Genomic DNA, 57,671 nt, shown 5'->3' with positions numbered 1-57,671 from the left:
GATGTTTTCCTGGCTCACAGCTTTGCGCACGTACTTTTAAAACAGCGTGTTCACTCGATGTCACTTGAAAAGCATTAAGCACCGTTTGCCAAGGCAACGCATCTAAGCGAAAGTTAGTGTCGCAAATGTAGTCTTGGTTGGTAACATCATGGCCACAGGCTTTAAGAATTTGCCGTCTTACATCATCTAGTATGCGAGTTTGCTGACCATAATAATCAATATAATCGAGTGCTACCCCTTGCAGGTAACACAATTGTTCTACTGCATTCACTCAATTTAAGCTCGCACAGTAGAAACAACTGAATTATCAGTGCCAAACGCGTTTAGTAAGTAGTGATCCGCAGCTTGGTCGTTTTGCCATTCTTGCTCGTTAACTAGGTATTTAAACTGGAAATTTTGCTCAATTGGTAAGCGAAGTTTGGTGCGAAAAACGTTGTCCTTTTTAACGTACTTCATAGTCACTGGCTGCCAGTCATTAAATTCACCTGCCAACGACACTTTTGTGTCAGCCTCTGCTGCAAACTCGAACGTTACTTCTGCTTCTTGCTTGGTCTTAAAAAATCGTTTAGTTAACATTGTGCTTTTCCTTTCCATTTAACTAACACGCTTCAAACTGCCTAGCGCATAACTGTGATTATCTAAACATAGGAATATTTACGCTTCATGACAGTGCATAAAAAAGTTTTTATGCACTAATTTGATGCAAATCATGCAAATTAACACTAAATATTCGCTCTATATCCTTTTAACGCAAAATATAAGCCAATTGAGTATAGAAGTTATTAATAAAGGCACAAGCAAATAAATCTAATACGAATGTGAATTAATTTCATAGAGAAGAAAACTGTATTACGCCTCATATTAGTGTTCCACTTAACAAGATCAGGAATCATTTTTAAACTTGAGATATGCTATAAGCGAAAAAACTGCGTAACATTACACCTGCGTAAAGGATGTGCGGTTGCAAGTTAACCATAGTCTCTGTTATTTCGATAAAGTATGTGGTGTCGCCATCTTTGTCCACCGAGTATCACCTAAACACTTCAAAATTGAAAAACAGCAACATCACAGCCTGACAGATGCCCTTGATTTAAATGATAACAAAACTGGTACCGTCAACATCCTTAGCACGATAAACTGCTTGGTCAGCTTTTTTGATAAGTTTTTGCGGTATTAAAGTAATATGTTCTTCTCTCGAAGTAGAGACCGCACCAATAGAACATTTAATTTCAATTTGTTGATCATTAAATTGCTGCTTTTCAGCAAGACAACGTACCAATTTTTTGCAAAAAAGTGTTAATTCTGACTCTGCTGTGTCAGGTAGTAACAACGCAAATTCATCACCGCCTAAACGTGCTAAGGTGTCTGTTTCTCGACAAACTGATAAGACCATTTTTACAAAACGTTTTAATAATTCATCGCCAATATCGTGTCCATAAGTGTCGTTTATAGGTTTAAAATCATCTAAATCGAAATAAAGCAGGCTGACAGGACGTTTATTTCGCTTTGCCATTTTCAACACTTGCTTACATCGGTCCTGAAATAACAATCGGTTTGCTGCTCCTGTTAATGCATCATAATGGGCCAACTTGGTCAACTCTTGGTTTAGTTTGAAATCTTGAAATACAGCTTTAATGCTGTGCTCAACTAAGCCAATAGTAGCAGCATGGAGCGGCAAAATATCAATCGTCAATTTACACGAGTTCGGAACCGAAAAGCCATTAAAGTCTTTGGTTAAGACTAAGACAGGTAAGAGTTTATTTAATTTTCTTAAGTAGTTATAAGTTATACGAAACTTACTTTCAGATACGATTAACAAAGAAGGAGAAAGCTTATCGATTTGACTAGTTTTTGTTATAACACAAGTACCCTCAATTGAGAGAGACGTCAGTTTTAAGGTGCACTCTAACCATGCAGTAATGTTCTCTGACTCAGTAAATATGCCTATTTGACGAATTTTTTGTATATTCATAATACTCAAAGTATCACGTTGTTTTCGTCATTATTGATTAGTTTGTTAAATTTAGCATGCGATATTTTTCAAAATTACCTCTCTTTATACAAATGAAATCCGTTGTAACAAGTTAATTTTTTAAAAAAATAAAATATATTTATTAAAAACACAAAATTGAAAAATTATTCTTATCACAAACTAACTTCGGACATACGGAAAAAGCATTAGAGCTTCTTCAATTAATTGCTTTTTTTGACTTTTATCAAGGTAAATTGCGTAGATATCACGACTGTATTCAGGTGCATCTTCCACGCGATGCAATTTTCCTTTACGAATATGTTCAAAGCACATTTGTTTTGGTAAATAAGCGCTGCCTGATGCTTCTAAAATAAAATTGAGTGCGATTCTTGGTTGACTCATATGATGCCGGATAGCATTAGAGTCACTATAATCACGTAAAATTTGGCTATTAACCGATTCACCATATTCCACCATCACCATATTTTCAATATTACTTACCTTTATATCTCTTTCGGTAGAAACTAACTGCAGTGGCACCGTGGCCACCTTTTCAGTGACAATGTCTTCAACAAACGGGGGCTCAAACAAAAAGGCAATATCCACCAATCTACTAATTACTTGTTTTCTGAGCTCCAGTGGTGAGTATGTATGTGTAAACAAGTGAACATCATCGAGATTGCGATGAATCTTTTGCAGCCAATCTTGCAATACAATATCCCAAATAGACATCATTGAACCTACAAACAGCTGGTAGGAGTTAGGCTGAGCAACACCCACATCTTGTTTTAGTTTTTGCCACATGATCAGCATTTCATTAGCATACTTAACAAGGCGATGACCTTCTGCGGTAAGCTTCAAACGCTTTTGCGTACGGTCAAATAACTGCACACCGAGCTCTTCTTCTAATTGTTTAATGCGACTGCTCACTGCCGCTTGCGTAAGATATAGATTTTCAGAAGCAATACGTACATGTAATGTTTGACTCACTTCTAAAAAAGTAGTTAAAAGCTCAATTTTCACGCAAAACCACCCGTTTGATAAATTTTTTTTATTAAATAACTATTTTTATTTTGTTTCTATTTCTATTAATTATCAACTACCTTTCCAAATATAAATTATCGGACTAAAAACGATTAAGGGAGCCAAATTTTGAAAATTGCTATTTTATCTAGAAACGAAAACTTATATTCAACTCGTCGCCTTCAAGAGGCATGTATTGCACGTGGTCATGAAGCAGATATTATCGATACACTTCACTGCTATATGGACATTACTAGTAGCCGTCCTGCGGTTCGTTACCATGGTAAAGAATTACCAAAATATGATGCAATTATTCCGCGTATTGGTGCATCAGTAACTTTTTACGGAACTGCTGTAGCTAGACAGTTTGAAATGATGGGCACATTCAATGTAAATGAGTCTGTTGCTATCAGCCGTTCGCGCGACAAACTTCGCTCGCTTCAGCTTTTATCTCGTAAAGGCATTGGCCTGCCGCGTACAGGTTTTGCACGCAAACCAGATAATATTAAAGACTTAATTAAAAACGTGGGGGGTGCACCTTTAGTAATCAAGCTTTTAGAAGGTACTCAAGGTATTGGTGTAGTACTTGCTGATACTGCTAAAGCCGCGGAGAGCATTATCGAAGCTTTCATGGGCCTAAAAGCAAACATTTTAGTACAAGAATACATTAAAGAAGCTGGCGGCGCAGATATTCGCTGTCTAGTTGTTGGTGGTAAGGTAGTTGCAGCTATGAAGCGTCAAGGCGCAGAAGGCGAATTCCGCTCAAACTTACACCGTGGTGGCAGCGCTGAAATTGTAAAACTAACCAAAGAAGAACGTGCTACTGCGGTAAATGCGGCAAAAGTAATGGGTCTTAATTTCTGCGGTGTAGACTTACTTCGCTCACACAATGGCCCGATGGTAATGGAAGTAAACTCTTCTCCAGGCCTTGAAGGTATTGAAACTGCTACAGGTTTAGATGTGGCAGGTAAACTTGTTGAGTTTATAGAAAAAACTGCAAAATCAGGTTCAACTAAAACTAAAGGTCAAGGTTAATTAGGCATACATAGAGCTATGAACAAATTGATTATTGGCGAACATACAATTTTACCTGGTGAAACTAAAAAAATTGATTTGCCTGTAGCTAAGCTTTATACCGACGCGGACGTGCACTTACCGGTACATATTATTCGTGGTAAAAAAGCCGGTCCGACAATGTTTATAAGTGCGGCAGTCCATGGTGATGAGCTCAACGGAATCGAAATAATAAGACGCCTGATTAATTTAAAAGGATTCAAGATCTCATCAGGCACCTTAATTGCCGTCCCAATGGTTAATGTTTATGGTGTTATTAACCAGAGCCGCTACATGCCTGATAGACGTGACTTAAACCGTAGTTTTCCAGGTTCAGCAAAAGGCTCATTGGCTGCCAGAGTGGCAAATATTTTCTTAAAAGAAATTGTTAGTCATTGTGATTACGGCATAGATTTACACACAGGCGCCATTCATCGCTCGAATTTACCGCAAATTCGAGCACAACTCGCAGATGAAGAAACTCTGACGCTTGCTAATGCGTTTGGAGCTCCCGTAATTTTAAACTCTGAAATAATTGAGGGTTCATTACGTGATGCTGCTGTGGCAAACGGCACTAAGGTATTACTTTACGAAGCTGGTGAAGCATTGCGTTTTGATGAATTTTCAATTCGCGCTGGTATTAAAGGTATTGTTAATGTGCTGCGCCATTTAAAAATGATGCCAAAAGGTCGAACGCGTAAAAAACTGGAAAGCCAGTTTATTGCCAACAATAGTGGTTGGATTCGGGCCACCAGCAGTGGCATTGTTACCCATTTATTTCAGTTAGGCGATCAAGTTAAAAAAGGGCAAGTATTAGCGGAAATAGGTAGCCCATATGGTGATATTTTAACTGAGGTACTTGCCAATAAAAGCGGTGTCATTATTGGCAAGCAAAATATCCCACTGGTACAAGAGGGAGAAGCCATGTACCACATAGCCTATTTTAAAGAAGATGATGAAGAAATTGCCGGTCATATTGGCAATGTTGAAGAAGAATTAGTAAACCATATTGAAAACAGTGAAGGATTGCTATGAATGAACGAATCATAATTGGTCATGTTGAAAACATTGACTTACCCGATCTTGGTATTACCCAATTAACAGTGCGTGTTGATACAGGAGCGCAAACATCATCACTGCATGTCGACAACATACAACGGACTAAGCTCGGTAAAAAGCCAGCCGTATCTTTCGATATTCACCCTGAGATCCATAATGTTGAAAAAACCGTCAGATGCACTGCCATTTTACACGATATCCGTAAAGTTAAGTCGTCAAACGGCATGACTGAACAACGTTATGTAATAAAAACACCTGCGATCTTAGGTGAACATAAATGGAGCATTGAAATTACCTTAACTGATCGCTCAGATATGACTTACCTCATGTTATTAGGTCGCCAAGCAATGGGGGAGCACTTCTTGATTGATCCCGCCAATGGATTTGTTGCATCTCAAATAGAGAGTTAGCCCTCCAACATGTTTGTTGATGCCTTATAGCATTGAATGCATCTGCAATCTTTTACAGATGTATTCAAGCCAGATGTAACTATTTTTTTAAGGAAGATTTAATGTTAGAACAAATCAAATATTGGCTTAGCTTTCCACTCTTTAAATTTAACGATCGAGTTATCACGTTAATTGAAGTATTAGCAGTGCCTATTTGGATAATCGCCAGTCTGTGGCTCTCGCACTTTCTAATTAAATTAATTGGTAAACGCCTTACTAATAAAAACAAAGATCCCAATGTGGTTCATTTAGTACAACGCATTTTATATGTGATTGCTTTTACCATTATCTTTATGACCACCTTATCAATGCTCAACGTACCAATCACAGCCTTTGCTTTTTTGTCGGGTGCAATCGCGATTGGATTTGGCTTTGGTGCACAAAACATAATTAACAACTTTATTAGTGGTTGGATCTTGATGGGTGAAAAGCCGATCCGCATAGGTGATTTTTTAGAAGTAGAAGGCGTAAAGGGTATAGTTGAGGAGATAAATACACGCTCAACTCGCATCCGACGTGTTGACGGTGTTCATATGCTGATTCCCAATAGCAAATTACTTGAAAACACAGTAACAAACTGGACGTTACGCGATAAGCTAGTACGCGGCACGGTTGCTGTGGGTGTTGCCTATGGCACTGATTGTCAAAAGGTGCGAGAAATAATGCTTGCTGTCACTAATACTCAGAATGAAACATTAAATGACAATGGTCGAGAACCACAAGTTTTTTTCCAAGATTTTGGCGATAACTCACTGTTGTTCGAGGTATATTTTTGGATTAACTCACAGGTTGAAGGGGGCTTACGTTTGGTTGCAAGCAACATTCGCTTTGCGTTAGATGATGCATTTAAACAACACGATATTGTGATTGCCTTCCCACAACGCGATGTTCACCTTGATGGCACACTGAAAATTGTTAGGAAGTAAACCATAATAAGTGTATTACATGCTCCGATAGCATATTAATTAAGATACGGAAAACAATGATGAAGCATGATTTTATTATTGAAGGCTGGCAGATAAATAACGAAGAGCCTCCTTCAACAATTGAAACAGACGAACAGTTGAAAAGTCAGAACTATTGGATACATTGCGACCGCTCATCTACTGAATTTGAACTATGGCTTGAATCACTTGGGCTTGATGAGTCGATTATCGAATCATTACTCGCTCATGATACACGGCCACGTTTCCAAAAAATTGATAAAAATAGCTTCTTTTTGATTCTGCGTGGAGTCAACCTTAATCCCGGCAAAGCGCCAGATGATATGCTAACAATTCGTTTATTGTATACACCAGAACGAGTGGTCACTTGTAGTGTTCAACGTTTAAGGGCTATTGAGGGGGTTGCTAAGCAATTTAAACAAGGTAAAGGACCTCTGACTCTTGAGTATTTAGTACTTGAAATATTAAATCAGCTAAATGCAAAAATTGAATCAGTAATCGAACCTATCGAGCTCTTTATAAATGCGCAAGATAATGATTCATTTAACAATGAAGAGGTTGCTGAGATAAGCGTTCAACATCGTAAACTACTGAGGCTAAATCGTTTTTTAAAACCTCAACTTTATGCGCTATCAGCAATGAACAAGGAAATTATCAAAGCATTTACAGAATATGATGTAAACCTTGCTAACCAACTCGACACCTTGTCTCGTATTGTCGACACCATTGATTTTTACATTGCTCAAATCGACGTAATTAACAATCGTATTTCGCAAATTAACAGCGAAGTTATGAACCGCAATACTTATTTGCTGTCGATTATCGCGGGTATTTTCTTACCACTTGGTTTTTTAACTGGGTTATTTGGTATTAATGTGGGTGGTATGCCAGGTGTTGATAACCCCAATGCCTTTTATTGGTTCTGCGGTGTTTTAACGGGTATCGGAGTGTTTGCCTTAGTAATGTTTCGCCGTTGGAAGTTTCTTTAGGACCCATTGTTCACTGCTACAAAACGAACTTACAGCTGAGCAGCCCCTATTTGGCGAAACAGAATTACTGTTTCGCGGTTAAATGAGCAATTACATTTTCAATCAGCGCCGTTTGTGGGGCTGATTTTTTTTGCGTTAAATACACAGGGCGTTTTAATTGCATTGAACTAGCCACATTATAAAAGCGACCAGAAGCGACATAGTCTTTTACTAGGTGCGTGGGTAAGTAAGCAAAGCCACCTTGCGCCAGCATTAAGTCGAACGCAATGGTTGCAGTTGACGTGCGATGCATTGGTTGTACTTTATGCTGCGTCGCGTGCTCTTTTGCAAAAGTAATACCCCAATCAACAAAAATATAATTTGTCACATCATCACTAAATTCAGGCTCAGTGCCCACTAATGAAATATCGAAATAACCAATCAGCGTATTGCTAAAATCACTGTCTTTAATCGGGTCGGGCAAAAACGCGATGCTTAAGCTTTTATCGTCTAATTTACGCTGAATTGCTTCGCGCACAGAAATTTCCGTACCTACCACTGCGGTTTCTAATAACGAATTAAGCTCACTCATATGCGAGCTCAAAAAAGCATCCCAAACATTTGGCGAAGCCGCAATGTTAAATAACTCTTTTTGCTGACTTGCAACACCAACAATGGCTTTTGATTGGTCGATTTGTTCAATGACTAAATGAGCAAAAGGTAACAGTGCATTACCAGCGGGTGTTAAGGTAAGGTTATTTTTATCACGAATAAACATAGGCGTTGCATAGTATTCTTCCAATTGTTTAATACGAGCACTTACCGCTGCTTGCGTAATATAAAGTTGCTCTGCGGCTTTGCCAAAATGTCGATTTTCAGCAACCGAGATAAACGTTTTAAAAACCTTAATATCCATAATCTTACCTAGTGAAATGTGCCCCATTAATCTAAAGATTTTTTGTTATATCGACAATAATTATTTGCTTTTCATTTTACTTAACTAGCCCTAAATTTAGCGCAGAAACTAACCCAGAGGACTGGAAATGAAGCTCTTAAAAATGGTCGCATTTGGTCTACTTGTAGTAGCGAATTCTGCGATTGTTGAAGCTGAAGATGTGGCAAAAGCGCCGCCTTCGATTACCCTAAATTATCTAGAGTATTGTAAAGATATTCTAGTGGAAAGCGACAGTGATCACGAAGCAAATATTCTCAACTGTGTAAACACAGAGTTAGAGGGTTCTGGCTTTGAAACATTTGCAACGTATAGCGAGTTAATTGCTTATGCTGGCAAAGGTGAAGACTAGTGGAAACAGCAATACGAAAAGGTAAAACGCCTTTTCATGCTAACCATATTTTCCCATTTGGATTATCACAAAGCGGCTACTTTAGCTCGAGTGAATCTGAAGCGCTCGTTGCTTACGGTGATACCTTGTATGGTTTACAAAATGGTCTGATTTCGCCAGAAAATGCCGAAGAAGCCATGTTTGTAATGGAATTGAATAGTGATGAAACCGCCACGCTTTACGCGGTAAAACTGTGGCAAAAGTTTCTCTTTGCGATGACATCAAGCAATTGCTTTTAGTTATCGCTGAAAAGCCAGTGTTTTTTTAAACTCAATCGTTGTACTTAAAACACGAAACGATGCGTTAAAAGGTATATAAAGATGGAAATTGACGAATCTGATTTTGACTATGAAGATGAGTTGGAAGTTAAATATCAAATTTCCTACACATCAGGCAAACCTGCACCAATGAAAGTGACAAGTAAAAAGCGCTTATCACCATGGCAGCGAATTGAATTGTTGAAAGACGAAGCAAAGCTCAATAGGCAAATTACCAATAGCCACTTTGATTTCTACGATTAAAATGAATTAGCAATACTTTCAAGTAATTAACCACTAACCTCCAAGACTGACGTTTTAAGTATAGAGCGTCACCTTGGCGGTTATTTTTCTAAATAGAAACCTAGCTATAACCCATTGCTTATATTGCCGGTTGCAAACCTTGGACAAAACCTTAATTTACAAATCAACTTTTGATTTTATGTTTATCATGATACATCGCAGTATCTGCTGCTTTTATTAGTTCAACCGCACTTTCACCATGTTCGCCAAATAGTGAAAAACCTATACTAGCTGATAACACCACCTGTTGTGCTTTGCCATCTGAATCTGTGATATAAAAAACACCACAAATCGCATTAAGTTGTTGCTGGCAGGCCTGTTTTACATCATCTAATTTATTGATATGAGGTAACAAAGTAATGAATTCATCACCACCAAAACGGGCAATAAAATCAGTGGAGCGGCTAAACAATGTTAAACGATTCGCAACATGCTTTAATAACTGATCCCCAGCATCATGCCCGAATTTGTCGTTTATCGGTTTAAAATTATCTAAATCGACAAACAAAACAGCAAATGCATCACCGTAGCGCTCAGCATGTTTTACTAACTCTTCTAGTTTAATGTCTAACGCTTTGCGGCTATAAAGTTTTGTTAGAGCATCCCGATTTGCCGAGTTTTCTAAAATTTGTAATAAATGGTGGCGTTCTTTGGAAAACCGTATCACCCGTTGCAATAAAGGTGAGGTTAGTTCGGACTTTGGTACATAGTCTTGTGCACCCAATTGAATCAGCCTGTCACCCATAGCTTCATCTTCAACACCTGTAACCACGACAATTGGCACTGACTGTGCGCTATGCTTAACGGTGAGCATAGTATTAAAACCATCACTATCAGTGACGTTTAAGTCCATAATGATAAGATCAGGCTTAAAATTAGCTAAAGCGCGTACTAACGTATCTAATGAGTCAAATGTCATTATAGAATGACTGATAATTTTGTCACTTTTGAGTGCACTCCTTATTAGGTAGGCATCCTCACTATCATCTTCTAACAGATAAATAAGATGATTCGGTTTAAACTTTCTTTGTTCACTCATGTTTTATTTATCCCTTGCCAGTAGTTTAACAAAGCTGTAAGAAAATCTACCGTCTCATTTAGCCCTTGAGGTTTACGCACATAAGAATTAGCACCTTGCTGATACGATATTTCAATGTCGTGAGGACTGTTTGAATTTGAATAGATCACCACAGGTAAATTGGCAGCGCCTTTGTTGGCTTTAATTTTTTTTAGCACTTCTATTCCACTACATTGAGGCATATTAAGATCAAGTAATACCAAGGTCTGGGTTCCTTTAAATTTATTCAAGGATTCAATGAATTGGTTGCCATTGTTGAAATGTAACAACGTCTTGTCTTTATCCACTCGATTAAGTGCTTGTCTTAAAATATATGCTTCATCAGGATCATCATCAATTAAAATTAGATTAAGCACCGCTACAACTCCTTAGGCAATTCAATAACAAAATGAGTGCCTTCGTTTTCGACACTTTCACAATGAATGTGCGCGTTATGAACTTTGATTATTTGTGCAACAATGGCTAAGCCAATCCCACTTCCCTCATATTTTTCTCGAGAGTGTAAACGCTTAAACGGGTCAAAAATGCGTTGTGCATGTGTTTGATCAAGCCCAATACCATTATCGGAAAGCGTAATCCTTACGAACGATTCAAAATTTTCAATTTCAATATTAATCTCAGGAACAGAGTTAGGTTTGGAAAATTTAATCGAATTACCAATTAAGTTTTGCATTACTTGGGAAAAAAGCCCCACATCAACGTTTATCTTTTGGCCATCGTTATTACAATGAATACGTGCATTTACGCGCTCAATTACTAATTCTAACCCTTCTAAAACAGGTGCTAAAATTTCTCTAAATTCAACCGTTTCAATACTTAGCGAATTAGTATTGATACGAGATAACTTCAATAAGTCCTCAATCATTTTGCTAAGGCGCTTCGCTGCAAACTGCAAACGTTCCAATTCAAACTCGCTGTCAGGGTCTGACTTGAACTGACTTTGCAAACGTTGATAGATCGATTCACTAAAAGCGGATATTTTTCGTAAGGGTTCTTGTAAATCATGTGATGCAATAAAAGCAAATTGTTCTAAGTATTCATTCGAAGCTTTGAGTTTGTTTAAAAACGCATTTTTATCACTAACATCGACAAAAGTTCCAAGCATCCGCTTAGGTCTACCTTGGTCATCTCTCTCTAATACAGAATCAACTGAATAACACCAAACCCAATATCCTTTTTTATGTTTAAAGCGATATTCTAAATAATATTTTTCATTACCCTGCGTTTGCATAATCGCATCCATATGTGCAAGTACACTAGCACGATCGTCTGGATGAAATTTTTCCAATAAATCAACATCCTTTGAAAAGTCTTCTAGTTCATAGCCAAGCAATTCAGTGTACGTTTTATTAATACGTTCATTTTGCTGAGTCTCCAAATTATATATATAAAAACCACAGACAGAACTATCCAATAAGCTTTCTAAAAAGTTATGATTTTCAGCTAATTGCTGCTGTGTGTTTTTTTCTGTTGTGATATCAACCGCACTGCCAATTAAATGATTTGAGCTTACCGGATAGAGTGATGTTTTAAACCACTTTGCTTTGCCGGCAAATGGGATATATTCAACATATTCCAAAGGCGTTGCTTGTTGAATACAGGCAGAGTAGCGCTCATATAAATGTGCTTTTACTTTGTCAGGGAAAAAACTTAATTGAGACAGTTTTTTATTAATGATTTGTTCAAGTGTAATACCGGTCCACTCTAGCGCAGTGTTATTGTAAGTTGTATAGATAAAATCATCATCGATATATTCCACTACCCAAATACCATGATTTGCTCCCATATAGAGCGCTTCTAAAAATTGGGTGCGTTCATCAAGCAAAGTTTGCGCCTTTTTATGCTCATCAATATATCGCAATGAACCCGACATCATTATCGGTACGCCGTTATCATCATGAATTGAGCTTCCTCGCGTTAAGAACCAGCCATATTCACCAACACTATTACGTCCTAAATATTCGATTTCGTATTTAACGCCGGTTTTCAAATGCAGATCAACCGCCTGCTGAACTCTTTCACGATAGGTCGGGTGAATATGATTAAACCAGTTTTCATAACTTGCTTCACATGTTTTAGATAGTCCTATTAAGTCATAGAATTTAGGCGTCCACACTTGCTTTCCTGTTAAAATATTCCAATCCCAAATTCCATCATTGGTTGCAGAGATGGCTCTTTCAAAACGGGCATTTTTTTCAACTAACTGCTGCTTTAACGACACCACTTCTTTTAAATCTTTTAACGTAAGTAAAAGTTGAACCTCACCTTCATATTCTTTTTTATTTAAAATAATTTCCACACTTTTACTCGAGTTTTCAGTCTTCACATCGGCGATAAAATTCACTGTCTCATCGAGTTCAAGTGCGGCTGCACTGGTTTGTATAACCTGTTCATATTCTTGGTTAGTTGCACTTATTAACGAACCAAGTTTATCCACTGGGCTGCCAAACTCTTTTATAAAGTGTTCATTCACGAACAAAATATCCCCATTTTTATTAGCTAAAATAAAACTTAATGGTAACGAATCTAACATCCATTTTGTTTGAGTATGTCCTTCGAGTAAACTTGTAAGTAATCTGTTTTCACGCTTCGAAAATCCATATTGCGACTTAATACCTTCGTACTGCGATATAGTTGGCACTTTTAACAACTCAGGTAACAATTTATACAAATAAAATGCGGTTGTAATAGAGACTAAGGCAGTCACGCCCTTGGCAATACCATGGTAGCCATAAACGCCCTGCCAAATAGTCCAAATACCAAAAAGATGAGTAATGCCACAAAACAATATAAACAGCGAAAATAATAAAAAAACGTTGTGATATCCAATATCCCTGCGCTTTCTTACAAAGAGAATAAGTGCAAGTGGAATAGAAAAGTAAGCGGTGGCAATTAGAAGATCAGATACAACATGAGTCCACAAAATATGCGGCTGCCATAGATAGCAATGCCCGTGTGGCATATAATCACCGCGAAAAAATTGCTCTATCATTGTGCTCAACTAATATCCTTTTAACCTACAGTGAAACTATAAATTAGTATGGCTAAACTTAGTTAAAACTCAATTTGATAGCCACTTTGTATGGCAAAAACTGACTTATTAGCGTGTATTTAATTTTTAATCAGTGTATGTATTACTCTTTATCAAAGCTATCAACAATAATCGCGCCCATGGAGGCAGGCATTGAAATCACAACTGTACGCCTTAATGCAACTAACGGATCCGTAAATATGGGTAATTTATCAATACTCAACAACACTAAACATACAATTACAAATGTAATTAAATAAGCAATGACAATGCGAGCGATAAACAATAAACGCCGTGTCTTGATATCACGCAAATATACACTTTCATAAGTGTATAAACTTAAGAATACAAGCGATAAACTAAGCAATAAAAATAAGTTCATTAGAGGTAAAGTTTCAGCAAGTTGCCATGCCTCTTCAGAAAAGGATATTGGTACTGCCAGTGCAAAAGCACCAACGCATATTTGAATAATATCTTCAAAATTAAAACTTTTTTTCATTCTTTCATGACCTATTAATAGCCTTTAAAAATGACATCATTTGAGCTTAAAAACCAAATAAAGTTATTGTAAATTAATCACTTTCAATCAATTTTAGACACTAAATCCTGTTATGACAGACAAAAAAATGTTTTGCGATAGACATTTTGGTACTATTAGCTCAAATTATTAATTTACTACGATTTCAGATATTAAGACTTCAAAATGGAAAAATACGAAGAACTGCTTGTCTCCATCCGTAAAGTTATTAGAGCCATCGATTTGCATTCAAAACAACTTAATAAATCTTCAGGTCTAACTGGCCCACAGCTGTTGATAATGCAAGAAATCGCTCGTATTAAGGGCGTTACAGCAGGTGCTGTTGCGAAAGAAATTAATTTAAGCGCGGCAACTGTAACAAACATTCTGGATAGACTAGAGTCTCGCGGCCTAATCGAGCGTGTACGCAGCAAAGAAGATAAACGCCGTGTTAGTTTATTTCTAACGGATATAGGAAGAACCTCTCTTATCGATGCACCCCAACCCTTGCAAGAACACTTTATTCAGAATTTTTGCGCCCTTGAACAATGGGAACAAAGTCTATTGCTCTCATCAATGCAGCGAATTGCAACTATGATGGATGCAAGTGATCTTGACGCAGCCCCTATGTTAGAAATTGCTCCTATCGGTATGAGTACTGATGGTGAAAGTAAAAATTAATGTAAATTATAACTGAACGCATCAATGACTTGATTACGTAAGTCTTCTTTTAAACACTGGTTGTGAATGTCTGAAAGTAAAAACACACTTTCCAAACTTTCTCCCAGTGTTGTCACTTTAGCTGAATGAATAGACAATGTGTGAGTTCGAAAGACAGAACAAATTTTATCGACATAGCTTGGGTTGTTCAATGTTGTCACTTTGAGCAGCGTGCGATCGCGCTTGGGCGTAGGTATAAATTCCACCATGGGTTCAGAGTCAAAGTTTTTAATCTTCTTTGCAACAGGTAACTTGCAGTCTTTATGTCCTGACGTAATGACTTGCTCTATTTGACTAATAACACGTTTTATACGATAACTCTCGCTTAACTGTTCATCATTGAAGTCAAGTACGCGAAACACTTCCAATACGTTACCATCTTTGGTTTCTAACAGCTCAGCATCTTTTACATTCACCTTTGCACGAGTCAATGTATTAAAAATGTCGACAAATAGTTTTTGCCTATTAGGGGTATACACAACTAAAGTAGAGCAGCCTTGCTGTTCGCTTTGCGTTATAAAAACCAACGGAAACTGCTGAGTTGATACAACTTTGGCGGTAATTTCTGACAATTCTTTTGCACTAGTGAAAGTAAAAAAACTGTTCGGGAGTGTCGACCAAAAAGCCGTCACATTATCTAATGCTATATCACTGTTTGATAAAATGGTTTGTGCTTGTGCTTTATTTTCTCGAATAACAGTACGCTGTTCAAAAATACTTTTTCCATCGGTTTTCAATGCTTCACGTGATGCTAAATAAAGTTGCTCTAAAATTGCGGCTTGCCAATCATTCCACGCATCTTCATTGGTTGCCATTATATCTGCAACCGTTAAAGTATAGAGAGCATTTAAGCGTTCTAGCGACTTAATCTTTTTATTGAGTGCCTTAATCGTTCTCGGATCGTAAATATCTAATGTACGACTGGTTGTGATTAACAATTCTTGATTTTCAATAAGCCACTCTATCAGTTCAACAGATGCATTTTTTAAGTTGTGAAAACGTGCAAACTCCCTAGCTAATATAGCACTCGTGCTATGACTATCGCTTTCTTGTGACCCTGCTAAATGATGACAAAAAGCCGCTAACAGTAACGCTAATTTATTTTGCACACGCCCATAAGCAACGTGGTAACTCTCTTGATTATCATTACTGAATGCGAAATCTGAAATGTATGACACAGTTTTATAAACATGCTCATCTACCGTATAGGCATTGTGAATATCAAATTGCATCCTACCTTCGCTTTGTGCCCATTGTGTTGAATACATTTCGAGCACTCCGTAGCGATGCATTAGACCTAACACTTTTTTTAATGTTTTTGGATGTTCAAATAAGCGAATAAATGCTTCCCGACAACTTTGGTAGTCTTGGAGTTCTCCAAGAAGGCGGTGTTTTACTTTTCTCAATAACTGTAAAGTATGAGAAGAAATGCCTTTAGCTTGAGTATGGTGCGCTAGCAACACAAATAAATTTATCACCTGCGCTTTATCAATAAATACACTTGCAGTGTTTGCATTTAACAGACCATCAACTAATGAGAACTGTTGGTTTAGTTTAATAATCTGCTTTTGCTGATCGCGCATAATGCTGCTTCGTACATTTCCACATAAGATTTGATTAAGCTCTTGTAAACGGGTCATTGCACGAAACAATTGACGCATCATACGCTCAATTGCCTGTTGTGCGCTATCGCCGCGACCAAATTTCAAGAATTCAGCAACTTCAGCTTGATACTCGAACAACAGTGTTTCTTGTGGTTTTTTTGCTACACAATGAAGTGCCCAGCGAATACGACAAATGAAATCATACGCTTCAATAAGTTCAAAATGTTCATCCTCTTGCAACAGATCTCCCTGCGCAAGTAACTCAGTATGTGATATTTTTAAATGTTTGCGTGCAACCCATAAAATAGTTTGAAAGTCCCTTAAACCACCAGGATTTGCCTTAATATTTGGCTCTAAATAAAGTGCTGTATTAAGTGCTTTTTTGTGCCTTTCATTTTGCTCTTTTAACTTAGCTTGCAAAAAAGCCTGATCTGCCCAACCTTGCTCATCATACAAAAAGTTTCGCACCCTTTTTGAATGCTGTTTATTTCCATATAAACACCTAATATCCAGTAAGTTAGTTGCGATAGTTATATCTTCAGTTGCATATTTTTTTGCTTGTGATTCTGTTCGCACTGAATGACCAATATCAAGTCCAAGGTCCCATAAGCCCATAATAAAATCACTGATTTCACGCTCAGGAAAAACAGAGCCATCATCAGGAGCAATAATAGCAATATCAATGTCAGAATAAGGATGAAGTGATGTGCGTCCATAACCACCGACCGCATTGAGTGAACAGCAAGAATCCGCAAGACCACATTCTTGCCACATTACAATCAAGATCTCATCTAATTTATTTGCACGTTCTTCTAGTAACACAGCGATAGGGCTAGAGAAAAATCGGGTATTTTGCTCTGCAGTAAATCGATCTAATTGTTGTTTTAATGTACTCGTCATTGCTCAGTCTCCGTAAGATTAATTGATGTTAATTAATCAAAGTCAGAGTTTCTGTGACCATACATTCATTGATACAAGTTTGTTATTAACTAAATTATTGTTTATAAGCCGCCCCCCGTATTCAAAAGCAAGTCTTGCAAACACTTTATTGATGGCGAACGATGAAGCCCTGCAAATCGAATAAATAAATTCTACACCGTTATTTTTTAGGTATCTTCTGGCTTCAAAGATTAAAGCAGATGCAATTCCTTCATTACGAAATTGACGTAATACCACCGTATCGTAAAGACGTGCATTAGGTGCATCTTTTTCATATTCAATACGCACACATGCAACAATTGCATCCATATACTCAACACAAAAATAGTCCACGCCATTTTCAATGCTCTGTGAAATATAATGTTCATCACCTATCGGTGATCCATAGCTGGAAAAGGCAAGTTGGTATAACTTAGAAAGTGCACGCACATCAACCTGGTTACACTTACGGAAAAGCACTGGCTGCGAAAAGGATGATGGATCCCACGTGTCAACATTTTGTACTTCATTAATAATACCGTCGCTAAGATCCATATGCTCACATGATGCACGTTCTTCATCAAAAAAGCGTGAAATAAAAATAGCATCTTGTAGACCAAAATAACCTGGAACGGTAGCTTCTATTTGGTATCCCCTTTTTAGAAAAGGTAATACTTGGGCATCTTTTACTTTCGCGATTATTTTGCTGTATCCACCTTGCTTAGCAAAATCTTCGACCTCTTTGTGAAAAGTATTGGGTAATTCAATTGTTGCATCCGTTATATAGACGCGGTCATTTAGTTTGCCAAATCGAATTTTATTTCCTGTGAGTGTCATTTCACTATCAAATTGTGTCGCTGTCATCATCTAGTATCCTTGCAGTTAATTTGTATAAAAAGGGAATTTGTATAGTGTTAAAACAAGTCAATGCCTAACACACAAAACATCTTTAGAATTGATAGCAATATGCTTAATTGAACATCGGTGGGAATAATGCATAATTATTTAATGTTAGAGTGTTTAATAACTCTAGCAGGTGTAAATCTCTTTAAAATTAATTAGAACACTAATCAATATAACATTAGTTAGAACACTGATCAATTTTGTCGATTACAAAATAACCTAACTTCCTATTTGGCTGTGCTTTTGACTGAGGTACTTGATACCGAAAAAGCGTATTTCGAATGGATTGAAAAGTTACTTTCAGGCCTTTTATACTAAATTTGTTTACTAATTGAGGTCATAGCAAAGGGGGGCTTCAAGTAATATGTACTATTAAAATACGCCATACTCCAATATCAAAAGCCATGCAGGAATGGTAATAACACTAAGCAATGTACTCATCACAACGGTACCGGCTACTACACTTTGACCTTGGTTTTGCTGACATGCCACAATATAGGCATTAACTCCGGTCGGACACGCTGTTAACACAACCAATATCAATATAATATCACTGCTAAGCTGAAACACGCCATCTGCAATAAGCAAGGTCGATAACGGCAGTAATAGAAGCTTAACACAACTAGCAAAAACAATTTGACCAACACTGCCCACTATACGGTATTGATATAAATTAGCTCCGAGTATAAACAAAGCAAGCGTCAATGCAGGGGTGGTCATTAGATGAAGCGTTTTACTGATGAATTCTGGCAACTCCACACCCGTTAGATTTACTAACAAACCAGTGTAAATACCAACTAATAAAGGGTTTTTACAGAGTTCAATAAAAAATAATTTAACCTCAAACGCTTTATTGGTAGTAATACTTGTTAAAAAGCTTGCTGCAGCAAATAACATCGCACTATGAAAACTAATGATCAAGAATACCAGCGCTGTGACATTTGGCGATATTAAACTAATCAAAATTGGTAAACCCACAATCACGGTATTGGAATAAGTGCTGCCAAGAGCATGTACTGCGCTCGCTTCATTTTCCTTTTTAAACACTCGTGGTGAAACAAAATAAGTTATAAAAAAAGTGATAATAACCGCACCGTAAAAGGTTAAGAACACAGTATATGACAGCGCACCCGATAACTTAGCCTCTGCAATATTGATAAATAAAAAGAGTGGAAACAAACAACTAAAGGTGATGTTACTTAGATCTGAAATAGTACCTTGATTCACACGGCCCTTACGCATAGTGAGGTAGCCAAGCACAACCAAGACTACTAAAGGAAAAAGAGACGAAAACATGAAATATATTGCTGAAAATGTATTTCGGCACTCTAATCAAATTTGTCAAAAACAGCAACAACTCACACTGATTAAATTTTGCACAACACTTATTAACTACTATAGTTAAAGTGATATGGGGGTTAGTTAGGCTGTAAACATGTTAGAACGTAGACATCATTCTCCGGGCTTTAATGAGCATATTGACTTATTAAGCGACGAGCAACGCATAGCAATGTATGATTTAAGTAATTACGGATACGATCTTGCGTTTGTGCGTACTACTGGTCATCTTAAGATTGCTGTGCTGAGACAGGGAGACTCAGTTGCCACAATAGATCATTTTGGTGAAGTAAACGTAAATCCAAATATTGCTCTTAGGTAATACTTTAAAAGCGAGCCACTTAGGCTCGCTTTTTTTGTTTAACGCAGGGCAACTAAATTGTCCGTTGATTTAACACGCACTTTTGCACCATCGCGCAGCATCTCACTACCACGGATTGCCACTTTTGCACCTAATGTTAATTCACCTTTCACTTCGATAAGTTCATTAAAACCACTACCAGGTGTCACAGTGACTTGTTTAACAGTTAAATCGTCCTGCACTACATTCACATATACTTTGTCTTGGCGCAAAATAAGCGCATCGCGATGAACTGTAAGCGCATTATGTTTTGCACTACTGGCAAGGCTAACCCGCACCGCAGTACCAATAGGTAACGAGCGATCGCTTAATGACACACGTACTTCCATGGTACGACTTAATTCATCGCCTACTGGAACAAGAGCGCGTACTTTTGAGCTAAAACGACCTTCTTTGTTAGCAATAAATACATCATCACCGACTTGGTTAAATTGAGTATGAGAGAGTGGCGCATTAGCGCGAACCTCTAAATCATCAAGACTGACTAAACGCACCGCGGGTGCATTGGTTTGGCTAAATTCGCCAACTTGTTTATAACGCTCAACAATTGTGCCATCAAATGGTGCTACCAGCTGTGTTTTCTCTAATTGCAGGGCAATACGTTGAAAGGTGATTTTCGCCTGTTCAAGCTCTTGCTTTGCCATCATCAATTCAGCCTCTTTAGCCTCTAAGGCATCAAGAGAGGCGTTTTTGCCAAGCTTTTCTAAACGTATTAACTGGCGCTCAAGCAAAGTAACACGCGTATCAAAGCTTTTAATACTGGCACTTGCTTGCTGCTTTTCAAGTTGTAAAAATGCATCATCCAAAAGCAGAATAGTATCGCCTTTTTTAAAGCGCTCACCTACTTCAGCAATGCGTTTTACTACACCAGAAACCTCAGTGGTCAGGCGCGAGTCAAAACGACTAACCACAGTGCCTGGTACCCACATTTGTTCAGCGATTTCGGCTTGTTCAACTTCTCCTAATGCAACTAACGGATCGGGACGTTCATTGGCACTGGCAAAACAGCTGATTAATGCCAGTAAGGTACATAAAATGGTTGAAATAACGTATCTCATAACTAATTCCCTTTCAGTTGTGTTTGAGTTGAAGTAACAGGAGTTGGTTGAACACTTGTTCGGGTTGAAAATTGTTTCAGTAGCGCTGGTAGCAGTACTAAGGTGAATAACGTCGAGAACAGCATGCCTCCCACAATCACAGCAGCAAGGCCGCGGTAGATAACACTGCCCTCACCCGGCATAATAAGCAATGGTAACATGCCGAAAATACTGGTTAACGTACTCATAAAGATTGGTCGTAAACGTAGCTTCAGCGCTTGTTCTACTGCCATCTCACGGCTTAGGCCTTCACGTTCACCTTGACGAGTTTGATCCACAAGTAAGATTGCGTTGTTAACCACCAAGCCAAGCAATATGATAAAACCTATCATGGTTAACAAATCGAGCGGTTGGAACTGAATTAAGTTCATCAATTGTAATGCCAGTACACCACCGACCGTTGCAAGTGGAATCGATAAAGTTACCATGAGACTATCTTTTAACGATTTAAAGAGACCGGCCATCAGAATAAATAGTAATCCAAGTGCCAAAATAAAGTTTTGCCCCATGGTTTGAATAGACTGTTTTAAACTATCAGCACTGCCTCCGTAGTTAATTGATCCATCCGCAGGCATCAATGCTTTAATTTGCGGCTCAATTTTCGTTTCAATAATCGTCATTGCCTGTTGCAGCGACATGCCTTCTGGCGGATTAACATTCACTGTAATGGTGCGGCGACGGTCAATGCGTTGAATACGTGATGGGCCAACTGTGCGCGTTACATCCACTAGCTCGCCCAATTGCACAACGGTGCCACTCGGTGTAGTGATTGGCATTGCTGAAAGCTCTTCAGGATTTTGCCAGCCCTCGGCTTTGAAAATCATATCGAGGCGTTTATTGCCATCAAAGTATTCACCCACATAAAGGCCTGTGCCCATTGCTCGTGTAATTTGCGCTAAATCGCGACGGTTAAAACCCACTTCCATCATGCGACGGTCATTTGGCAATAGACGTAACTCCGGCTCAGCATCTTGCGTACCTGGGTTGATGTTAATATTGCTGCCTTCAAAGCGTGCTTGCAAAATGTCGCGCGCTTTATCAGCCACATCTGCCATGGCGCGCGTGTCGCGGCTTTGTAAATGAATTTGAATACTGCGCCCTGAGCCTAAACCACCAAAGAGATTTCCCTGCTGAGAAAAAACACGGGTATCTGGTAAATCAACCAAGATTTCTTCACGCATTACACGTTCAAGCTCTTTCACTTGTGATTGATCCTTTGCACGTACGCCTAAGTTTGCGTTGCCTGGGAACGACAAAATATAGTAGTTTTTCAGTGCTGGTTGCTTAGTGCCATCCATATAAGGCTGCAAGCGCTCAACTAACGGTTTAATGTATTCACGCTCAACAAACTCTTGGTTTGAACCAGTTGGTAATCTAACAAAAGCATCTACTGCATCACGTTTTACCGGGGGTAAATAATCAAGTGGAGGCAATAACAATACAGTTAACGCCACGGGCGCAGCCATCAGAGTAACAATCACCGCTACACGTTTTTTACTGGAATTTGTCAATTGCATAATTTTAGAAGTGATATTTTGCCAAAGACCATCAAGCCTATCTTCTTCCACTGCCTGAGTGAGCCACATTTTCGCAGCCACAGGTAAAATCGTAAGTGCCACCAATAACGAAATAAATACGGCAATCGCAATGGTGAGCGCTAAATCCGCAAAGAACTGTCCAGCCACATCGCGTAAAAAAATAACCGGAATAAAAATCGCTATGGTAGTTGCCGTTGAGGCCATCAAGGCACCTGAGACCAACTGAGTGCCTTTCGCTGCGGCTTTATCAGCACGCAAACCTTGGGTTTTAAGCCTAACAATGTTTTCAAGCACCACAATTGCAGCATCCAGTACCATACCCGTTGCAAAAGCTAAACCCGCCAGTGATATCACATTAAGCGAACGCCCTGTAATGTTAAGCACAATAAAGGTCGTCATAATTGAAATTGGAATAGCCATTGCCACAATCAAAGTGGCTCTGCGCTGACGTAGGAACCACCATAAAACGCCCACTGCGAGTAAAATACCAAGCACTAAATTACTTGATACAAGATTAATCGCACGGTAGATAAAGACTGAGGCATCAAACGACTGATGCATTGTAAGTTGTTGCGGCTCAAGTACTTGGCTGCGAATTTTATCAACTTCCGCTTTAACTCGTTCAAGGGTGGCTAGTACATTTGCGCCACTTTCACGGTCAATACGCACTGACATCGCAGGGTTACCATTTTGTACCGCGCTGCCATTATCTTGGTCTCGCGTCACTTTAATTTCTGCAATATCACTTAGTTTAATTGGCTTACCATCGCGCCATTCAAGCACTAAGTTACCTAACTGTGTTGGATCAAAGCGACCTGCAAAACGCAGCGTATAACGGCGCCGGCCAATATCCGCATACCCACCCGACGCATCATTAGCCGAACCAATTAAATTGCTTACGCGAGTTAAATTGATGCCAAGCTCCGCAGCGCGATATGCATCAAATTCGATTTGTAATTGCTCACTTGAGTTACCTGTTTGTAATTGCACACGTGCTACACCCGGAATGCTTTCTAAGCGTGGGCGAATGGTGTCATCAAAAAACGTAGCATATTCACCAATCGGCTTATCATTGCCCGGTAATGCTTGTAAGAAGAAATAAGTAAGTGCTGGTGCACCGCCATTAAAGCCGCCCAAGCTAATCACCGGCGGATTTACATCGCGTGGCAGCGGTGGCACACGGTTCATGCGACTAATCACCTCGATCAAGGTTTTATCCATATCGGTATCGAGAGTGAAAGTTAAGTTAACGAACGACGACCCTGAGTTGGCAAACGTTCTTAAACTGGTAAGCCCAGGTAAGCCTTGCAATACATCTTCTTGTGGCTCAAGAATTTCAGATTCCATTTCCGCAGGTGACGCCTGTCGCCAACTGGTAAAAATGGTAATTTGAGGTCGTTCAATATCTGGAAATAGTTGAATAGGTAGTTTTGTAAAACTAACTATTCCTAATACCAAGCACAAGGTGACAAATATCGCTACCCCCGCCGGATTTTTTAAAGCCCGAATTGTAATGTTCATTGCGTTCCCTATTTTATTTTTTCGCAAACAACGTGCTTGACTATAGTTAGAAATTAGTCGCAAGAAAGTGAGAAATAGTTTAACGCTCAAAGAAATAGGATGGGCTGCAAATCGCCTGTTTTCGGTAAGAAAGTGTGTTTTTGGTCACATTTTGACACACCAGGTTATTTAAATGTTAACCACAAGAAATTAAAATGTATCTAACGCGATAGTTCAACAAATAGGCACGTTTAAGTGCCAATATTTACACTGGCACTTAAACATATTTCGAAACAGGATTGTGTGGTAGAAGACATTAGTGCACGAAGATATTAAAAATGTAACGCCATTCTTTTTCATAGGCTTTTAGTTTAGCTATCACTGTGGGAGTAATCTCAGTACCTTGCGTCAGTACCACTGCACCTTGTTTGTTAAGTAGGTCTTGGCTTAAGTGCATACCTGGTTCTAGCATCTCCACTCCGACACATAAATCTATATTATGATGCTCAAGCGAAATTTCACTATTAAGTAGCTTGATGTATACGTCGACAATTTCCGGATCAAAAAAGGTCTTACTCTCTTTCTTTAAAAAATCTATGGCTTGTGGTTGCGACAGTTTTTGTGTACTGATACGGCCAAGTACCAATTTGTCGAATTCGTTTACTACAGTTAAAATCCTAGAAGCTAATGGTATATTAGAACCTATTAGATGGTCTGGTACACCACTGCCATCAAAGCGTTCATATTGATGTTTTACAGCTGTACCAATCATTTTTAAGTGCGGTACTGTTTGTAATATTTCAGCGCCTTTAACTGCATGGTTTTGTTTTTCAGTTAGCTCGGCTCGAGAAAGCTCATTTTCAATGCTTTTTGCTAAATTATCGGTCAGTGATACTTTGCCAATTTCATGCATTAATCCCGCTAAATACACTTGCGTTACTTGGTTTTTTTCAAGCCCCATCGCTATTGCAAGCATACGACAGTGACTGGCAACTCGCTTAACATGCCCTTCTCCGCCACCAGTGGTATCTTCTATGATCAAATTAATCATCTCAATGACATCATAAAATAAACTACGTTGACGGTTATTGGCTGATTTCAATTTCTCATTAAGGATAGAAAGCGATAACGTACGTTCTTCCACCTTGCTTTCTAGTTCTAAATTTTGCTGTTTTAACAAATCGTTTTTCAGTTTTAATTCAACTTCTAACCGTTGTACCGATTGCTTTAGTTGAAACTGTTCGGCGGCTTGCAACACCACATTCCTAAGCTCATCGTTACTCCAAGGCTTACTGACATAATTGTTAATCTTACCTTGGTTTATCGCCATTGCGGTGGAATCAATATCAGAATAGCCCGTCAATAAAATGCGCGCAGTATCAGGACAAATTTCAAATGCTTTTGACAATAGCTGTGCGCCCGACATTTTTGGCATTTTCATATCTGAGACAATTACCGCGTAAGTGGTATCAACCAGCTGTTTCACCGCAAGCTCGGGATCACTAAAAATGTCAACGTCATAGTCTTTTCTGAACAGCCTTTTCAAAGCATTCAGCACTTCTACTTCGTCATCAACAATCATTAATTTTAACTTGTCTGTCATCACCATGCCCGAGCTGTGCGATTTCGCTATTTATTATAAAAACATTGCCTTAACTAAAAAGTGACACTATTTTTTAAATTGATCAACCTGATTATGCTTAAAAAGAGGACAAAATGAAGGGAGCAATTTTTAATGCACTACAGGAATTTGTAGAAGAAAACCATGGTTATCAATTATGGGATGAAGCGCTGACCAACAATACACTTGAGTCGCATGGGATCTATACCTCAACCAAGCAGTACCAAGACGTTGAACTTTTCGCCATTATCGGTTACTTATCAGAACAACTTGAAGTTCCCATTCCCGACCTAGTTAGGACTTTTGGTGAGTACTTATTCCCACTATTGATGTCTCTGGCACCTGATGAAGCTCAAAATGCACCTTCTCTTCGCACATTTTTAATGATGGTAGATGAGCTGATTCACGTTGAAGTTAAAAAGCTTGATAAAGAAGCGCAATTACCTGAATTTAGCTACGGAGGAGATTCTGGTGATAACTTAACCATGCTTTACCGTTCACCTCGTAAGCTTTGTTTTTTGTCTGAGGGTCTAATCCTTGGTGCCGCAAAACACTTTAAAGAATCAGTCTCTGTCTCGCAGAATAGCTGTATGCACCAAGGTGCTGATTGTTGTGAAATTGAAATAACATTTAATGAATAATTTTAACGCCCAGGGCAAAATCGACGCACTAGAGCGTATTTTAATGCGCGAACGCTTGGCGCGCAAAGAGGCCGAAAAGCAACTTGAAGACTCTTCTCGAGAGCTCTACCAGAAAGAAGAAGCGGTTAACCTTACAAAGCAAGAAATCGCTTCTCAGCAGGAACAGCTTGAATTTTTAACTGGTTTACTAGCTGAAACATGGCGACAACCCAATTTACACAAAATTATTTCAAATTACCTAGAGCGTACAAACAATTTTATAAGTGTTGCACACAATTTTTTTGTGGAAATTCATGGGGATCTTTCGTTGCATCAATTTCAATCTTATTGCCAAGCGTCCGAACGAGAATCTAAGATTTTAGCAAAGCACCTTAAAGAGGTACTGAGTCAGCTTAATCACAACAAACTCTATCATCACGTTTTGAATGAAAACGAATCACAAATATTTGAGCATAGCGAAATTTCTAAAGATGCAAACGCACACTTTGTCTATAGCGTAATTGTTCCTGTTTATACCCTTGATTTACCGTCAGGTAAAGCGGTTGGCCTTGTCATATTACTTTACGAATCGCAAGAAGATATCAATATTGTAAAGCTACAAACGTTGGAATCTTCTCGCAGTATGTTAGCAGTGGCATTTGAACGTAAACGAGCTGAAGAAACGCTGCAAGAGCGCTTAATCGAGCTTGAAACCAGTAATAAAATGTTAGAACAAACACAGCAACAATTACTGCAACAAGAAAAGTTGGCATCGCTCGGGCAATTAGCTGCCGGAGTAGCACATGAAATTAATAACCCCATTGGATTCGTCCTAAGTAACCTTGATACCATGCGAGATTATTTTAATGATTTTTCAGAAATTGTTTCACCACTAACAAATACCAACCTAGACAATCAAAGCAAAGTTAAGCAAATGCTGGGCCATTGGCAGACTCTAGACGGTGATTTTTTACTAACAGATAGTGAAGATATTCTTGCTGCATCCGTGCAAGGGCTTATCAGGGTAAGAGACATAGTGTCTGATTTAAGTACTTTTTCACGCATGGACAATGATGAACTCGACAGCATTGATTTAAACTTGGTGATTGAAAAGTCACTGAATGTGGTGAGTAACGAATTCAAATATCAACATCAGGTAGTTAAAGATCTACTATCCGAAGCAAGTATTCTTGGCAACGCAGGGAAATTACAGCAAGTATTTATAAACCTGTTTGTAAATGCCAAGCACGCAATGCCAGAGGGCGGTACACTTACAATAAGCAGTAAAAAAGATCGAAATAAGATAATTGTAACGGTAAAAGATCAAGGAGAAGGTATTGACCCTTCGCATTTGGCGGATATTTTCACCCCATTTTTTACAACCAAAGCACCAGGTGAAGGCACCGGACTGGGTTTGGCTATTTCTTATAGTATTCTACAACAGCATAATGCAAAGGTGACTGTAAATAGCGAGTTAGGCAAAGGCACAGAGTTTGAAATCGCGTTTTTTGAATCATTATAATGAATTAGTCTCGACTTGATCTGACATTTCGATTTGAAAAATTGAGAGTTACCCGTTTTGATAAAGGTGCTGAATCTTAAATCAAAACAACCAAAAAGGTGGTAACTCTCATGTTGCATACTAACAACCCAATTATAAAACACAAAACTGGTTTACTTAATCTTGCTGAAGAATTAGGTAAAGTTTCTAAAGCCTGTAAAGTCATGGGCGTTTCACGAGACACATTTTATCGATATCAAGAGCTAGTAGAAGATGGTGGACTTGATGCGTTAATTGATAAAAGTCGTAGGTCGCCAAACATCAAAAACAGAGTTGATGAAGTAACAGAACAAGCCGTAATCAAGTATGCAGTGGATTATCCAGCCCACGGCCAACACAGAACCAGTAACGAGCTTAGGAAGCAAGGTGTGTTCGTATCTGGCAGTGGTGTTCGTTCAATATGGTTACGCCATGACTTAGAGAACTTAAAGAAACGGCTGAAAGCCTTAGAAGACAAAGTAGCTAACGAAGGCATTATCTTAACTGACAGCCAAATCGCAGCGCTTGAGAAAAAGAAAAACGATGATGAAGCTTGCGGAGAAATCGAAACAGCTCACCCTGGATACCTTGGCTCACAAGATACATTTTACGTGGGTAATCTCAAAGGTGTTGGACGTATCTACCAGCAAACGTTCGTTGATACGTACAGCAAAGTAGCATTCGCGAAGCTCTACACCACCAAAAGCCAATTACAGCAGCGGACATACTGAACGATAGAGCTCTACCTTACTTCGAGCAGCATGAGCTGCCAATGCTGCGAATACTCACAGACAGAGGTACAGAGTATTGCGGTAAAGTCGAGCATCACGATTACCAGTTATATCTGGCGATTAATGATATCGATCACACAAAAACAAAAGCCATGTCACCGCAGACAAACGGTATCTGTGAGCGATTCCATAAGACGATATTGAATGAGTTTTATCAGGTAACGTTCCGTAAAAAGCTGTATAGCTCGTTAGAAGAATTACAAAAGGATCTGGACGAATGGATGGTTTATTACAATAATGACCGAACTCATCAAGGAAAAATGTGCTGTGGCAGAACGCCATTGGCAACATTAGAAGATGGAAAACGCATTTGGGCAGAAAAGAATTTAGCTCAAATCTAAACTGACAGTCACCGATTGAAAAACGGGTAACTGTCAGATCAAGTCTGAGCTAGTACAATTATAATCATGATTTTGCTAGTGCAACGTACCCTCTTCTTTAGAGTGTTTTTATTGAAAGATATTTAGATAGATTCATCCCCAGTAAGATGTAAACTCGCTTAGTAAAACTCAAAAAGAACATTCCTTAAATTATATCTATCAGTTATTCCCTGAACACATCCCGTCACGCAATGAGCACCTCTGCGTGTTAAAGCTTTTTACTTGTATCACATGGTGCATATAAATTCCTTTTTATCGTTATTATAGATATAAATACAAGCTTAACTTAGACGTTTTAATTGCATATCAACTTATCTTATTTTTAGTATGTCCTCTTAAATTTTTTGCATTTTGCATTGCAAAATCAATTTACAGCCCTTCACGAAAATATTAGTAAAAGAAATTCAACAGGTTAAATTTGGGTCATATTTTGCTTTAGAGAATTGAAGAGCAAATTTGGAGATATGATATGCGTAACGCTCAACAGCAGTTTTCAATCGACCAGAAATTAAAAGCTATGAGACCCTTTATAGATTTAGAACTGTTCTATCGTTCTATCGATTACCGCCGTAAAGTGATCTTTAGCTTTAAACAGCAAGAACGCATTTTACAACAACTTAAGGAAGAATATGCTGAACCATAACTAGATGAAAATTAAGGTATGGGTGTTCAAATGATTTTGCTTTAGATCTACTCTGCTAGGTTAAACGCAATCACTAACAGAGCTAATTAATGTGCATGCTACGTCCCGACAAGGGTCCTTATTTTTTCGTCTAACAAAGCGCTGTTTAATGGTTTTGTCAGTACATCCAACATGCCCGCATTTAAACATTTGGTTTTGTCAGCTAACCCAGCATTTGCAGTCAACGCGATGATAGGCGGTGCCATTCTGCCAAGTTCTGTTCTTATCGTGCGTGCCGCTACTACACCATCCATTACAGGCATCACCATATCCATTAGCACCAAATCAAATTGCGATTTTTTAACTGCGGCAACAGCTTGCTCACCATTATCCGCAAGTGACACTGTATGGTTGCGTTTTTCCAAAATAGCTTTAATGATAAATTGGTTTGCTGGGTTATCTTCAGCGACCAAAATATGATAACTCGGTGTACTGATATTTTTAGATTCCAACCCTTCTGGGTTTTCATCGGTTACTTCCAACTGCAATGGAATAGCAACAGAAAATTCAGTGCCCACACCAATTTCACTGTGGCATTCTATTTTCCCATTCATCAATTCAAGCAAGCGTTTAGTGATACTTAAACCAAGACCAACTCCTTGCTGTCGACCAATTTGTTTATCATGCAACTGTGAAAACGGTTCAAACAAACTATCTACTTGGCTTTGCTCGATACCTATGCCGCTGTCCTTTACCGATATCAACAATTCGGTATCACTGCGATTAACCGCAAGGCAAACCTCTCCCGTTAAGGTAAATTTGAATGCATTTCCCAACAAATTAAGTAAGACCTGAGACAAACGAACACCATCGGTATTAATCTGCTCGGGTACACCATTACCCACAATAGCATTAAAATGGATGCCTTTTTTTATCGCTTGGGTTTCGAATTGCTGAACTAAATTCTTGATTAGCTTATGAAAATTAATATTACTACTTTCTAATGCAAGGGTGCCTGATTCAATTTTTGCAAAGTCCAATGTATCACTGATAACCCCCTGCAACAACTGGGCACTGCCACGCATAAATTCAATTAACTCGCGTTGTTTATCATTCGGGTCTGTGTCTTCAAGTAACTCTAATATACCCAGAATTGCATTCATCGGCGTACGAATTTCATGAGACATAACAGCAAGAAAATGTGATTTTGCAGCGTTAGCACTTTCAGCTTTCTCTTTAGCCATTTTTAAATCTGATTCACGCTGCTTAGAGAAACTGATGTCTTTAGCGATGCCCAAATACCCCGCAAAGCTATTGTCCACATTGAATTTTGCTTTACCACTGATTGATATCCAAACCGTGTGACCTTGGTTGTTTATTGCCTCAAACTCAAAATCAATAATGTCTAAATGTTTACGCACAAGATGTAAAAAGTGTTCCCACTTTTTACATTGAGTACTTTCGCTGTCACTGCGAATATTTAACGGACTTTTGTATAAAAAGTTCTCAAAGTTACTGGGTTTACTTTGTTCAGTAAAAGAAAGATAGGTAAAGCACATGCTTTCATCCGTTTCCCAAAACCAATCAGAAGCAAGTTCGGCATAAGCTTGAAACCGTTGCTGGCTCTGCGTTAGCGCAAAAGTTCGGTCGAGTAGCATTTGGGAAGTTTGATGTTGTTGATCTAATTGATAAAAAGCTAGACGAAAAACGATAAGACTAGCCATTAGATTACTTTTTACCTGTGAATCATCAACCATCTCTTCCGTCAAAAATAATATATATATACCTTTCCGCCCAGCAAAATTAATGGGAATTAAAGCCGCTTTATTACCTGTGTTTGGTAATTGCCAATCTGCTGGTAACTCAGTGTTATTGACCACTAATATCTGTTCTTCAAAACCGCTTTCAAAAAGCTCTTCTTTATTAAATAAACACGCCCCCGATAAGGGTTCGTAAGTGCTTGCCACAGCACACAGTTGCGAATGATCTTGGGTCAAAATCAAGATCTCTGAAAATCTGACAATAGGCTGAAGGCCTATTTGCAATTTAATCAGTAATTCAAATGCATTTTTACTGCTAATAAGATCTTCTAGTAATTGCAATGTAGCATTGGCACTAAGTTTTCCCATGACACCTCTTTGTGAGTTTTGGTCGAAGGTTAAAATTAAGTTTAGCGAATGACCCCGCAAGCTGCATTGCAAAATGCAAATAAAAATTAATGTTTTCCCTAGTTTTCGCGTTTTATATCTTGGTACACAATTTGAATCCTTTTCAATACACACCGATGGGGGGGCGAAATATGAATATTGTGTGTATTGGCGGGGGACATGGTCTATCGCAAGTGTTAAGCGCTTTAAAAAACATACCTTGTGCACTGACAGCAATCGTAACTACAACTGACAACGGCGGCAGCACCGGACGTTTGCGTCAAGACCCAAGTCAAATTGCTTTAGGTGATATTCGCCGTTGCGTTAGTGCGTTAGCCTGCCAAGACCAGATGTTATCAATCTTGTCCGAACAACGCTTTGAATTAGACAATGATTTGAAGGGTCACAGTTTTGGCAATATTCTACTGTGCGCACTGTGCCAAATTACACACAACGCAAACGATGCAGTTAAAATTTTCTCTAGCATGTTAGGGGTTGAACATACTATTTTGCCAATGACAAATACGCCTGTTGATTTAGTTGCTACAACCTCTACAGGAGAGGAGGTTTTTGGTGAATGCAATATTGACACACTTAGTCATTTTCCTAATAACATGCGTTTATCCAAACAGGTCAGTGCTAACCAGCAAGCCATTGAGGCAATAAACTGTGCTGATTTAATCTTATTAGGTCCTGGTAGTTTATTAACCAGTGTAATGCCGCCCTTAATGTTATGGGATATTCAAAAAGCATTATGTAATACCACTGGTTGTCGCATCTTTATTGAAAACTTAACGCCTGAACATAGCCCTGTTGACCAACTTGCTGCCACAGAGCAACTTGACCAGGCTATGCATATCTTAGGCTACAAGTTTTTTGATGTATGTCTCACTCCAGATGCATTTGAGGCCATGGATTTACGCGCCATAGAAAAAGAACAATCAATCGGAAAGCATAATAAATCTCAGCTTAAACATATTATTGAACAGTGGTTACCCAACACTAATGAGCACTCTTTAAGCCTAAATGCAAAAGTGCATTAAAGCATTGGCATTGCAGACATGGTCGCATCCAGTATGCCACCTAAAAGCGCACGTTCATTAAAGAAGCTTGCATCGTTATTTTTTGCAAGATTTTCAAGGGTTTCAGCAAGAGCACTTAGCTGATCCGCACCATAGGAACGAGCGCAGCTTTTAAGGCTATGGCTTAAACGTACACATTCTTCATCAAGAGATGTGCAAGCCATAAGTTGCTCGGTTAGTTTTGTCGCTTCTTGAGCAAAAACGGCAAAAAGTTTGATCAGTACTTCTTGGCCAACATCGGCTTCCAGTTGTTTTATGGTTGTTTGGTTAAACATAGGGTTCCTTTTAGAGGAGATAAATATGCGAAATCTTGTACTCTTTCTAGATTCTAGCCTATTTGGCGGCATTGAATCGCACATTATTGAATTAGTTAAATTGATGCAATCGAAACATGTGCCTACAAGTGTTCTTTTTTATCAAGATCATCTCAATCATCAGCTCTATGATTTATTGACAGAGCTTAACTGCCCTTATCAATGTTTAGGCGGTAGTGCATTAGATCTTTTTCATTTCCTCAAACATAGTGACAACTATGTATTACATACCCATGGTTACAAAGCAGGTATTATTGGTAGACTTACATGTAAAATAACTGGTCACACTTGTATTTCCACCTATCATGCTGGCGAAAAAGGTTCGGGCAGAATAAGGCTCTATAATTGGCTCGACCAAATAACCAGCGGCTTTTCAAAAAACTTAGTCGTGGCAAATCAACTCAAAAGTAAGGTTAAAAATGGCCAGTTTATTGCTAATTTTATCTTGCCTAAAAACCCACATCCAAAAGAGCCCGAAAAACAACTGAATATCGCTTTTGTTGGACGTTTAGCATATGAAAAAGCACCCGAACGTTTTATTAAATTGGCCACTCATTTTCAACATCAAGAGAACATTAAATTTCACCTTTATGGCGATGGACCTATGATCGCTGAGTTACAAAAAAAAGCTTCGAACAATACGCTTTTTCATGGTCATAAATCGACTCAAAAATTATGGCAGCACGTTGATATATTAGTAATTTGTTCTAGAGAGGAAGGGTTACCTATGGTCTTGCTTGAAGCTATTGACAATAAAGTGTTATGTATCGCAAATGCAGTAGGTGCTATCGATTCTGTTATCATAAACAACCACACTGGACTATTAACGGACGACCAATCGCACCAAGCATTGGTGAGTAAATTAAGAGAGGCGCTTTTAATGAGCCAGCAAGAGCGTAATTATCTGGTCAAAAATGCAACCAGCCAACTTCATCAATTCTATGCAGGAAAATCACAATATATTCAGTTAATTAAACTTTATTTAAACTAATAGAGCTGTGCAGACATTTGCTCCCATGTTTTCATTTTGCGGTAGATTGTAGATGGACTGATATCTAATAATGCTGCTGCTTTTGGTACATTGTCGTTACACGCTGCTATTGCCTTTTCAATGTAGCGTTTTTCAACTAGCCATAAAGGCTCTATATCTGAGCTTCTAAGTAAATTATTGGTTTCAAAACTAGGCGTAGATAGTTGCTCAGACACACTCATGCTCTCATCCATAAAGGGTTCTTGCGACACGTGACTTTGTGGAAAAGGGGGAAACATCTGTTTTTCTATCCATGCGGTATTATTCAACACCACCGTATTACGAATCATATTTTCCAGTTGACGCACATTTCCAGGCCAACTATAAGACATTAGGTGTTGTTTTGCATCATCACTTAATCCATCAAACGCTTGCCCTTCTTCTTTTGCAATACGTGCAAATAACGCTTCTGCAATTTGAATGACATCCCGACCCCGTTGGCGCAACGGAGGCAACTGCACAGGTATAACATATAAGCGATAATATAAATCTTCTCTAAAGCGCCCAGCTTGTACCTCCTGCCATGGATCGCGGTTAGTCGCACATACAAAACGTACATTCACTTGTTGCAGTTGTTCGCTACCTACTTTTTGGAAACAACCCGTTTGTATAAAGCGCAATAGTTTACTTTGTAGGTTTAAATCCATTTCACACAGTTCATCAAGAAATAGCGTACCACCATCAGCCATCCCTGCCGCACCTTCACGGTTGTTAGTCGCTCCTGTAAATGCGCCTTTTACATGACCAAATATTTCACTTTCAATCAGATCTTTTGGGATTGCAGCACAATTAATCGCTATAAAGGGGTGTTTACTGCGGTCACTACATTGGTGAATTGCGCGTGCACAAAGCTCTTTACCTGTTCCACTTTCACCAGTAATAAACACAGTGGCTTTACTTTTTGCTGAATTGCTAATGATTTGATATACCGTTTGCATCGGTGCCGAAGTGCCAATTAGTTCACAAAAGCGACCATTTTCATAACGAGATTGATATTTTTCTACCGTTTTACTTAGTGAATTGAGTTTCAAAGCATTGTTAACAGTAATACGAAAGCGCTCTGCATCAACGGGTTTTTCAATAAAGTCTGCGGCACCATAATGAATCGCATCAACAGCCATTTCTTTACTAGCATGAGCTGTTAATACCACCACTTTGGGACGGTCATTAACGGAAAGCTGTGCTAGAATATCCATGCCACTCATGTCCGGTAGCATCACATCCAGCATGATCAAATCGGGTTTATTCTTTTCCAAATAATTAAGCGCTTCTTGCCCTGTAAACGCAATATCCGAGTGCATGCCTGTTGGGATCAGGTAAGACTGGTACAAAAGCGCAAGTGATTCTGTATCTTCAACAATTAAAATCTTATTTGGCATAGGCAACCTCCTGATCACATTTAACAAATCCCTTTCTAATTAAGTACCAGGAGAGACGAATCGTCAATTTCTTTTGATAATCTAGGTAAACTTTTGTACCAAAAGTCATTTGTGTCAGATAAGTTTTCAAGACTTGAAGTACTGTATACCGCATTCACTAATTGTGTTAGTTCATCATAATTTTCATGGTTTTCAAAGAAACCATCTGTCGCTAAGAGCAATGATTCTCCTGTCAAGAAGGGGATCAATTCACTTTGATATACATAGTTTGAAACAAGCCCTACTAAAGGCTGGGATGTGCACACACTTCGCACTCCTTGTATTTTGGATATTACGATCGGAAGGGGGTGTCCTGCATTAACAAGTCGGATCTGATCCCCCGATATTTCCAATGCAATAAAGGTAACGAGGCTTTGCTGCATAAAGTCTTGTTGAACTATGCTCGTCGCAAAAAAGTTAACAAATACGTCAAGCGAATGGTAAGAGGACTGTAATAACCCTTTTATAAACCCCTTGAGTTGTAATGCAACACGATTTGCCGTTGCTCCATGTCCCATCACATCACCAAAGAAAACAATGTTCTTGTTATCCGTAGTGTGATGAATTAACACATCACCACCGCTCCCTATTACCACATTCCCATACGGGATAACTTTAAATTGGCCGCAATTTATCACCGTATTTTTACCCGAATTACCCGTGCAAGCATTACTAACCGAACGTGAAACACAGCGACTTTTAACCCGTTCACACACTAATTCAAGTTGCTGTTTTTTAACAGGTTTTATCAAATAATCATCTACTCCGCATAAATGTGCTTTGAGCATAGTTTCTCGGCTGCTATCACCCGAAATCACGACTATACCTATATTATTTAGATGCTCTAATTGTTTAATGTTAGATATAAATTCATCAGCTAACATTGCATTTAAGTTCATATCAATAAGTAAAAGGTCAACATTGTGTGACATTAAATACTGATAAGCATCATGCTCATCTGTGAATGCATGACATTCATATTCATTTTCTAAAAACGCTTTGATCAGCTGTAAACTAGCATTTTCATCATCAATTATTACAATTCGATTTTTAATTTTTTTAAGTGACAACGCAAAACTAAAATGATTTTTTCCTTCTTCAGAAACATAATTAAAGTCAGGAAAGTAATGAGCTATCAAGGCAAGTCCCATTCCTCCCTCACGCAGCTCACCATCAACAATATCTGTAGCATGCGACCGAGACAATGTAGGATGAAAGTAGTCTGTTGGGTCAACAAGTTCAATCCTGATAGCATTTAAAGTACGACCAATCACTAACGTCACAGCCTGATCTTCTCCTTCACTATGACGTATTAAATTCGTCAGATATTCCGTCACTACTAAGCCTGTGTTATCAATCTCTTCACTTTCAACATCGAGTTTAGCCAACAGCGTCAATAGCGTTTCTCGCACCGAATGTAAAGTTGACCAGATTAAACTGAAACGACGATAAAACAATACATTCATAGTTATACTCCAGTGAATAACCAATGCTGTTTGTTAACTAAATTAGTTAAAAATTGCCTCAGTTTTGGTAGTTTATAACATCGCCTATTGATACTCTTAATTAAACAATCACCTAAGGGAGGCATAAAGATCTGACTTACTACGATTTCATAACGTTTACAATTTACTTGCTCTAGTTCATTAATTACAGCATCTAACGTGTCTTGTGTCGTTTTACCAAGCGAAATATCTAATAACAGTAAATCTGTAACCGAAATTATTAAATGCAGAGGAAAATTCGCATGATGCTTTTTACAAATCGGTGACATATCAAACAAAATATAATCAAACTCTTGTTTTAGCATCAAAATGGCTGTGTTGAATACATCCTTTTCACGTACTAAGGTCAAATCTTGTAGCTGAGTAATACTTAAGAAGTAAAAATTATCAATCACTTGCGCATTCAATTGGCAACTAATATCAACAAAAGACCATTTTGCCAAAGAGTTTGGCATGCTTATCAAGTCCTTGTCAGACATTGGATGGAAAGTATTTAAATCGATTACTAACACTCGTTCATTACGACCACTTAAGCGCCTTGCCACACTTACAGCGAGAGAGGTAGCCCCAGCGTGTCCATATGGAGAAGCAAACGCAATACAGCGTGCATTTTCTCGATTAATTGCATCAAAAATAACTTCTAACTCTTGATACTGTTTGGGAATAATTTTCATAGGCTCACCGCCAGTGCAATTATCGTTAATATATCGACCAATGAATCTTTTGCACGTTGTGCGAAGTCTTGCCCTTGGTCTGGAATGTACACAGTGTCACCAGCTCTCAGTAATGGTACATTGGCTGAATTTGGCTGCTTGATAAATTTCTCTAAATCAAAGCGACGAGATTGTTCCTTACAACAGCCATGATTAATTACAACGATTTTACTTATTAGAGCATTAGATGTTGGTCCACCCGCCTCTGCTAATATATCAAGCAGGGTCATTGAATCGTCAAAGCTATAACGGCCCGGTTGCTTAATTGCCCCCATGATACGCACCACTTGATCTTTAGGTTGGCGCAACCAGTCTTTGCTTTTTTCTGGCACAAAAATGGTGTCACCAGGTAATACGCGCGGAAATAGTGTTTCGTCCCCTGTTTCAAAGTAAAGTGCTAAATTGAGTTTACTCACGCGAGATTGCGTGCCATTACGATGAGTGATCCGGATATTTCGTAAGTCTGCATCATTTGTTGGACCATCGGCCGCTGAGATAATATCTAAAAAATGAAGAGATTTATCAAAAGCATAGCGACCTGGAGCTCCCACTTGACCAAGTATGTAAATTGAGCTTTTTGCGTCTTGGCGAACCCACTGAGATTTATTGTCTTTCGGATCATGTGGTAATTCTTCAACAATAATCGTATCGCCAGCAATGATATTTGGTAATGGGTAGTTATTGTCTTCACTATTTGCATATTCATCTAAGCTAAAACGTTGCAACAACTGACCTTGGCGAATAATCTTAATGTCATTTACATTGGCACTTTTTGTCGGACCGCCTGCATGAGCAAATAAATCAGTAAAGTCCATTTCATTACTCCACTCATAACGCCCAGGATGATGAATTGCTCCCATAATTTTTACTGCACGAGTAGGCGCCACCTTAAGCCAGCTCTTCTCATTTAAATCCGTTTTTTCAGGTACAAAAATGACATCTCCAGGGGCTATATTTGGGATTGACATGGAGCTATATCCTTCGCTGTAAGCTTGTAAATCAAAGAGAACATTCTTGCCTGCAGATGTGAGTATTTTGATCTGACGAGTTTCTGCAAAGCGTGTTGGACCGCCTGCATTCGCTAAAATATCAAGAAAACCTATATCGCTACTTATTTCGAATGCTCCCGGATTATGTACCTCACCCATAACATAAACTGTTCGTGCAGTAGTATTTACATCATCGACCATAATTGGCACAAAAATGGTCGTTCCCGCATCTATTTTTGGTAATAAACTGGTATCTCCTGAATCTAAGTAATGTTTTAAATCAAAAATAGTTGGCTGATTATTTTGGATAACGCGGATCTTAGTGACATCCGCATAGCGCGTTACGCCATCTGCACGCATTAATGCATCAATAATATTCATATCAGGTTTATATGAAAAACTGCCAGGACTATGTAATTCACCAAACAAGGTTACAGCTTGAGTTTGACCATAAGCATCACCTGCACTTGAGAGTGTTTGTGAATCAAAATCAACTTGCACATTACCTAGTAGTGGTGACACTGGAACAAACACTGTATCTCCTGAGCGTAGTTTAGGTAGTAAGGCTAAATCGCCGCTATCAAGATACGCTTTGTAATCAAATGTAAGGGTTGTGCCATCACGGTGGATTTGCAGTTTGTTTAACTGTGCACCTGGCTTAATTCCATCAGCTTTGGCAATAACCATTTGAATATTGCCATTCGTTGGAATACTCACTTGAGACGGGTTATTTACATAGCCAAGTACGGTCACTAACAAGTCACGTGCACGTACCTCTAAGTAAAATTTACTCAAAGCTTTATAAACACCTGCCAGTTTCATTTTAACTTCAGCTTCAGCTCGCTTCGGTGTTTTTCCTGCTAATTTAACTTTACCTATTTCAGGTAAATCAACAAAACCTTTGTCATCTACTTCAAATGGATTATCGAACTCAGCTTCACCTGGAACATTGAAATACACTTTATTACCGACTTCAATTACCGATTCTTCGTTGCTTTCATCTGCAAGCCCAGTCGCTATGAAAAAGAGTAATATTAGGTAGATAAGTGATTTCATAATCATTACTCCTGCTGTTCTAGTTTACTTGTCCATTCACTAAGCGGCTTTACCTTAGTTAGCTCTGCCGCTCTTGATGATGTAGATAAAATATAAGCACTGACTCGGCGATCTGAATGCTGTTTCTGCGCACTCTCTTCCTCATCTGTAAATGGAAGCAGCGCGCCTTGTGCCAATGTGCTCACAAGCTCGGGCCTTACGCCATACAAGGTCAACCAACTTTTCACGCTTTCAGCCCGTTTGTAAGCAAGTTCAAAATTGCTGATTTTGCTACCTTTAATGTCCGTATGACCGACTAATAACACTTGAGTTTCGGGTGACATTTTGAGTAATTCAGCACTTTGCGCTAACCGAATACGATACTTAGGGGTGACTTCAAAACTATCAAAAGCAAATTGATTATCACTGTTCAATAATTCTTCGAGTTTCTTAATCAATTTTGTGTCATCTGTTTTGTTTTCACTCACGCAATGGGTATTACTAATTACCCGTTCAAAATGATTTTCCAGTTGATGTAATTGGTGATAAAACGAACGGAGATCAAGTTGAGCCTCAGCATACATTTCTGCCGAAAGCGTGCGATTAATTCGTGTCAACATTAATTCTGCTTGGTAAACTTGGCCAGGCATGCAATGCTTAATACCACGATTTTTCAACCATTCGAGCTTCAACGATAAATGTTCAAACTCATTCATTACTTGAAATGGTAGTGCATTTTCAAATCCATTTGTGCTGATTGGCGCATCCGGATGGTAAATCTCTGCCCAGCCCCCTCGTCCTTCTTCAGGCCAAGAAGAGCAACCAGAACAAAGGCCAATTGCGCAAACAAGAGACAAGAACTTATCCATAGTACGGCCTCTATTAAATGAGTGGAGCAGAAGTAATAAATGGAATAGTAGAGTCGACACGTAACAGCTTCATTAACTTTTCAGGTTGACCCGTAACGTCCATTACCATCATTGAGATGCCACGCTTTTCAATTCGTTTAAACAAAAAAACCATGGCGCCAATACCCGATGAATCAATAAACTCCGTGTTACTAAAATCAAGTACAATAGCATCGTGTTGCGTTGCCGCGAAACACTCAAAATGTTCGCGATATTTGTCGACATTCAAGCCTGAAAAATCGTGAGGAAGTTCAATTGTTAGTGTGTTGTCTTGTTCTTTTGTTGGTAGTTGGTTGTTCATAATCTAATCCTCTTTGTGACTATGATTAATTACAACCAAATACAATGCCAAAATTAATATATTAATATTTCAATTAGTTACAAGTTAACTGATAAGAATTATAGCAAAATGCAACAGAAGTTTATTTACTTGTTGCATTTTGCAATGCTATTGCCCTTTGCCCAACACCACGACTTTAATCGTCTTAAGCACAATATCAAACTCCATCACAAGCCAGGTTGAAAAGCGTGTCATTGAAAGTACATAAGAATAATCCCAAGCAATTTTGTTTCTTACATCTTCAACACTTTCATCATAACCATTCATAACTTGTGCAAGGCCTGAAATACCAGGCTTTATTCCATAAGTACGTTGGATAAAATAGGGAATTTCGCGCTCTAATTTACTGTAAAAGCTAGGCCTTTCTGGACGTGGCCCAATAAGTGACATATCACCAGAGAGTACATTCCAAAATTGAGGCAATTCATCAATGCGGGTTTTTCTTAAAAAACGTCCAACACGTGTAACACGCGGATCATTCCCTTTTGCCCATACAGCGCCTGTCCCTTTTTCTGCACCAATGCGCATGGTACGCAGTTTATAAACATAAATAAGCTCTGTTCTATCTTCATTTATTTGGCCAACACGAAGTTGCTTGTAAATAACTGCACCTTTCGAGTCACATTTAATGGCAATCGCAGCAAGCAGCATAATTGGACTAAATAATACTAAACCAATCACAGAAGTAATAATGTCGATACCGCGTTTACAAATCGTAATATAAGCTCTATGTGCTTTTAATTCTGAAATTCGACGCCATGGCTTGTTATAGCGAGACAAGGTCAAAATACCAATAAGTGCAGCGAGGTAGCTCGAAACAAGGTAATTTATAGAATCGATTAACCCAAGCTGAATACGCCATTTAAAGAGCGCCTTCAAAACACCGATAAAATGAATGATAAACGCAAGCGACACCCCCAGTTGCGCGATAAAATCACCGGTTACAGCTAAAAATAATTGCGCGCTGAAAGCCACAAGCAGAAGTATTGGCATTACACCTCGCAAGACTTTATTTGAAATAAAGCTAAACCATTGTGCTTTACTAAATCCTTTTGCGGCAGTAAAAATAGCAGTGAGTTGCTGCCAGTTTCCAGCACCAATGCGGATGCGCCGTTTAAAGTCTTTCTGAGAACTATCAGGCTCACATTCAATTATTGAAATCGCTTCGTTAAAACATGCGCAGTTAGATTTGCTGATGGCTGACACCACTTGAACAAAATCATCATTAATTGTTTTTGCAGCAAGTCGGGTCACTGCCTCGGCACGGATCGCAAACATTGCACCTGAAAATCCATTGACAGCACCAAGTTTCCCCTCAAGCTTACGGATAGCATTTTGATAATGCCAATACTTATCTAAGCTTTGATGTGCACTCGAATTGGGTAAGTAATTACCCGACACTGCAATCACCTGTTTGTTCTCCATTGATAGTGCTACTTGTGTCAAGCAATCTACACTCATTAACGCACTTACATCGGTGAAAACAATAATGTCGTATTCATTACGATAGTGCGAAATCAAGTGGTTAAGCGCACTCACTTTACCCGCATTCACTTGGACTTCATCATAAGTGCAATAAATAAAATTAGCGTGCAAGTGTCTACTCACCCGTTTTACAATTTCAGCGGTATTATCAGTACAACCATCGCCAAAAATATGAATACCTATCTTGTCATTGGGATACAACTGTGACGCTAAATTATGTAGCTTTTCTTCAATAAAATCAGCCTCATTGTAAGCGGCGATAAAAATTCCAATTGAAGGTATCTCACTTGACTCAAATTTGTATAGGCCCCGCTCTGTTGAAGGCTGTTTACCAGCAATATATGCCAGTAATAATGGGTATACCATGTGATGGTAAATAAATATGACGGCAATAGCAGCAATAATAAACCAAAGCATAATCACATCCTCACACTAAGATAGTTTGGTATATTTTGTTGTAATCCTGAGCCATTACTTTCAACGTCGCTTGTGCAAGTGCATATTGGCGGATATCCATACCATTGTTCAACTTTAGTGCTGCTAATAAACTTGGAGCTAAAAGATGCTCATTTTCTATTGGAAGCACAAAACCCAATTTGTCGTTTACCACCTCAGAAATACCACCAACATCACTGGCGACAATTGGCCGATTACATGCCATTGCCTCTAAAATAGATAACGGCAACCCCTCACGCTCTGAATACAAACAAAACACATCAATTGCAGAATAAAAAATTGGCATATCATGAACACACCCTAACCAATGAACCCTATCTGAAACGCCAATGTATAAAGCATACTCTTTAAGATCTGCTAACAGACTGCCATCTCCAGCAAATGCCATATGGACTGTTGCAGGCAAAGCATTCAAAGCTCGCAGCATGGCTTTATGACCTTTGCCTTTTTCAATGCGCGCAGCACAACCTATAATGATGTTATCGCTTGGTAAACCTAGCTTTAAACGCGCCGAATAACGTGATGACGGTTTGAAATAATCTGTATCAATACCATTATGCACAATATAATCAGACACCACATTAGCTTTGGATTTCGCAACATCAGCGACTGCCTCGGCGTCAGCCACAATCGTGATCGGTGAAAATTTATCGATCAGTTTGGTGAACATACGATATTTAAAATCAGTCAAATACCAAGCATCATGCAGGGTATGGATATGCTGTACTTCAGGGCGCATTCTTTTTACAAGACTTGCATACAACATCGGGCCTATATGATGACTGTGGATTACTTTAATCCGATAATTATCAATCATCTCCACTAGATTTTTAACCGTTTGCCAGTCCATCCCCTGCGCCTTATTCAAACAGTAAAAGTTATCAAGCTGTGCAAGTTCGTTCCAATCTGCGATGGCATCTTTTTTTGTCCCTTCTAAGGCAACTAAGAACATATTTGAATCTTTTAATTCACTGCAACATAAGCCAAATGCCATTTTTTCAAGTCCACCAATGTACGGGTGTTGTATCAACTGAATGATGTTATTCATAGTGCCTCCGATGAGTCGATGTGATGTACTGAGATACATCTTTCACAATAGGTAATGTTGTTAAGACGCGTTTTCCTGATATTGCTTCAATCATGCTTTTATCACGTAATCTAAAGTCGGTGATCATGGCGATAAATGTCAGTGCCGCAGCGCTAAAAAGCCCGAGTACTACCCCCAAAAATATATTAATAACAAGTGACTGATTGATTGGTGTAGTTGGGCTGTAAGCGCGCTCAATTATTTTTACTTTGTCAGGCCCTTCGTACCGAACCAATTGACCCGTTACTTTCGACATCTCATATCGTTCGAGCATTTCGGAATACAGTGTTTGTTTTACTTGATAATCTCGTTGTAATTGACGCAATGTTTTATCAATTTCACTGGAACTTGATAGATGAGTGGAAATCTCAGAAAGCTGCTCAGACAACATCTCAAGTTCTTCTTTCAGTTGTGCAACTTGATTTTCAGCTTCTTCTAAAGTAATAAGTTGTGATACTAACAGCGCACTGTCTTTGGCGTTGGCACCCAACGGTAAACTATTTGCAATTTGCCACAATGAATCAAGGTCCGCTTCTTCAAATGGTTGCGACTGGGTTTCTATTTCTTGCTTGCGTATTTTTAAAGTTTCTAATTCACGCAGTTTTGCTTGGACTTTACTGTGTTGGTCAGTATATCGGGTAAGTAATAGCGCAATATCCGCTTCAATTCGCATGATACTGTCCACTAAACGGCCTTTTACGGGATTCGCTTTGGCAAGTTGTTTTTTCAATGTAGCTAATCGTGCTTTTGCACCACTTAAATCCACTAATTTTTGCTGTTTTTTTTGTTCTAAGCGAACCAAAGTGTCTTGATTGATGTTCAATAATTCGGGCAGTGCAGCACGATTATCGCGTTTGAATTTTGCCAGCTTATCTTCGGCTACCTCTAGCTGGACGCGCATTTCTTCCAGCTGATTTTTCAAAAAGATTTCTGAGGTATCGAGAGATGTTTTTGTTGGTGCGAGTAAACGTTCAATAAACTTTTCTACCATTGCTTCAAGCACAGGTTTCATTTCTTCACGTTTTTCCCACTTGAAGTGAATTCGCACTAGCTCATCTCCCACCAGAGAAATAGAGATTGCATTGGCCAGTTTTTCTTGCATTTTTTCAACTTCAAGCTGATTATCAAGGTTTTTTACCAGCCCAACTTCTTTCACAACTCCTGTTAAATTTTTTCGGCTCAGTACTAAGGTACGTAATGCATCCATCCGTGAAGACAACTCAAAGGAGAATTCTAATTCATCTAAAAATGGGTTCAGAAGAGCAGATTCTTCTATCAAAATGGTCGCGTGGTTGGTGAATTGCTTTGGACTGTTAAGTGCAATCCCGATAACAGCAATGGGCACAATAATAATTGGCAATATAATTAGCTGCCAGCGCTCGTAAATAGTATACAAAGCGAGGTAAATAAGCTTTTTAATTTGCGCTATCGTAAAAACCATTACCCTTCCTATTTTGCAAAATGCAACGCAATTTAACGAATTTTGTTTTCAAAATGTGAAAAACACTATTTTTTCACTACTCTGTAGGTTATGTCGCAATATTAGCGCCAATTCTCAAACGATAATTAAAGATCTCTCTCGTAGACGCGGGGTGAGAAATTAGAGGCAGGTTTTAAAGCTTTATGAAACTCGATAATCGAATAAAACGCTCAAAAGAGCGTTTAAACTAGTTGTTCTATGACAAAAGCTGCCTTTTGTTGCCAACTGTGCTTTTTGACTAATTGTTGCGAATATGTTCGCCAGTCTAGAGAAGAATTTTTAGAAATCTCCATAGCGTAATCTACCCTTGCAATAAATCCCATATGATCCCGTGCAATAAGTACTGAATCTTTGTAACGTTCAACAGCAGGGAAACAACTCGATACAATGGGCTTACCAGCTGCCAAGTATTCTTTCAATTTAAGAGGGTTACATGCCCTAATTTGGCCGTTATCAATAAACGGTAAAAGTGAAACTTGCCAATGTTGAGAAAAACTAGCAAGTTGGTGATGCGCAACTTGCGCAAGATAAGTTACGTTTGGTAATGCCACAAGCGCACTGATATCAATATCAGCTTTTCCTATTAACAATAAGTGATATTGTGGGCGTGTCTTAGCTAATTTGATTAATAATTCAAGATCTAACCACTCTGACAACGAGCCATAAAATCCAATAATATTGTTTAATGAATTCAGTTGGCTATTGGTTTTTTTCATTTGGCTAAACAATGTGTAATCCACACCATGTTCTAGCAATTGCGTTTTGTGCTTCGGCATTTTGTCGAGCAGCACTTTACTGACGACAAAAATGTTATGCGCTTGATGTATTAAGCGGGCTTCACTTTCCTGGATCAGCTGAGGATCAACTCCTGCTAGGTTTGAAAAATCATCCCCGCAGTAGTAAATCAGGCTATCTTGCGGGCGCAGTTGAATCATATTGATAGCAGTTGGCACACTAATCCAGTAAATAATCGGTTCTTGTGAAGATAAATCTAGCTGTTTTGCAATTTGACGCTTATTAAATCTAGCCACCCATTTGCGATCATGCCAAGGTAAAATCAATGGGTTACGTGTATTAATAAGTAACTTTTCTGCTGATAATTGTTTTTTATTCAACAGCATCAGCTTGAGCTTGCTATATACGCGTCCTAAATCGGTTAAATTCAGCTTAGGTTTACGCATACCGACAGAATTAAACCACGTAACTTGGTATTGTTCAGCAATCACTTTAAATATGTGTTGGGTGCTACTAGGATGGCGTCCCCAGTCTTCTGCAAATACAACAAATTTCATGTTGCCTCCCTAACTTACTTGCTTAATTATTCTCGCAGGATTACCTGCAACGAGAGTAAAGTCAGGAACATCTTTAGTCACAACTGCATTCGCAGCCACAATAGCACCTTTTCCAATCGTAACACCTGCTAGAACGGTGGCACCAGTTCCTATCCATGCTCCTTGTTTGATAATGATATCGCCTACTTGCTCCGGCAAGTCAGGCTTGCCTTTTGCTCGCTCAGCACTATTAAGTGGATGACCAGGAAACCCTGCTAAAAAAACTCTGCCTGCAAGTCGAACATCGTCATGTAATTCAATCCGCGATCCTACTGAAAACGCATTTTGCCAACCAATATCAACATTATTTCCGATAATCAATTGTGCAACATGATGTTGATTATAGCGCCCGCAAAAGGTCGTAACACCTGACATTCTTACATCATTACCAACGCGTATTGCCAATGTTCCAATTACTTGAGGTATACCGCACTGGAGAGTCAATCGTTTTTTAGAACCACCCACTTGGCTTTTAAACATTGGCGTATAGTAAAAAAACTGGAGTGTCTTGTGCCACATCGTTTTCATACAACCATGTAGTAAAAAAAGTATTTTGTAAAACAACGGGATCACAGGCATTTCGATATGTTTAAGCGCATAAAAACTACTACGACAAAATTTACCCAAACCTGTATCACTGCTTTTTACCCAATTTTTAACGTCTGCAATCATGGCTCACCTCCGCGTGCGATTTACTAGATGTTTGCAGCATCTGTTCCAACGCGATACTAAGTGATAACACAATGTATATTGGCCATGTAAAAGCTTGCGTTAAAAAAGTACCCGATACGACAAAGCCTATTAATCCGCCTTTTAAAGCTTGCACATTGACCAACAAATTTGGTTCTGAGTAATACTTCACCAGTGAGCCGCTGCGTTTTAAGCTACGATAAATCGTCGCGATTAGCGTTGCAAAAAGCAAAATACCAACAAAGCCTGTTTCACCTAGCACTTGAAACCATGTACTGTGTACTGCGTGATTTTTGCCATCCCAATGCGGGCTATAAAAGAAATAATTTACATAGAAGTTATTAACGCCAACACCAGTTAGTGGATTTGAGATCGCCATATTGATTGCCGCTTGCCAAGCATATATTCGCCCCATAGCAGATTCATCTATACCGCTTTCAGCAGCGCCACCACTTTGTCTATCACTGATACCCGCAGCGATTAATAACATGCTAAACCCTGTAAGCAACACAGAAATCAACGCAATTGGGTTTTTAAGAGTTCGTCCAAGAAAATAAGCAACAATCGCCATTACACCTAACAATCCGCCTCTGCTCTGTGTCGCGATAATGCCGTACACTACTAAACAGAGAACCATAAATACAAGAAGCCGGTTCAAAAATTTACCTTCGTTATTAAATAGTTCGGCGCAGAGAAACGAAACGGGAAAAAGCAATACCAGTGAAAGATCATTCGGATCACCAATCTGAGATTTTAAATGCCGAGAGATGGTGACGCGTGTCCCTTCTACTAAACCAATACCATTGAGTTTGTTTGAAACAGCAACAAAAGCGATTAGTAAACCGCTAGCCATAATCCCAATGCGGGCGATACTAAAGGCACGAGGCGTATTCACCCACCAACTAATCACAAATACCATTATCATTACTTTGCTAAGGGTTGAAATCCAATAATCAATCGCCATTGCACGATTTGTTGCCATCATTACGCATAGGGTTAACCAAATAAAAAACAGCATAAATACACTATGAGCCGGATGCCAGAAAGGTGTCAGTTTTTTGCTTAATATCAGATGCCACACAATGCCAAATAGGGATGCCAACGCAAGTAATTTGGGTATTTTAAATGGCATTAGCACCGGAAAAGCTTCGTGAATACGAAAATAACTAAAAAGAATAAATAAAATGACAAAAATTACGCTAAAGCGCACAGTAAAAAAAAGCGCAAACGGCAACATCAAAAATGCAAATGGTGCTGCGGGTCCAGCAATTTTATAAAGTGCGATAACAGTAAAACTCACTAATAAACCGAGAATTATGAGCTTGTACGGGGACATCAATTCAGCATGACTTAAGTTAAGAGTATTCATATCTATCTCTCACTTTGTCGAGCGAGTGCGTATGTAGAAATTTAATTGCGAAAAGCACTGAAAGTGTTAGCAAGCCAATATTTAGCCAAATCGATTCTGCAAGCACTAAATGCAATACAAGCAAACTAAAAACCACAGCAAGCGTGGTGAATTGATACCTTAATCGAGCAATGCGTTGACTTATCAGATAAAAGGCTAAAAACCGCAATGTGTGTGCTAGTAGTAATCCAAAAAACACTCCATTAATTCCATAAAATGTTGTGGTTCTTGCTATGCTGACAAGCGCGATAACAGCACATACCCCGTTGATAAGTGGCACATAACCAGTATATTTATCTAAATAACAGCCAAGGTTTAACAGTTCTGCATATGTCTTAATCACTAAAATTAGGCATAGTATTGCAATATAGTCAGCACTGCCATGGTAATGACTTGGCAGTAGCCAAGTCATCATAAAGGGAGCAAATATCATCATGAAAAGTGCCAACAAAGTGATGATAAAACATCCCATAACAGCCCCTTTCGCCGCTAATTCCGGATTGCTTTCAAAGCGTTTGAAACGCACTGGAAACCACCATAAACGAAACGGTTCAAATGCCAGAGATAACGCTAAAGAGAACTGTGTTGCAATAAAATAAAATGCCAGTTGAGAAGGACCTAATGCACTTGCTATAAACCAGTTTTCAGCACCGCCCAACCCATACAAAAAGAGTGCAGAAAGGGCGATGTGCGAACCGTAACGAAAGTGCTTACGTGAAAGAAAAGGCTCTTTACAAAACAATAAACGTCTATGAACTAAAACTAAACTGATGGTTACCATAGTGGTAACTAGGCAACCACTCAATAACACCCCGAAAATACCAAAATTAAACGATAGCAAAATATACGTAAAACAAGCTTGCAATACCCCTTGGCATAATGCCACCAGCATATAAGGTTTTGATTGTTGCAATATGCGATAACGGGTTAGGTAAATCGCAAGAACAGAGCTCACCGCTAAGTTAATCATTAGTAAAATAAAGTGACTGGCTTCAACTTTAAGTGGCAACAAAGCAAGCCAGATATCTGCAGCAGCAATAGCGATCAGTAAAAACAAACAACTAACACACATTGTAAATTTAACGCACTGAGCAATAAATGAGTCAAGTGCTGATGCTGCAATTTTAGCCGTAAATTGAAACATCATCTCAGCCATACCAAAACCAAGAATGATGCTGAGCATGGCAGCAACGCTGACTAAAAAATTCAACACTCCATAACTGTCAGGTGGCAAAAAACGTGTAACAATCGGTAGCATCAGTAAACTAATGCCTTTTAAACAAGCAATTGCCAATGCATAATGAACAAATGACGTATTAATTTTCATAGACCACCTGCTCTATTAAAACAGACAGCTTTAACCCCTGTTTTTTCGCATCAAAATGCGTTTGCACCCGCTCTCGGGCTGCTGTACGCATTTTGTTGCGCTCAACGTCTGTCAAATGACAAAAATCCAAAATAGCCTGTTTTAACGCTTTACTATCTTTACTGGGTACAATGTAACCGCAACTCTCATCAACAATTTCTGTGCAACCCATGATGTTCGTTGTGATAGTTGGTAGACCCATCGCCATTGCTTCTTTCAATACTACAGGACCAGTATCTTTATCTCCGTTATCCGCAATACAAAAAGGGGCTATAAAAGCATCGTAGTTCTTTGCAAGTTGGATAATCTCATCAGGAGCGCATTGACCTAAAAACCGTATCCATTGATTAAGCTGCAGTTTATCGACTAGCGAAACTAAGTCCATCAGCTTTGGGCCGTTTCCTACAATATCAAGTTGTGGCCGGCGAGCTGGCTCGATACCAGCTAAAGCATCAAACGCAAACTCAATTCCTTTTTTATCAACCAACCTACCAACAAACAACAACTTGATTTGCCGATTACCAGGGGATTCATAGTGGATAAATTTGTTTAAATCGACACCACAATGGAGAAGATGAACAGAGTGAGGCTTGATTTGCTTCAGCATATTAAACATATCTTGGCATACGGCTATGTTAAAATCACAAAGCGCTAGCTTCTCGGTAAGATCATTCGCATTAACATACACATCATGACCGTGACCAACACTAGAAACACTAATTTCAGCAAGCTTTGCGGCGACAATGCCGTAAGCCAAACCACTGTGCATGAAATGACAGTGAATATGTGATATATGATGTGTTTTAATTAGATAACTGATTTGCAGACCAAAATAAAGCAACGATAAAGTGCTAATTGAAGTTTGGTTTACTGCAGCTTTGTATGCATTAACGGCCCCCTTTAAGTGTAGTTTAGTTAACCCTTTAAAAGTTGTTATATACTGTTCACGTTTTAGCTCATAAACACCATAATCATGCTTATTGTTATGAACTAGATGCTCCATAGTAATCACACTTACCTTATGCCCTGCAGCCATGAGTGCTTCTATTTCTGTGTTCACAAATGTTTCAGACGGCACAGGAAATTGCGGGACAATGATTGCAATATGTTTCATGATGAATTCCTAAAAAGATTGATACTTTCACATCGCAATCTTTATGCCGACAAACATCCCTGTTATACCCTTATTTTATTACCGATTTGCAATTGAAATTTTGCATTATGCAAAGCAATTTCGATTTTTAACCTTCATTTTATGAGCGGTCGCTCGGCACATACTTTGCGTATACCTTCCATAAACAGTAGGAGATTGCTATGTGTAAAGAAGTTTCGATTATCATGCCCAACTACAATTGCTTAGCATTTTTGCCAAAAGCAATTGATAGTGTGCTTCAACAACAAGACGTCCGTTTTGAACTGATCGTCGTAGATGACGGTTCCACCGATGGTTCACTTGATTGGTTGCTGCAAGCAGAAAAAAAATACAACCAGTTGCGCGTGATTACGCAACCCAATTTGGGGGTGATCGCTGCACGAAACCGTGCCATAAAGAAAGCTAACGGCCAATTTATCGCTTTCTTGGATGCTGACGACTATTGGTATCCCCATAAACTACGCAAGCAAGTCGACTATATGTCAGCTAATCCAAACTGCGGCCTGACTTTTACCAATTATCAACATGTAGATACGCAATACCAAGAAATCATCGATTGCTTTTCGTATTGGCCTGAGTTTAACAAATACCGTAACCCGAAAAACAATGACTACCAACAATTAAATAACGCCTTAAGTTTGCTGTTAATCGCAAATGTTATTGGCACCTCATGCGTAATGGTTAACAAAGACATCATTGAACGTGCAGGCGGATTTGATCCAAGTCTTCGCAGTGCCAGTGATTGGGATTGTTGGCTGCGTATCGCTTTGATCAGCGATATTGGCTTTTCTGAAGACATAACAATGGATTACCTAATGCGGCCAAATTCGATCACTGCCAACAAGCAAAACCGTATTGATGCGATGGCTGAAATTACTGAACGAATTTGTCACCTTGGTAAAGTCGAGTCAACCACACGCCGTAAAGCCAACGCCCGTTTATTGGAATCTTATGGCGAAATGCATCGCGAAAATGGCAATTTGAAGTCAGCAATTTCATATTCTTACAAAGCCTTTAAACAATCCCCACATAAGCGACACTTAAAGCATTTATGTTCGGATTTGAAGCGACTTGCAATTTTAAGAGTTAATAAATTATGCCAAGTTTAATTATGTAGCTTATTATTTATAAAAAAGGAGGTTATCAATGATGCATATCTTACTGGTTGACGATGAACCGGAAGTAACGAATGCCATCGCGCGATTACTGCGTAAGGACTATACTATTACCAAGTGCAGCTTACCGGAAAATGCGCTTGATATCGTTAAACTACATAATATTGACTTAGTACTTTCTGACATTCGGATGCCGGTGATTGATGGCGTTGAACTGCTATCGCAGATTAAAGAGTATGATCCTAGTATAGGCCGTGTACTACTCTCTGGTTATTCCGATATGGATCTCTGCCAACGCGCTATTAGTGAAGGAATCGCCGCGATTATTTTAACCAAGCCTTGGGATAATTTTGAGCTAAAAAATGTTTTAAAGTTAGTGTTAAATTTGCGCAATTTGCAAAAAGAGAACACACAGTTAAAGCAACAGATAATGCAACTTAACTCCGAGGCTATGTAAACAAATACAAGCGCCCTTACTAGGTATAACTATTCAGGGCGCTCAATATTAAAAGACTGAGAAATACCAGCGTATTCCCCCCCTCCTAAACGCGCCAGAGGATTCACTTTATCAGCATCTATGTGTATACGATTTTTAGCATCAAATGAGACTACGTCATCACAAATATAAAAGGTTTTAATTTCTACAAACACTAAGGTTTGTGGCACATCACCAATTTCTTTGATCTCATAAAGTTCACAACCATAAGCAATATTACAGTGTTCAATCCGAGGCATGGCAAAGCCTTCAAAATCGCTTAATGCAATATTATTGATTGCAACTTCTGACTCACCATGAGCGAGTGTCGCTGCCGTTTGTGTTACAAGGTTTGCATCATCTTTAGATGCAATATGGATCACGCACTGACGTGTATCAAGAATGTTTTTAACCGTATCTTTTACTTCACCTGTTGGTTTTTTGCCAACTGAAAACATCATCAAGGGGGGATTACTTGAAACCGCCGTAAAATAAGAAAATGGCGCTAAGTTATAATTACCTTCACCAGAATCAGTCATAACCCAAGCTATTGGGCGAGGAATAATGGTTTGCGTCATCAGATGATAAATTTGCGCCGGCAAGAAATCAGAAAAATTAAGATTCATAACAAGATTTTACCCATTGTGTTTTGCTAAATGGTGCCACAAATAAAAAGCTTTAAAAAGATCCAAGCTTAGGTACTTAATTAACTCTTCATGAATTTTAGGTGTCATTTGAAAGTTGCATCGCGGAAAGTAAAAGCTTATTTAGAGGTTAGATTCGTCAACACCTGTGGCAAAATATAAATGTGACAATATTTAAAAATAATATAGCGAACAATTAACATTCAAGATCATTGGATATCAACATATGTAATATCGGTAAAACTGATCCTGACAAGATTTTCAACTAAGCTACTGATCTTGGCATATCAGCTCGATTCTCGGGAATAATAGCGACTTTTATTGCTAAAAAAACCAAACTGAAGTTTGGTTTTTAGGGTATTAAAGATGCGATTAATGCATTTTCTGTACACCGTATCTGACCATATCTTTACCGTTTTCATAAACTTCATCTGACACCCAGCGGCCTAACAACAATTGATGTTTATCATCTAACACAGCGACAAAAGGGCGGACATTGCTATTATTTGTGGCAAGTGCAACACCTTCCACATTTTTAAGGCCTAAACCGCCATTTTCAACTAATAGTAAAAACGCCTCTAACTCGTCTAATGTATTAATAACGTCGTTATCTTTTATCATGTTTTTTCGCTCTAAAACTTCAATTTGCTTTTTGATTAGGGTAGCAGGTTTGCACAATTGGATAAAATGCAATGTTAGATAAAGTGACCACCCTGTTATCTCAGATGCAATTTAAATTACTTACACAAGCAATGGAACCTATGAATTTATCATCAGCAATCCGGAAGAATGACTGCATTTACTATCGAACTTACCCGAAAGTGCATTACAGTTAATTATCATTAGCATATTTCAGCAACGTCTTACTTTAGCTTTTAAATGATTTCTCTTTAATATCAAAAAACGACTTTCCACCGAATTGCCATAACAACTGATCAAAAACGTTTTTATCAGCGTATTTAGAATATTGAATTTTAATTTGAACACCAATGACTGAATCTGATCAATCACGCATTATCGAAATGGCATGGGAAGATAGAACCCCATTTGAAGCCATCGAAACACTCTATGGATTATCTGAGAAAAACGTAATTAATTTAATGAGGCAGACGTTAAAACCCGCCAGCTTTCGTTTATGGCGAGCGCGCGTATCTGGCCGCAACACTAAGCATTTAAAACTGCGAAATCCAGATATTTCACGTGGGTATTGCAAAACCCAGTACAAACACCGCTAAATTAACACTCTCTAACCATGTATATGCAGTTTTCTAAAGGAATATGCGTTGGGTACTGCGTTTTAGCAAAGCCCGATTTTTGATAGGCCGTTATTGCAGGTAAGTTATCTGACAAAACAAACAGCGAAGCGCTATCTAACTGAAGCTGCACTTTTCCTTCTTGAATTAAATTATAAATTAAACGCTCTACGATCCCTTTACCACGAAATGCTGGGTTTACCACCAAGCGCGCAAGGTGAACGCGCTCTAAACGATTATAAAATTGCCCAAATGCAACAAACTCACCTTGTTCGCTAAGCAAGCAAAATGAAGCTAGTTTCTCCGAGTTTAAGTCTTGAAAGAAAGTTTCTTGTGTAAAAGGGTAGCGAAACCCCGGGCCAGACCACTTCGCAAGACTGGCTTCATCTTGAAACCAGCTCGCTAACTGTTCTATGTGGGCTTTTGTAAACGGTACTAACATTATTGATTTTTCACATCATTATTTGCTTTACAATGTTTATCAATAAATGCCTGATGACTCAAACAATTATTCGCGGCCATAGCAATTTGCGCTTTCATTTTCGCCAAGTTTTCAGCAATAGCGCTTGAGTTAAAGTGATCCAAACGTACATCGTAACGGGAAGGAGTAACGTTAAAGCCATAAAACATTGAAAGCCAACTTGCTTGTTGGAAAGACTCGTTATCATACATCACCACATGGCCACGATTTTTATACATGGCAATTTTGTGCTCAAGCGTTTTTGGAATGGGCATATCTTGGCAGTAACGCCAAAATGCAGTGTCGTTGCGCTGCGTTAATTTGTAGTGCACTAATAAAAAATCAACAATGCGGTCTAACTCATCATTATGCAAACGGTTAACTTCATCAATATCAGCTTGATTGAACGACATATCTGGGAAGAAAGTCATAAGCTTAGCAAGTGCAGTTTGAATTAACGAAATGCCAAGTGACTCTAACGGCTCTAAAAAGCCAGCAGCTAAACCAAGGGCAAAACAGTTTTTATGCCAACTTACTTTGCGCCTACCTAGTGGGAATTTAAAGGTTTTTACATCCGTAATTGTGCGCCCTTTTACACTATCGAGCAGGCTTTGTTTCGCTTCTTCATCTGTAGTGAATTTGCTTGAATAAATATAGCCATTGCCCATACGGTGCTGCAGCGGAATACACCATTGCCAACCGGCTTCTTTTGCTATGGCGCGGGTATAAGGCGTGGGTTCACCCATCAGTTCTGTTTGTACTGCGACAGCGCTGTCACAAGGTAGCAAATGACTCAAATCATCAAGGCCAATACCCATTGCACCTTCAATTAATACGCCTTTAAAACCTGAGCAATCAATAAATAAATCGCCCTCGATATGTTTGCCATTATCAAGGGTAAGCGCTTGAATAAACCCGTTATCAGCATTTAGTTTAACTTCGCTAACATTCGCTAAAATATGGTTTACACCGCGTTTTACTGAAAAATCCGTTAAAAACTTAGCATATAACACAGCATCAATATGATAAGCGTAAGAGTATTGCGCTAGTGGGTTGTTTTGATTGGGATTTGGCTGCGCAAATCCGCCTTTTTTAGCAAGCTGAATTGGGAAGCAATAATCTTCAATATCAAGCTGTTTGCCTTCTGCATTTAGCTTGTTGATATATTGGTGAAAATCCAATTTTTCGATGGGTGCGCCATAGGCTGCAAAAAGGTGGAAAAAACGCTCGCCTTTTTGTGACCATTCTTCAAATTCAATACCAAGTTTAAACGTCGCTTGTGTGGCTTTAATTAATTCAGCATCGTTAATGCCTAAATTACGGTTAAAATCGACAAAATTAGGAATGGTTGCTTCGCCTACTCCAACCGTATTAATGTTGGGTGATTCGATTAGCGTGAGCGACATGTCTTTGTCTTGAATGTAGCGCGATAAACTCGCCGCTGCCATCCACCCCGTTGTGCCCCCACCAACAATAACGATTTTTTTAACTGCTTGTGCCACGTTTCGTCTTCTTATGATTATTTTTATTGTTTTCAATATAAACTAAACGGGCTTGAAAAACTAAGCCAATAGTGGCCAATTTTTAAGCCCTAAATGCGTGATTTGTATTAGGCTCCAACCAGTTTTAAAGGTTAAAGCCTTATTCAATTAACGCTTTTTGAAAAGTAATGTCATGCGGTTAGATTCACCAACTGACTGGTACTGCTCTTTATTTTCTTTTGCATTAAGTGAAGGTGGCAGTGCCCATACACCTGCTTCAACATTATCAATAATAATGCGGTCTTTAGCGTTATTGTGGAAATATGCCTCAGCTTCTAAGTCAAATCCAGCGGCTTTTGCCACTGCAATTACATGTGATTTTGGCAAGTAGCCTTTTGTCGCTGTTGCTACCGGATCAAACCCTTCAGGTGCTTGATGTTGTACAACGCCTAATTTGCCGCCTTGTTTAAGCATCTGATTAAACTGACTAAATGCAGCCGCTAACTGATTACCATTTTGCAATCCGTGTAAACCCCTAAAGGTTAAAACTACATCTGCGTTTTTTGTTTTCTCATCAATTGACGCATTTGGATCAAAATCAGCGATAACAACATTGCCGTATACCTTTTTGTTATCACTTAATTTCTTCTCAAAGTTTTCACGTGAGCGTTTACGGTATTTTGAACTTGTGGTGATTGGGTAGTGAGCTGCTACAAGCTGCCCCTCTGCTGCAAGCATTGGCGCTAATACTTCAGT

The 57,671-nt window shown here is 38.8% G+C and carries 55 protein-coding genes and 1 pseudogene (1 of these 56 running past the window's edge); 20 read left to right on the top strand and 36 right to left on the bottom strand.

Annotated features, from left to right (window positions below; genetic code table 11):
• The 4 genes from malQ to ABYD77_RS00265 form a co-directional block, all read right to left on the bottom strand.
• Positions 1–271: the beginning of a 4-alpha-glucanotransferase gene (gene malQ / locus ABYD77_RS00280; RefSeq protein ID WP_372765845.1), read on the bottom strand. The gene continues 1,736 nt to the left of window position 1, outside the view; only the first 271 of its 2,007 coding nucleotides appear in the window; it begins with the start codon at positions 269–271; the stop codon falls past the left edge of the window.
• A 5-nt stretch (positions 272–276) separates the two neighbouring features.
• Positions 277–576: an isoamylase early set domain-containing protein gene (locus tag ABYD77_RS00275; RefSeq protein WP_372765843.1), complete on the bottom strand. Its 300-nt coding sequence runs from the start codon at positions 574–576 to the stop codon at positions 277–279.
• Between the two features lie 514 nt (positions 577–1,090).
• Positions 1,091–1,972: a GGDEF domain-containing protein gene (locus ABYD77_RS00270; protein WP_372765841.1), complete on the bottom strand. Its 882-nt coding sequence runs from the start codon at positions 1,970–1,972 to the stop codon at positions 1,091–1,093.
• 180 nt (positions 1,973–2,152) lie between these two features.
• Positions 2,153–2,995: a LysR family transcriptional regulator gene (locus ABYD77_RS00265; protein WP_372765839.1), complete on the bottom strand. Its 843-nt coding sequence runs from the start codon at positions 2,993–2,995 to the stop codon at positions 2,153–2,155.
• Between the two features lie 129 nt (positions 2,996–3,124).
• Between ABYD77_RS00265 and rimK the strand changes: the two genes are divergently transcribed.
• The 5 genes from rimK (at position 3,125) to ABYD77_RS00240 (ending at position 7,489) form a co-directional block, all read left to right on the top strand.
• Positions 3,125–4,030, top strand: a complete 906-nt coding sequence (rimK, locus tag ABYD77_RS00260; RefSeq protein WP_372765837.1) for a 30S ribosomal protein S6--L-glutamate ligase — start codon at positions 3,125–3,127, stop codon at positions 4,028–4,030.
• 18 nt (positions 4,031–4,048) lie between these two features.
• Entirely contained in the window at positions 4,049–5,083 is a 1,035-nt protein-coding gene (locus tag ABYD77_RS00255) for a succinylglutamate desuccinylase/aspartoacylase family protein (RefSeq protein WP_372765835.1), read from the top strand.
• Entirely contained in the window at positions 5,080–5,517 is a 438-nt protein-coding gene (locus ABYD77_RS00250) for an ATP-dependent zinc protease (protein ID WP_372765833.1), read from the top strand. The genes ABYD77_RS00255 and ABYD77_RS00250 overlap by 4 nt, the downstream gene beginning before the upstream one ends.
• A 101-nt stretch (positions 5,518–5,618) precedes the next feature.
• On the top strand, positions 5,619–6,482 hold the full coding sequence (locus ABYD77_RS00245; protein ID WP_372765831.1) for a mechanosensitive ion channel family protein: 864 nt from the start codon (positions 5,619–5,621) through the stop codon (positions 6,480–6,482).
• Positions 6,483–6,538: 56 nt separating this feature from the next.
• Positions 6,539–7,489 (top strand): zinc transporter ZntB, encoded by a 951-nt coding sequence (locus ABYD77_RS00240; RefSeq protein ID WP_372765829.1) that lies wholly within the window; start codon positions 6,539–6,541, stop codon positions 7,487–7,489.
• 64 nt (positions 7,490–7,553) lie between these two features.
• Here the strand turns inward: ABYD77_RS00240 and ABYD77_RS00235 are convergent, their stop codons facing one another.
• Complete coding sequence (locus ABYD77_RS00235; protein WP_372765827.1) at positions 7,554–8,384, bottom strand: LysR family transcriptional regulator; 831 nt, start codon at positions 8,382–8,384, stop codon at positions 7,554–7,556.
• Between the two features lie 127 nt (positions 8,385–8,511).
• Here ABYD77_RS00235 and ABYD77_RS00230 point away from each other — a divergent pair, with 127 nt between their 5' ends.
• From ABYD77_RS00230 to ABYD77_RS00220, 3 genes are all read left to right on the top strand, one after another.
• Positions 8,512–8,772, top strand: coding sequence for a hypothetical protein (locus ABYD77_RS00230; RefSeq protein WP_372765825.1), 261 nt, complete (start codon positions 8,512–8,514; stop codon positions 8,770–8,772).
• Positions 8,772–9,050 (top strand): DUF413 domain-containing protein, encoded by a 279-nt coding sequence (gene maoP / locus ABYD77_RS00225; RefSeq protein ID WP_372765823.1) that lies wholly within the window; start codon positions 8,772–8,774, stop codon positions 9,048–9,050. The genes ABYD77_RS00230 and maoP overlap by 1 nt, the downstream gene beginning before the upstream one ends.
• Before the next feature lie 81 nt (positions 9,051–9,131).
• Positions 9,132–9,332 carry a hypothetical protein gene (locus ABYD77_RS00220; protein WP_372765821.1) on the top strand — a complete coding sequence of 67 codons (201 nt, stop codon included), beginning with the start codon at positions 9,132–9,134 and terminating at the stop codon, positions 9,330–9,332.
• A gap of 163 nt (positions 9,333–9,495) precedes the next feature.
• Here the strand turns inward: ABYD77_RS00220 and ABYD77_RS00215 are convergent, their stop codons facing one another.
• The 4 genes from ABYD77_RS00215 to ABYD77_RS00200 all read right to left on the bottom strand — a co-directional run bounded on the left by ABYD77_RS00215 (position 9,496) and on the right by ABYD77_RS00200 (position 13,979).
• The gene (locus ABYD77_RS00215; RefSeq protein ID WP_372765819.1) at positions 9,496–10,410 is read right to left on the bottom strand and encodes a diguanylate cyclase; all 915 of its coding nucleotides are present in this window, start codon (positions 10,408–10,410) and stop codon (positions 9,496–9,498) included.
• On the bottom strand, positions 10,407–10,805 hold the full coding sequence (locus tag ABYD77_RS00210; RefSeq protein WP_372765817.1) for a response regulator: 399 nt from the start codon (positions 10,803–10,805) through the stop codon (positions 10,407–10,409). Before ABYD77_RS00210 ends, ABYD77_RS00215 begins: the two co-directional genes overlap by 4 nt.
• A gap of 2 nt (positions 10,806–10,807) precedes the next feature.
• Complete coding sequence (locus ABYD77_RS00205; protein ID WP_372765815.1) at positions 10,808–13,441, bottom strand: PAS domain-containing protein; 2,634 nt, start codon at positions 13,439–13,441, stop codon at positions 10,808–10,810.
• Positions 13,442–13,583: 142 nt separating this feature from the next.
• Positions 13,584–13,979: a DUF2391 family protein gene (locus ABYD77_RS00200; RefSeq protein WP_372765813.1), complete on the bottom strand. Its 396-nt coding sequence runs from the start codon at positions 13,977–13,979 to the stop codon at positions 13,584–13,586.
• A 204-nt stretch (positions 13,980–14,183) separates the two neighbouring features.
• Here ABYD77_RS00200 and ABYD77_RS00195 point away from each other — a divergent pair, with 204 nt between their 5' ends.
• Positions 14,184–14,678, top strand: coding sequence for a MarR family winged helix-turn-helix transcriptional regulator (locus ABYD77_RS00195; protein WP_372765811.1), 495 nt, complete (start codon positions 14,184–14,186; stop codon positions 14,676–14,678).
• Here ABYD77_RS00195 and glnD read toward each other — a convergent pair.
• The 3 genes from glnD to ABYD77_RS00180 all read right to left on the bottom strand — a co-directional run bounded on the left by glnD (position 14,675) and on the right by ABYD77_RS00180 (position 19,438).
• On the bottom strand, positions 14,675–17,221 hold the full coding sequence (glnD, locus tag ABYD77_RS00190) for a [protein-PII] uridylyltransferase (protein WP_372765809.1): 2,547 nt from the start codon (positions 17,219–17,221) through the stop codon (positions 14,675–14,677). The genes ABYD77_RS00195 and glnD overlap by 4 nt on opposite strands.
• A gap of 42 nt (positions 17,222–17,263) precedes the next feature.
• Positions 17,264–18,106: a putative beta-lysine N-acetyltransferase gene (gene ablB / locus ABYD77_RS00185; protein WP_372765807.1), complete on the bottom strand. Its 843-nt coding sequence runs from the start codon at positions 18,104–18,106 to the stop codon at positions 17,264–17,266.
• A gap of 408 nt (positions 18,107–18,514) precedes the next feature.
• The gene (locus ABYD77_RS00180) at positions 18,515–19,438 is read right to left on the bottom strand and encodes an AEC family transporter (protein ID WP_372765805.1); all 924 of its coding nucleotides are present in this window, start codon (positions 19,436–19,438) and stop codon (positions 18,515–18,517) included.
• 139 nt (positions 19,439–19,577) lie between these two features.
• Here ABYD77_RS00180 and ABYD77_RS00175 point away from each other — a divergent pair, with 139 nt between their 5' ends.
• A complete protein-coding gene (locus ABYD77_RS00175; RefSeq protein ID WP_372765803.1) occupies positions 19,578–19,802 on the top strand; it encodes a hypothetical protein in 225 nt (74 codons plus the stop codon).
• Between the two features lie 38 nt (positions 19,803–19,840).
• Here ABYD77_RS00175 and ABYD77_RS00170 read toward each other — a convergent pair whose 3' ends face one another.
• The 3 genes from ABYD77_RS00170 to ABYD77_RS00160 all read right to left on the bottom strand — a co-directional run bounded on the left by ABYD77_RS00170 (position 19,841) and on the right by ABYD77_RS00160 (position 25,579).
• Complete coding sequence (locus ABYD77_RS00170; protein WP_372765801.1) at positions 19,841–20,899, bottom strand: efflux RND transporter periplasmic adaptor subunit; 1,059 nt, start codon at positions 20,897–20,899, stop codon at positions 19,841–19,843.
• A gap of 2 nt (positions 20,900–20,901) precedes the next feature.
• A complete protein-coding gene (locus ABYD77_RS00165) occupies positions 20,902–23,997 on the bottom strand; it encodes an efflux RND transporter permease subunit (protein WP_372765799.1) in 3,096 nt (1,031 codons plus the stop codon).
• A 295-nt stretch (positions 23,998–24,292) separates the two neighbouring features.
• Entirely contained in the window at positions 24,293–25,579 is a 1,287-nt protein-coding gene (locus tag ABYD77_RS00160) for an HD domain-containing phosphohydrolase (RefSeq protein ID WP_372765797.1), read from the bottom strand.
• A 113-nt stretch (positions 25,580–25,692) separates the two neighbouring features.
• On the opposite strand from ABYD77_RS00160, the gene ABYD77_RS00155 reads away from it, so the two are divergent.
• The 4 genes and pseudogenes from ABYD77_RS00155 to ABYD77_RS00140 all read left to right on the top strand — a co-directional run bounded on the left by ABYD77_RS00155 (position 25,693) and on the right by ABYD77_RS00140 (position 29,571).
• A complete protein-coding gene (locus ABYD77_RS00155) occupies positions 25,693–26,238 on the top strand; it encodes a heme NO-binding domain-containing protein (protein WP_372765795.1) in 546 nt (181 codons plus the stop codon).
• A complete protein-coding gene (locus ABYD77_RS00150; protein WP_372765793.1) occupies positions 26,231–27,739 on the top strand; it encodes a sensor histidine kinase in 1,509 nt (502 codons plus the stop codon). Before ABYD77_RS00155 ends, ABYD77_RS00150 begins: the two co-directional genes overlap by 8 nt.
• Positions 27,740–27,849: 110 nt before the next feature.
• Positions 27,850–28,889 (top strand): annotated as a pseudogene (locus ABYD77_RS00145) (IS481 family transposase).
• A 508-nt stretch (positions 28,890–29,397) separates the two neighbouring features.
• Entirely contained in the window at positions 29,398–29,571 is a 174-nt protein-coding gene (locus tag ABYD77_RS00140) for a hypothetical protein (protein WP_372765791.1), read from the top strand.
• Positions 29,572–29,669: 98 nt separating this feature from the next.
• Here ABYD77_RS00140 and ABYD77_RS00135 read toward each other — a convergent pair whose 3' ends face one another.
• Positions 29,670–31,679 carry a response regulator gene (locus ABYD77_RS00135; protein WP_372765789.1) on the bottom strand — a complete coding sequence of 670 codons (2,010 nt, stop codon included), beginning with the start codon at positions 31,677–31,679 and terminating at the stop codon, positions 29,670–29,672.
• 131 nt (positions 31,680–31,810) lie between these two features.
• Between ABYD77_RS00135 and yvcK the strand changes: the two genes are divergently transcribed.
• Entirely contained in the window at positions 31,811–32,740 is a 930-nt protein-coding gene (gene yvcK / locus ABYD77_RS00130; RefSeq protein WP_372765787.1) for a uridine diphosphate-N-acetylglucosamine-binding protein YvcK, read from the top strand.
• Here the strand turns inward: yvcK and ABYD77_RS00125 are convergent.
• Positions 32,737–33,054 (bottom strand): Hpt domain-containing protein, encoded by a 318-nt coding sequence (locus tag ABYD77_RS00125; RefSeq protein WP_372765785.1) that lies wholly within the window; start codon positions 33,052–33,054, stop codon positions 32,737–32,739. The genes yvcK and ABYD77_RS00125 overlap by 4 nt on opposite strands.
• A 25-nt stretch (positions 33,055–33,079) precedes the next feature.
• Between ABYD77_RS00125 and ABYD77_RS00120 the strand changes: the two genes are divergently transcribed.
• Positions 33,080–34,084, top strand: coding sequence for a glycosyltransferase family 4 protein (locus tag ABYD77_RS00120; RefSeq protein ID WP_372765783.1), 1,005 nt, complete (start codon positions 33,080–33,082; stop codon positions 34,082–34,084).
• On the opposite strand, the gene ABYD77_RS00115 is transcribed toward ABYD77_RS00120, so the two are convergent.
• The 14 genes from ABYD77_RS00115 to ABYD77_RS00050 form a co-directional block, all read right to left on the bottom strand.
• On the bottom strand, positions 34,081–35,502 hold the full coding sequence (locus ABYD77_RS00115; RefSeq protein ID WP_372765781.1) for a sigma-54-dependent transcriptional regulator: 1,422 nt from the start codon (positions 35,500–35,502) through the stop codon (positions 34,081–34,083). The genes ABYD77_RS00120 and ABYD77_RS00115 overlap by 4 nt on opposite strands.
• Before the next feature lie 35 nt (positions 35,503–35,537).
• The gene (locus ABYD77_RS00110; RefSeq protein ID WP_372765779.1) at positions 35,538–37,007 is read right to left on the bottom strand and encodes a SpoIIE family protein phosphatase; all 1,470 of its coding nucleotides are present in this window, start codon (positions 37,005–37,007) and stop codon (positions 35,538–35,540) included.
• Between the two features lie 2 nt (positions 37,008–37,009).
• Complete coding sequence (locus ABYD77_RS00105; RefSeq protein WP_372765777.1) at positions 37,010–37,720, bottom strand: AAA family ATPase; 711 nt, start codon at positions 37,718–37,720, stop codon at positions 37,010–37,012.
• Positions 37,717–39,804, bottom strand: coding sequence for an SLBB domain-containing protein (locus ABYD77_RS00100; RefSeq protein WP_372765775.1), 2,088 nt, complete (start codon positions 39,802–39,804; stop codon positions 37,717–37,719). The genes ABYD77_RS00105 and ABYD77_RS00100 overlap by 4 nt, the downstream gene beginning before the upstream one ends.
• Positions 39,805–39,809: 5 nt before the next feature.
• Positions 39,810–40,652, bottom strand: a complete 843-nt coding sequence (locus tag ABYD77_RS00095) for an OmpA family protein (protein ID WP_372765773.1) — start codon at positions 40,650–40,652, stop codon at positions 39,810–39,812.
• Positions 40,653–40,665: 13 nt separating this feature from the next.
• Positions 40,666–40,992 (bottom strand): STAS domain-containing protein, encoded by a 327-nt coding sequence (locus ABYD77_RS00090; protein ID WP_372765771.1) that lies wholly within the window; start codon positions 40,990–40,992, stop codon positions 40,666–40,668.
• Between the two features lie 147 nt (positions 40,993–41,139).
• Positions 41,140–42,933 (bottom strand): sugar transferase, encoded by a 1,794-nt coding sequence (locus tag ABYD77_RS00085; protein WP_372765769.1) that lies wholly within the window; start codon positions 42,931–42,933, stop codon positions 41,140–41,142.
• Positions 42,934–42,943: 10 nt separating this feature from the next.
• Positions 42,944–44,020, bottom strand: a complete 1,077-nt coding sequence (locus ABYD77_RS00080) for a glycosyltransferase (RefSeq protein WP_372765767.1) — start codon at positions 44,018–44,020, stop codon at positions 42,944–42,946.
• A complete protein-coding gene (locus tag ABYD77_RS00075) occupies positions 44,013–45,500 on the bottom strand; it encodes a GumC family protein (protein ID WP_372765765.1) in 1,488 nt (495 codons plus the stop codon). Before ABYD77_RS00075 ends, ABYD77_RS00080 begins: the two co-directional genes overlap by 8 nt.
• 221 nt (positions 45,501–45,721) lie before the next feature.
• Positions 45,722–46,831: a glycosyltransferase gene (locus tag ABYD77_RS00070; RefSeq protein WP_372765763.1), complete on the bottom strand. Its 1,110-nt coding sequence runs from the start codon at positions 46,829–46,831 to the stop codon at positions 45,722–45,724.
• Between the two features lie 9 nt (positions 46,832–46,840).
• Positions 46,841–47,542, bottom strand: a complete 702-nt coding sequence (locus ABYD77_RS00065) for an acyltransferase (protein WP_372765761.1) — start codon at positions 47,540–47,542, stop codon at positions 46,841–46,843.
• Positions 47,526–48,929 carry an O-antigen ligase family protein gene (locus ABYD77_RS00060; protein WP_372765759.1) on the bottom strand — a complete coding sequence of 468 codons (1,404 nt, stop codon included), beginning with the start codon at positions 48,927–48,929 and terminating at the stop codon, positions 47,526–47,528. The genes ABYD77_RS00065 and ABYD77_RS00060 overlap by 17 nt, the downstream gene beginning before the upstream one ends.
• Positions 48,916–50,295 (bottom strand): lipopolysaccharide biosynthesis protein, encoded by a 1,380-nt coding sequence (locus ABYD77_RS00055; RefSeq protein ID WP_372765757.1) that lies wholly within the window; start codon positions 50,293–50,295, stop codon positions 48,916–48,918. Before ABYD77_RS00055 ends, ABYD77_RS00060 begins: the two co-directional genes overlap by 14 nt.
• The gene (locus tag ABYD77_RS00050; protein WP_372765755.1) at positions 50,285–51,448 is read right to left on the bottom strand and encodes a glycosyltransferase; all 1,164 of its coding nucleotides are present in this window, start codon (positions 51,446–51,448) and stop codon (positions 50,285–50,287) included. Before ABYD77_RS00050 ends, ABYD77_RS00055 begins: the two co-directional genes overlap by 11 nt.
• Before the next feature lie 200 nt (positions 51,449–51,648).
• Here ABYD77_RS00050 and ABYD77_RS00045 point away from each other — a divergent pair, with 200 nt between their 5' ends.
• Both ABYD77_RS00045 and ABYD77_RS00040 read left to right on the top strand, forming a co-directional pair.
• A complete protein-coding gene (locus ABYD77_RS00045) occupies positions 51,649–52,596 on the top strand; it encodes a glycosyltransferase family 2 protein (RefSeq protein WP_372765753.1) in 948 nt (315 codons plus the stop codon).
• Positions 52,597–52,633: 37 nt separating this feature from the next.
• Positions 52,634–53,059, top strand: a complete 426-nt coding sequence (locus tag ABYD77_RS00040) for a response regulator (protein WP_372765751.1) — start codon at positions 52,634–52,636, stop codon at positions 53,057–53,059.
• Between the two features lie 29 nt (positions 53,060–53,088).
• Here the strand turns inward: ABYD77_RS00040 and ABYD77_RS00035 are convergent, their stop codons facing one another.
• Together ABYD77_RS00035 and ABYD77_RS00030 are read right to left on the bottom strand one after the other, a co-directional pair.
• Positions 53,089–53,703, bottom strand: a complete 615-nt coding sequence (locus ABYD77_RS00035) for a flavin reductase family protein (RefSeq protein ID WP_372765749.1) — start codon at positions 53,701–53,703, stop codon at positions 53,089–53,091.
• 390 nt (positions 53,704–54,093) lie between these two features.
• Positions 54,094–54,342 carry a hypothetical protein gene (locus ABYD77_RS00030; protein WP_372765747.1) on the bottom strand — a complete coding sequence of 83 codons (249 nt, stop codon included), beginning with the start codon at positions 54,340–54,342 and terminating at the stop codon, positions 54,094–54,096.
• 71 nt (positions 54,343–54,413) lie between these two features.
• On the opposite strand from ABYD77_RS00030, the gene ABYD77_RS00025 reads away from it, so the two are divergent.
• Positions 54,414–54,557 (top strand): hypothetical protein, encoded by a 144-nt coding sequence (locus ABYD77_RS00025; RefSeq protein WP_372765745.1) that lies wholly within the window; start codon positions 54,414–54,416, stop codon positions 54,555–54,557.
• Positions 54,558–54,710: 153 nt separating this feature from the next.
• Positions 54,711–54,956: a TIGR03643 family protein gene (locus tag ABYD77_RS00020; RefSeq protein WP_372765743.1), complete on the top strand. Its 246-nt coding sequence runs from the start codon at positions 54,711–54,713 to the stop codon at positions 54,954–54,956.
• 1 nt (position 54,957) lies between these two features.
• Here ABYD77_RS00020 and ABYD77_RS00015 read toward each other — a convergent pair whose 3' ends face one another.
• The 3 genes from ABYD77_RS00015 to ABYD77_RS00005 all read right to left on the bottom strand — a co-directional run.
• Positions 54,958–55,416, bottom strand: a complete 459-nt coding sequence (locus tag ABYD77_RS00015; protein ID WP_372765741.1) for a GNAT family N-acetyltransferase — start codon at positions 55,414–55,416, stop codon at positions 54,958–54,960.
• The gene (locus ABYD77_RS00010) at positions 55,416–56,936 is read right to left on the bottom strand and encodes a tryptophan halogenase family protein (protein ID WP_372765739.1); all 1,521 of its coding nucleotides are present in this window, start codon (positions 56,934–56,936) and stop codon (positions 55,416–55,418) included. Before ABYD77_RS00010 ends, ABYD77_RS00015 begins: the two co-directional genes overlap by 1 nt.
• Before the next feature lie 147 nt (positions 56,937–57,083).
• A partial coding sequence (locus tag ABYD77_RS00005; RefSeq protein ID WP_372765737.1) for a class I SAM-dependent methyltransferase occupies positions 57,084–57,671 on the bottom strand: 588 nt, incomplete at its 5' end.

It is taken from the genome of Pseudoalteromonas sp. (genome assembly GCF_041629635.1).
Lineage (GTDB): Bacteria > Pseudomonadota > Gammaproteobacteria > Enterobacterales > Alteromonadaceae > Pseudoalteromonas.
Note: the sequence above shows the minus strand (reverse complement) of the source record. Positions and strands in the feature narration are given on the sequence as shown.

Bases quoted from the DNA above. Each gene is read 5' to 3' on its own strand.
- ABYD77_RS00275 (WP_372765843.1), bottom strand. From the start codon at position 576: ATGTTAACTAAACGATTTTTTAAGACCAAGCAAGAAGCAGAAGTAACG.
- ABYD77_RS00270 (WP_372765841.1), bottom strand. From the start codon at position 1,972: ATGAATATACAAAAAATTCGTCAAATAGGCATATTTACTGAGTCAGAG.
- ABYD77_RS00255 (WP_372765835.1), top strand. From the start codon at position 4,049: ATGAACAAATTGATTATTGGCGAACATACAATTTTACCTGGTGAAACT.
- ABYD77_RS00250 (WP_372765833.1), top strand. From the start codon at position 5,080: ATGAATGAACGAATCATAATTGGTCATGTTGAAAACATTGACTTACCC.
- ABYD77_RS00245 (WP_372765831.1), top strand. From the start codon at position 5,619: ATGTTAGAACAAATCAAATATTGGCTTAGCTTTCCACTCTTTAAATTT.
- ABYD77_RS00240 (WP_372765829.1), top strand. From the start codon at position 6,539: ATGATGAAGCATGATTTTATTATTGAAGGCTGGCAGATAAATAACGAA.
- ABYD77_RS00235 (WP_372765827.1), bottom strand. From the start codon at position 8,384: ATGGATATTAAGGTTTTTAAAACGTTTATCTCGGTTGCTGAAAATCGA.
- ABYD77_RS00230 (WP_372765825.1), top strand. From the start codon at position 8,512: ATGAAGCTCTTAAAAATGGTCGCATTTGGTCTACTTGTAGTAGCGAAT.
- ABYD77_RS00220 (WP_372765821.1), top strand. From the start codon at position 9,132: ATGGAAATTGACGAATCTGATTTTGACTATGAAGATGAGTTGGAAGTT.
- ABYD77_RS00215 (WP_372765819.1), bottom strand. From the start codon at position 10,410: ATGAGTGAACAAAGAAAGTTTAAACCGAATCATCTTATTTATCTGTTA.
- ABYD77_RS00205 (WP_372765815.1), bottom strand. From the start codon at position 13,441: ATGATAGAGCAATTTTTTCGCGGTGATTATATGCCACACGGGCATTGC.
- ABYD77_RS00200 (WP_372765813.1), bottom strand. From the start codon at position 13,979: ATGAAAAAAAGTTTTAATTTTGAAGATATTATTCAAATATGCGTTGGT.
- ABYD77_RS00195 (WP_372765811.1), top strand. From the start codon at position 14,184: ATGGAAAAATACGAAGAACTGCTTGTCTCCATCCGTAAAGTTATTAGA.
- glnD (WP_372765809.1), bottom strand. From the start codon at position 17,221: ATGACGAGTACATTAAAACAACAATTAGATCGATTTACTGCAGAGCAA.
- ablB (WP_372765807.1), bottom strand. From the start codon at position 18,106: ATGATGACAGCGACACAATTTGATAGTGAAATGACACTCACAGGAAAT.
- ABYD77_RS00180 (WP_372765805.1), bottom strand. From the start codon at position 19,438: ATGTTTTCGTCTCTTTTTCCTTTAGTAGTCTTGGTTGTGCTTGGCTAC.
- ABYD77_RS00175 (WP_372765803.1), top strand. From the start codon at position 19,578: ATGTTAGAACGTAGACATCATTCTCCGGGCTTTAATGAGCATATTGAC.
- ABYD77_RS00170 (WP_372765801.1), bottom strand. From the start codon at position 20,899: ATGAGATACGTTATTTCAACCATTTTATGTACCTTACTGGCATTAATC.
- ABYD77_RS00165 (WP_372765799.1), bottom strand. From the start codon at position 23,997: ATGAACATTACAATTCGGGCTTTAAAAAATCCGGCGGGGGTAGCGATA.
- ABYD77_RS00160 (WP_372765797.1), bottom strand. From the start codon at position 25,579: ATGACAGACAAGTTAAAATTAATGATTGTTGATGACGAAGTAGAAGTG.
- ABYD77_RS00155 (WP_372765795.1), top strand. From the start codon at position 25,693: ATGAAGGGAGCAATTTTTAATGCACTACAGGAATTTGTAGAAGAAAAC.
- ABYD77_RS00150 (WP_372765793.1), top strand. From the start codon at position 26,231: ATGAATAATTTTAACGCCCAGGGCAAAATCGACGCACTAGAGCGTATT.
- ABYD77_RS00140 (WP_372765791.1), top strand. From the start codon at position 29,398: ATGCGTAACGCTCAACAGCAGTTTTCAATCGACCAGAAATTAAAAGCT.
- ABYD77_RS00135 (WP_372765789.1), bottom strand. From the start codon at position 31,679: ATGGGAAAACTTAGTGCCAATGCTACATTGCAATTACTAGAAGATCTT.
- ABYD77_RS00125 (WP_372765785.1), bottom strand. From the start codon at position 33,054: ATGTTTAACCAAACAACCATAAAACAACTGGAAGCCGATGTTGGCCAA.
- ABYD77_RS00120 (WP_372765783.1), top strand. From the start codon at position 33,080: ATGCGAAATCTTGTACTCTTTCTAGATTCTAGCCTATTTGGCGGCATT.
- ABYD77_RS00115 (WP_372765781.1), bottom strand. From the start codon at position 35,502: ATGCCAAATAAGATTTTAATTGTTGAAGATACAGAATCACTTGCGCTT.
- ABYD77_RS00110 (WP_372765779.1), bottom strand. From the start codon at position 37,007: ATGAATGTATTGTTTTATCGTCGTTTCAGTTTAATCTGGTCAACTTTA.
- ABYD77_RS00105 (WP_372765777.1), bottom strand. From the start codon at position 37,720: ATGAAAATTATTCCCAAACAGTATCAAGAGTTAGAAGTTATTTTTGAT.
- ABYD77_RS00100 (WP_372765775.1), bottom strand. From the start codon at position 39,804: ATGAAATCACTTATCTACCTAATATTACTCTTTTTCATAGCGACTGGG.
- ABYD77_RS00095 (WP_372765773.1), bottom strand. From the start codon at position 40,652: ATGGATAAGTTCTTGTCTCTTGTTTGCGCAATTGGCCTTTGTTCTGGT.
- ABYD77_RS00090 (WP_372765771.1), bottom strand. From the start codon at position 40,992: ATGAACAACCAACTACCAACAAAAGAACAAGACAACACACTAACAATT.
- ABYD77_RS00085 (WP_372765769.1), bottom strand. From the start codon at position 42,933: ATGCTTTGGTTTATTATTGCTGCTATTGCCGTCATATTTATTTACCAT.
- ABYD77_RS00080 (WP_372765767.1), bottom strand. From the start codon at position 44,020: ATGAATAACATCATTCAGTTGATACAACACCCGTACATTGGTGGACTT.
- ABYD77_RS00075 (WP_372765765.1), bottom strand. From the start codon at position 45,500: ATGGTTTTTACGATAGCGCAAATTAAAAAGCTTATTTACCTCGCTTTG.
- ABYD77_RS00070 (WP_372765763.1), bottom strand. From the start codon at position 46,831: ATGAAATTTGTTGTATTTGCAGAAGACTGGGGACGCCATCCTAGTAGC.
- ABYD77_RS00065 (WP_372765761.1), bottom strand. From the start codon at position 47,542: ATGATTGCAGACGTTAAAAATTGGGTAAAAAGCAGTGATACAGGTTTG.
- ABYD77_RS00060 (WP_372765759.1), bottom strand. From the start codon at position 48,929: ATGAATACTCTTAACTTAAGTCATGCTGAATTGATGTCCCCGTACAAG.
- ABYD77_RS00055 (WP_372765757.1), bottom strand. From the start codon at position 50,295: ATGAAAATTAATACGTCATTTGTTCATTATGCATTGGCAATTGCTTGT.
- ABYD77_RS00050 (WP_372765755.1), bottom strand. From the start codon at position 51,448: ATGAAACATATTGCAATCATTGTCCCGCAATTTCCTGTGCCGTCTGAA.
- ABYD77_RS00045 (WP_372765753.1), top strand. From the start codon at position 51,649: ATGTGTAAAGAAGTTTCGATTATCATGCCCAACTACAATTGCTTAGCA.
- ABYD77_RS00040 (WP_372765751.1), top strand. From the start codon at position 52,634: ATGATGCATATCTTACTGGTTGACGATGAACCGGAAGTAACGAATGCC.
- ABYD77_RS00035 (WP_372765749.1), bottom strand. From the start codon at position 53,703: ATGAATCTTAATTTTTCTGATTTCTTGCCGGCGCAAATTTATCATCTG.
- ABYD77_RS00030 (WP_372765747.1), bottom strand. From the start codon at position 54,342: ATGATAAAAGATAACGACGTTATTAATACATTAGACGAGTTAGAGGCG.
- ABYD77_RS00025 (WP_372765745.1), top strand. From the start codon at position 54,414: ATGTTAGATAAAGTGACCACCCTGTTATCTCAGATGCAATTTAAATTA.
- ABYD77_RS00020 (WP_372765743.1), top strand. From the start codon at position 54,711: ATGACTGAATCTGATCAATCACGCATTATCGAAATGGCATGGGAAGAT.
- ABYD77_RS00015 (WP_372765741.1), bottom strand. From the start codon at position 55,416: ATGTTAGTACCGTTTACAAAAGCCCACATAGAACAGTTAGCGAGCTGG.